At 36.2% G+C, this 51,627-nt stretch carries 57 protein-coding genes and 2 pseudogenes; 45 read left to right on the forward strand and 14 right to left on the reverse strand.

What is annotated here, in order from left to right:
* The first annotated feature begins 209 nt into the window (after window positions 1-209).
* The 7 genes from ACQKOG_RS10640 to ACQKOG_RS10670 all read left to right on the forward strand — a co-directional run bounded on the left by ACQKOG_RS10640 (window position 210) and on the right by ACQKOG_RS10670 (window position 7,399).
* Window positions 210-638: a MarR family winged helix-turn-helix transcriptional regulator gene (locus ACQKOG_RS10640; RefSeq protein ID WP_402869131.1), complete on the forward strand. Its 429-nt coding sequence runs from the start codon at window positions 210-212 to the stop codon at window positions 636-638.
* A gap of 11 nt (window positions 639-649) precedes the next feature.
* The gene (locus ACQKOG_RS10645) at window positions 650-1,843 is read left to right on the forward strand and encodes an MFS transporter (RefSeq protein ID WP_370082263.1); all 1,194 of its coding nucleotides are present in this window, start codon (window positions 650-652) and stop codon (window positions 1,841-1,843) included.
* Window positions 1,844-1,986: 143 nt separating this feature from the next.
* Entirely contained in the window at window positions 1,987-2,853 is an 867-nt protein-coding gene (efeO, locus tag ACQKOG_RS10650) for an iron uptake system protein EfeO (protein WP_370082265.1), read from the forward strand.
* 6 nt (window positions 2,854-2,859) lie between these two features.
* Complete coding sequence (efeB, locus tag ACQKOG_RS10655; protein WP_370082267.1) at window positions 2,860-4,119, forward strand: iron uptake transporter deferrochelatase/peroxidase subunit; 1,260 nt, start codon at window positions 2,860-2,862, stop codon at window positions 4,117-4,119.
* A complete protein-coding gene (locus ACQKOG_RS10660) occupies window positions 4,094-5,809 on the forward strand; it encodes an FTR1 family iron permease (protein ID WP_370082269.1) in 1,716 nt (571 codons plus the stop codon). Before efeB ends, ACQKOG_RS10660 begins: the two co-directional genes overlap by 26 nt.
* 607 nt (window positions 5,810-6,416) lie before the next feature.
* On the forward strand, window positions 6,417-6,635 hold the full coding sequence (locus ACQKOG_RS10665) for a hypothetical protein (protein ID WP_370082271.1): 219 nt from the start codon (window positions 6,417-6,419) through the stop codon (window positions 6,633-6,635).
* Window positions 6,636-6,949: 314 nt separating this feature from the next.
* The gene (locus ACQKOG_RS10670) at window positions 6,950-7,399 is read left to right on the forward strand and encodes a DUF1569 domain-containing protein (protein ID WP_370082272.1); all 450 of its coding nucleotides are present in this window, start codon (window positions 6,950-6,952) and stop codon (window positions 7,397-7,399) included.
* A gap of 183 nt (window positions 7,400-7,582) precedes the next feature.
* Here ACQKOG_RS10670 and ACQKOG_RS10675 read toward each other — a convergent pair whose 3' ends face one another.
* Complete coding sequence (locus ACQKOG_RS10675) at window positions 7,583-8,449, reverse strand: pentapeptide repeat-containing protein (RefSeq protein WP_402869134.1); 867 nt, start codon at window positions 8,447-8,449, stop codon at window positions 7,583-7,585.
* A gap of 221 nt (window positions 8,450-8,670) precedes the next feature.
* Between ACQKOG_RS10675 and ACQKOG_RS10680 the strand changes: the two genes are divergently transcribed.
* The 22 genes and pseudogenes from ACQKOG_RS10680 (at window position 8,671) to ACQKOG_RS10785 (ending at window position 28,506) form a co-directional block, all read left to right on the forward strand.
* On the forward strand, window positions 8,671-9,318 hold the full coding sequence (locus ACQKOG_RS10680) for a TetR/AcrR family transcriptional regulator (RefSeq protein WP_370082276.1): 648 nt from the start codon (window positions 8,671-8,673) through the stop codon (window positions 9,316-9,318).
* Window positions 9,319-9,445: 127 nt separating this feature from the next.
* Window positions 9,446-10,609: an MFS transporter gene (locus ACQKOG_RS10685; RefSeq protein WP_402869136.1), complete on the forward strand. Its 1,164-nt coding sequence runs from the start codon at window positions 9,446-9,448 to the stop codon at window positions 10,607-10,609.
* Window positions 10,594-12,912 carry an ABC transporter permease gene (locus tag ACQKOG_RS10690; protein ID WP_427446306.1) on the forward strand — a complete coding sequence of 773 codons (2,319 nt, stop codon included), beginning with the start codon at window positions 10,594-10,596 and terminating at the stop codon, window positions 12,910-12,912. The genes ACQKOG_RS10685 and ACQKOG_RS10690 overlap by 16 nt, the downstream gene beginning before the upstream one ends.
* 3 nt (window positions 12,913-12,915) lie before the next feature.
* Complete coding sequence (locus tag ACQKOG_RS10695; protein ID WP_370082282.1) at window positions 12,916-13,674, forward strand: ABC transporter ATP-binding protein; 759 nt, start codon at window positions 12,916-12,918, stop codon at window positions 13,672-13,674.
* Between the two features lie 812 nt (window positions 13,675-14,486).
* Window positions 14,487-15,266 carry a hypothetical protein gene (locus ACQKOG_RS10700; protein WP_370082284.1) on the forward strand — a complete coding sequence of 260 codons (780 nt, stop codon included), beginning with the start codon at window positions 14,487-14,489 and terminating at the stop codon, window positions 15,264-15,266.
* The gene (locus ACQKOG_RS10705; RefSeq protein WP_370082286.1) at window positions 15,263-15,619 is read left to right on the forward strand and encodes a GntR family transcriptional regulator; all 357 of its coding nucleotides are present in this window, start codon (window positions 15,263-15,265) and stop codon (window positions 15,617-15,619) included. Before ACQKOG_RS10700 ends, ACQKOG_RS10705 begins: the two co-directional genes overlap by 4 nt.
* Before the next feature lie 10 nt (window positions 15,620-15,629).
* Window positions 15,630-16,325: an ATP-binding cassette domain-containing protein gene (locus ACQKOG_RS10710; protein ID WP_370082288.1), complete on the forward strand. Its 696-nt coding sequence runs from the start codon at window positions 15,630-15,632 to the stop codon at window positions 16,323-16,325.
* A gap of 5 nt (window positions 16,326-16,330) precedes the next feature.
* Complete coding sequence (locus ACQKOG_RS10715; RefSeq protein WP_402869143.1) at window positions 16,331-17,254, forward strand: ABC transporter ATP-binding protein; 924 nt, start codon at window positions 16,331-16,333, stop codon at window positions 17,252-17,254.
* Entirely contained in the window at window positions 17,223-18,170 is a 948-nt protein-coding gene (locus ACQKOG_RS10720; RefSeq protein ID WP_370082292.1) for an ABC transporter permease, read from the forward strand. The genes ACQKOG_RS10715 and ACQKOG_RS10720 overlap by 32 nt, the downstream gene beginning before the upstream one ends.
* Before the next feature lie 337 nt (window positions 18,171-18,507).
* Window positions 18,508-18,882 (forward strand): annotated as a pseudogene (locus ACQKOG_RS10725) (PTS sugar transporter subunit IIA); the annotation flags it as partial.
* Between the two features lie 122 nt (window positions 18,883-19,004).
* A complete protein-coding gene (locus ACQKOG_RS10730; RefSeq protein WP_427446310.1) occupies window positions 19,005-19,694 on the forward strand; it encodes a glucosamine-6-phosphate deaminase in 690 nt (229 codons plus the stop codon).
* Window positions 19,695-19,875: 181 nt separating this feature from the next.
* A complete protein-coding gene (locus ACQKOG_RS10735; RefSeq protein WP_402869147.1) occupies window positions 19,876-20,745 on the forward strand; it encodes a LysR family transcriptional regulator in 870 nt (289 codons plus the stop codon).
* Between the two features lie 135 nt (window positions 20,746-20,880).
* On the forward strand, window positions 20,881-21,543 hold the full coding sequence (locus ACQKOG_RS10740; protein ID WP_370082298.1) for a response regulator transcription factor: 663 nt from the start codon (window positions 20,881-20,883) through the stop codon (window positions 21,541-21,543).
* Window positions 21,540-22,583, forward strand: coding sequence for a sensor histidine kinase (locus tag ACQKOG_RS10745; protein ID WP_370082300.1), 1,044 nt, complete (start codon window positions 21,540-21,542; stop codon window positions 22,581-22,583). Before ACQKOG_RS10740 ends, ACQKOG_RS10745 begins: the two co-directional genes overlap by 4 nt.
* Window positions 22,584-22,630: 47 nt before the next feature.
* Window positions 22,631-23,407: a multicopper oxidase domain-containing protein gene (locus tag ACQKOG_RS10750; protein ID WP_427446327.1), complete on the forward strand. Its 777-nt coding sequence runs from the start codon at window positions 22,631-22,633 to the stop codon at window positions 23,405-23,407.
* Window positions 23,408-23,430: 23 nt separating this feature from the next.
* On the forward strand, window positions 23,431-24,147 hold the full coding sequence (locus ACQKOG_RS10755; protein ID WP_427446329.1) for a multicopper oxidase family protein: 717 nt from the start codon (window positions 23,431-23,433) through the stop codon (window positions 24,145-24,147).
* A 207-nt stretch (window positions 24,148-24,354) separates the two neighbouring features.
* The gene (locus ACQKOG_RS10760) at window positions 24,355-25,092 is read left to right on the forward strand and encodes a sulfite exporter TauE/SafE family protein (protein WP_370082304.1); all 738 of its coding nucleotides are present in this window, start codon (window positions 24,355-24,357) and stop codon (window positions 25,090-25,092) included.
* Window positions 25,093-25,185: 93 nt separating this feature from the next.
* Window positions 25,186-26,091, forward strand: coding sequence for an aminoglycoside phosphotransferase family protein (locus ACQKOG_RS10765; protein WP_370082306.1), 906 nt, complete (start codon window positions 25,186-25,188; stop codon window positions 26,089-26,091).
* Between the two features lie 224 nt (window positions 26,092-26,315).
* Window positions 26,316-26,639 carry a YnfA family protein gene (locus ACQKOG_RS10770; RefSeq protein WP_427446332.1) on the forward strand — a complete coding sequence of 108 codons (324 nt, stop codon included), beginning with the start codon at window positions 26,316-26,318 and terminating at the stop codon, window positions 26,637-26,639.
* Between the two features lie 171 nt (window positions 26,640-26,810).
* Window positions 26,811-27,326, forward strand: a complete 516-nt coding sequence (locus ACQKOG_RS10775) for an RNA polymerase sigma factor (protein WP_370082310.1) — start codon at window positions 26,811-26,813, stop codon at window positions 27,324-27,326.
* On the forward strand, window positions 27,316-27,921 hold the full coding sequence (locus ACQKOG_RS10780) for a zf-HC2 domain-containing protein (RefSeq protein WP_370082312.1): 606 nt from the start codon (window positions 27,316-27,318) through the stop codon (window positions 27,919-27,921). The genes ACQKOG_RS10775 and ACQKOG_RS10780 overlap by 11 nt, the downstream gene beginning before the upstream one ends.
* Before the next feature lie 177 nt (window positions 27,922-28,098).
* Window positions 28,099-28,506, forward strand: coding sequence for a GNAT family N-acetyltransferase (locus ACQKOG_RS10785; protein WP_427446399.1), 408 nt, complete (start codon window positions 28,099-28,101; stop codon window positions 28,504-28,506).
* 91 nt (window positions 28,507-28,597) lie between these two features.
* On the opposite strand, the gene ACQKOG_RS10790 is transcribed toward ACQKOG_RS10785, so the two are convergent.
* Window positions 28,598-29,356, reverse strand: a complete 759-nt coding sequence (locus ACQKOG_RS10790; protein ID WP_427446335.1) for a class I SAM-dependent methyltransferase — start codon at window positions 29,354-29,356, stop codon at window positions 28,598-28,600.
* A gap of 339 nt (window positions 29,357-29,695) precedes the next feature.
* Here ACQKOG_RS10790 and ytaF point away from each other — a divergent pair, with 339 nt between their 5' ends.
* The 3 genes from ytaF (at window position 29,696) to ACQKOG_RS10805 (ending at window position 32,339) form a co-directional block, all read left to right on the forward strand.
* Window positions 29,696-30,328 carry a sporulation membrane protein YtaF gene (gene ytaF / locus ACQKOG_RS10795; RefSeq protein ID WP_427446337.1) on the forward strand — a complete coding sequence of 211 codons (633 nt, stop codon included), beginning with the start codon at window positions 29,696-29,698 and terminating at the stop codon, window positions 30,326-30,328.
* 316 nt (window positions 30,329-30,644) lie between these two features.
* Window positions 30,645-31,298 (forward strand): DUF1232 domain-containing protein, encoded by a 654-nt coding sequence (locus ACQKOG_RS10800; RefSeq protein ID WP_370082318.1) that lies wholly within the window; start codon window positions 30,645-30,647, stop codon window positions 31,296-31,298.
* 102 nt (window positions 31,299-31,400) lie between these two features.
* Window positions 31,401-32,339: an LCP family protein gene (locus ACQKOG_RS10805; protein ID WP_427446339.1), complete on the forward strand. Its 939-nt coding sequence runs from the start codon at window positions 31,401-31,403 to the stop codon at window positions 32,337-32,339.
* 152 nt (window positions 32,340-32,491) lie between these two features.
* On the opposite strand, the gene ACQKOG_RS10810 is transcribed toward ACQKOG_RS10805, so the two are convergent.
* From ACQKOG_RS10810 to ACQKOG_RS10820, 3 genes are all read right to left on the reverse strand, one after another.
* A complete protein-coding gene (locus tag ACQKOG_RS10810; protein ID WP_427446341.1) occupies window positions 32,492-33,256 on the reverse strand; it encodes a hypothetical protein in 765 nt (254 codons plus the stop codon).
* Window positions 33,257-33,408: 152 nt separating this feature from the next.
* Complete coding sequence (gene nhaC, locus ACQKOG_RS10815) at window positions 33,409-34,791, reverse strand: Na+/H+ antiporter NhaC (RefSeq protein WP_427446343.1); 1,383 nt, start codon at window positions 34,789-34,791, stop codon at window positions 33,409-33,411.
* 390 nt (window positions 34,792-35,181) lie between these two features.
* Entirely contained in the window at window positions 35,182-35,949 is a 768-nt protein-coding gene (locus tag ACQKOG_RS10820) for a sulfite exporter TauE/SafE family protein (RefSeq protein ID WP_370082326.1), read from the reverse strand.
* A gap of 390 nt (window positions 35,950-36,339) precedes the next feature.
* On the opposite strand from ACQKOG_RS10820, the gene ACQKOG_RS10825 reads away from it, so the two are divergent.
* Window positions 36,340-36,960 carry a DUF47 domain-containing protein gene (locus ACQKOG_RS10825; protein WP_370082328.1) on the forward strand — a complete coding sequence of 207 codons (621 nt, stop codon included), beginning with the start codon at window positions 36,340-36,342 and terminating at the stop codon, window positions 36,958-36,960.
* 15 nt (window positions 36,961-36,975) lie between these two features.
* Window positions 36,976-37,992, forward strand: a complete 1,017-nt coding sequence (locus tag ACQKOG_RS10830) for an inorganic phosphate transporter (protein WP_370082330.1) — start codon at window positions 36,976-36,978, stop codon at window positions 37,990-37,992.
* Window positions 37,993-38,850: 858 nt separating this feature from the next.
* On the opposite strand, the gene ACQKOG_RS10835 is transcribed toward ACQKOG_RS10830, so the two are convergent.
* Both ACQKOG_RS10835 and ACQKOG_RS10840 read right to left on the reverse strand, forming a co-directional pair.
* Entirely contained in the window at window positions 38,851-39,117 is a 267-nt protein-coding gene (locus ACQKOG_RS10835) for a hypothetical protein (RefSeq protein WP_427446345.1), read from the reverse strand.
* A gap of 107 nt (window positions 39,118-39,224) precedes the next feature.
* A complete protein-coding gene (locus ACQKOG_RS10840) occupies window positions 39,225-39,701 on the reverse strand; it encodes a GNAT family N-acetyltransferase (protein WP_370082334.1) in 477 nt (158 codons plus the stop codon).
* A gap of 144 nt (window positions 39,702-39,845) precedes the next feature.
* Between ACQKOG_RS10840 and ACQKOG_RS10845 the strand changes: the two genes are divergently transcribed.
* The 4 genes from ACQKOG_RS10845 to ACQKOG_RS10860 all read left to right on the forward strand — a co-directional run bounded on the left by ACQKOG_RS10845 (window position 39,846) and on the right by ACQKOG_RS10860 (window position 41,892).
* The gene (locus ACQKOG_RS10845) at window positions 39,846-40,280 is read left to right on the forward strand and encodes a MarR family winged helix-turn-helix transcriptional regulator (protein ID WP_370082336.1); all 435 of its coding nucleotides are present in this window, start codon (window positions 39,846-39,848) and stop codon (window positions 40,278-40,280) included.
* Window positions 40,281-40,552: 272 nt separating this feature from the next.
* The gene (locus tag ACQKOG_RS10850; RefSeq protein WP_370082338.1) at window positions 40,553-40,840 is read left to right on the forward strand and encodes a hypothetical protein; all 288 of its coding nucleotides are present in this window, start codon (window positions 40,553-40,555) and stop codon (window positions 40,838-40,840) included.
* Window positions 40,841-41,101: 261 nt separating this feature from the next.
* Entirely contained in the window at window positions 41,102-41,554 is a 453-nt protein-coding gene (locus ACQKOG_RS10855) for a GNAT family N-acetyltransferase (RefSeq protein ID WP_370082340.1), read from the forward strand.
* A 209-nt stretch (window positions 41,555-41,763) separates the two neighbouring features.
* Window positions 41,764-41,892, forward strand: coding sequence for an N-acetylmuramoyl-L-alanine amidase family protein (locus ACQKOG_RS10860; RefSeq protein WP_370082342.1), 129 nt, complete (start codon window positions 41,764-41,766; stop codon window positions 41,890-41,892).
* A 116-nt stretch (window positions 41,893-42,008) separates the two neighbouring features.
* Here ACQKOG_RS10860 and ACQKOG_RS10865 read toward each other — a convergent pair.
* From ACQKOG_RS10865 to ACQKOG_RS10875, 3 genes and pseudogenes are all read right to left on the reverse strand, one after another.
* Window positions 42,009-42,137, reverse strand: a pseudogene (locus ACQKOG_RS10865) (IS3 family transposase); the annotation flags it as partial.
* A gap of 223 nt (window positions 42,138-42,360) precedes the next feature.
* A complete protein-coding gene (locus ACQKOG_RS10870) occupies window positions 42,361-42,510 on the reverse strand; it encodes a YjcZ family sporulation protein (RefSeq protein WP_370082344.1) in 150 nt (49 codons plus the stop codon).
* Window positions 42,511-42,849: 339 nt separating this feature from the next.
* Window positions 42,850-43,158, reverse strand: a complete 309-nt coding sequence (locus ACQKOG_RS10875; RefSeq protein ID WP_427446349.1) for a hypothetical protein — start codon at window positions 43,156-43,158, stop codon at window positions 42,850-42,852.
* Window positions 43,159-43,468: 310 nt separating this feature from the next.
* Here ACQKOG_RS10875 and ACQKOG_RS10880 point away from each other — a divergent pair, with 310 nt between their 5' ends.
* Entirely contained in the window at window positions 43,469-43,645 is a 177-nt protein-coding gene (locus ACQKOG_RS10880) for a hypothetical protein (protein ID WP_370082348.1), read from the forward strand.
* 134 nt (window positions 43,646-43,779) lie between these two features.
* On the opposite strand, the gene ACQKOG_RS10885 is transcribed toward ACQKOG_RS10880, so the two are convergent.
* Both ACQKOG_RS10885 and ACQKOG_RS10890 read right to left on the reverse strand, forming a co-directional pair.
* A complete protein-coding gene (locus ACQKOG_RS10885; protein WP_370082350.1) occupies window positions 43,780-43,947 on the reverse strand; it encodes a hypothetical protein in 168 nt (55 codons plus the stop codon).
* 719 nt (window positions 43,948-44,666) lie between these two features.
* Entirely contained in the window at window positions 44,667-44,936 is a 270-nt protein-coding gene (locus tag ACQKOG_RS10890; protein WP_370082352.1) for a hypothetical protein, read from the reverse strand.
* 1,606 nt (window positions 44,937-46,542) lie between these two features.
* Here ACQKOG_RS10890 and ACQKOG_RS10895 point away from each other — a divergent pair.
* From ACQKOG_RS10895 to ACQKOG_RS10920, 6 genes are all read left to right on the forward strand, one after another.
* A complete protein-coding gene (locus ACQKOG_RS10895; protein ID WP_427446352.1) occupies window positions 46,543-47,241 on the forward strand; it encodes a response regulator transcription factor in 699 nt (232 codons plus the stop codon).
* The gene (locus ACQKOG_RS10900) at window positions 47,238-48,686 is read left to right on the forward strand and encodes a HAMP domain-containing sensor histidine kinase (protein WP_427446354.1); all 1,449 of its coding nucleotides are present in this window, start codon (window positions 47,238-47,240) and stop codon (window positions 48,684-48,686) included. Before ACQKOG_RS10895 ends, ACQKOG_RS10900 begins: the two co-directional genes overlap by 4 nt.
* The gene (locus ACQKOG_RS10905) at window positions 48,683-49,753 is read left to right on the forward strand and encodes a LolA family protein (protein ID WP_427446356.1); all 1,071 of its coding nucleotides are present in this window, start codon (window positions 48,683-48,685) and stop codon (window positions 49,751-49,753) included. The genes ACQKOG_RS10900 and ACQKOG_RS10905 overlap by 4 nt, the downstream gene beginning before the upstream one ends.
* Before the next feature lie 11 nt (window positions 49,754-49,764).
* Window positions 49,765-49,986, forward strand: coding sequence for a hypothetical protein (locus ACQKOG_RS10910; RefSeq protein WP_427446358.1), 222 nt, complete (start codon window positions 49,765-49,767; stop codon window positions 49,984-49,986).
* A 102-nt stretch (window positions 49,987-50,088) separates the two neighbouring features.
* On the forward strand, window positions 50,089-50,484 hold the full coding sequence (locus ACQKOG_RS10915; protein ID WP_427446360.1) for an MBL fold metallo-hydrolase: 396 nt from the start codon (window positions 50,089-50,091) through the stop codon (window positions 50,482-50,484).
* A gap of 38 nt (window positions 50,485-50,522) precedes the next feature.
* Window positions 50,523-51,011: a hypothetical protein gene (locus tag ACQKOG_RS10920; RefSeq protein WP_427446362.1), complete on the forward strand. Its 489-nt coding sequence runs from the start codon at window positions 50,523-50,525 to the stop codon at window positions 51,009-51,011.
* 28 nt (window positions 51,012-51,039) lie between these two features.
* On the opposite strand, the gene ACQKOG_RS10925 is transcribed toward ACQKOG_RS10920, so the two are convergent.
* Window positions 51,040-51,369, reverse strand: a complete 330-nt coding sequence (locus tag ACQKOG_RS10925; RefSeq protein ID WP_427446364.1) for a YrdB family protein — start codon at window positions 51,367-51,369, stop codon at window positions 51,040-51,042.
* Between the two features lie 44 nt (window positions 51,370-51,413).
* Window positions 51,414-51,627: hypothetical protein (locus tag ACQKOG_RS10930; RefSeq protein ID WP_370082369.1), on the reverse strand; the 214-nt coding region annotated here is incomplete at its 5' end.

Raw genomic sequence — 51,627 nt, forward strand, 5'->3', positions numbered from 1 at the left:
ACCGACGGAAAGAACCCTCAAGGTGACGGATAGAATCAGCAACGACGGAAAGGAAGGTCTCACCGACGGAAAGAACTCTGGTCCCGACGGAAAGAACTACCACACTGACGGAAAGAACATTCTCAAAATGACAGTATTCTCGCAAATTCCCTACTAGACAAATAGAATTTTTAAGTATATAGTTAGCTAGGCTAACTAATTTAAAAGGAGTGGTATTTTTGACAATCGAACAAGAATTTTTTAATCAATACCGCTTAATGTACAGACCGTTTATCAATCTAGTAAATGTGCAGTTAGAGAAATACCAGTTGTATAGTTCTCAATGGGCTCTCCTTCGGTTATTGATGGATAAAGGGCCACATACATTTGTTGACATTGCGAATTTTATGTTTATTGAAAAGCCGAGTGTGACAAGGCTTGTGCAAAAGCTTGTGGAGCTTGGCTATGTGGAAACGGTAGCGGGTAGGGATAAGCGCGAAAAGCTTGTGAAATTAACGGCTAATGGTGAAGAGGTTGTGCAGGAAATTAAGGCACAATTAAAACCATTTTTTGAACAGGCACTCGCAGGCGTATCAGAGAAGGATATTGAAATTGCGACAAAAGTTTTAGCGAACATTTGTGCAAATATCAATAGGTAGGAGAGAAAAAAGTGGAAGCATCTAGACAAAAACTTTGGACGAAGGACTTTTTAATCGTCTCACTTATAAACTTTACCATTACATTAATTTTTTATTTATTGATGGTAACAATTGCAGGTTATGCGGTTGAGCACTTTGGGGCTTCAACTAGTACGGCAGGGCTTGTATCGAGTATTTTTATTATTGGTACTTTATTTGGTCGTCTTGGGACAGGGCGTATCATTGGGGATTGGGGTAGCAAGAAAACATTATTTTGTGGATTATTATTGTTTATGCTATCAACGATGTCTTATTTCATCGCAACGAATTTGCCACTTTTAATGATCAATCGTTTAGTACAAGGGATTGCACTTGGGGTGGCTAGTACGGCGACAGGAACAATTATTGCGCAAATTTTACCGCCTGAGCGTCGAGGGGAAGGTATTGGTTATTACAGCTTAAGTGCTATTTTAGCAACGGCTATAGGACCTTTTGTAGGTATTCTTTTAACACAGCTGTTTGAAGATTATCGTATGATTTTTGCTGTTGATTCCGTATTAGCTATTGTTTGCTTTTTGATGTATTTTATCGTAACCGTTCCGGATGCACCGAAGAAGGCCAAAGAAATGGCTGAGAAAACAGGCTTTAAGCTAAGTAATTTTATCGAAATGCGCGCTGTGCCAATTGCTTTTGTGGCGCTCGTTATTGGCTTTGCCTATTCAGGGGTTATGTCATTTATGACGTTTTACGCGAAAGAGCTTAATTTGGTTACAGCAGGAAGTTATTTCTTTATTATTTATGCAATTGTTATTTTAGCGACACGTCCATTTACAGGGAAATTACTAGACACTAGAGGTGCGAACATTGTTATCTATCCATGTCTAGTCATTTTTGCGATCGGTATGTATGCCTTTAGTTCGGCGACAAGTAGTGTTGTCTTTTTACTAGCTGCTGCTTGCATAGGGATTGGTTATGGCAATTTCAACTCAGTAGCGCAAGCAATAGCTATTAAAGTTACACCAAATGAGCGTTTAGGACTTGCGACATCGACATATTTTATCTTATATGATTTAGGTTTGGGGGTTGGTCCTTATTTCTTAGGATTCTTCGTCCCTACGTCGGGGTACAGTGCCATTTTCTTCGCGATGGTATTCGTTATTTTAGTTTCAATTGTCCTTTATTATTTCTTATACGGAAAGTATGAAAAACAAGCAAAAATTTCATAGGTTAGAATCGTTATATTGAAGAAAAAACATCATTATCAACTAGATAATGATGTTTTTTTCTTTAAATGAAAATACTTCTTGCATTTGAAGATGATAATCATTATCATTCTCGATATAAACTATTTCGGAAGTAGGTACTTAGCATGAAAAAAACATCATTATTGTCAGTATTAGTTGCAGGGGGCATTCTTATGACTGGCTGCGGCAATACAGATGAAGCTAAAAAAGTAGATAAGCCTGCAACAGAGCAAACAGAGCAAGCTTCAAAGGTTGATTTATCTGCTGAACTAGCAGCCTATCAAAAATTTGCTTTAGAGCAAATGGATCAATTCTTAATAAAAACAGAAGACTTTGTGAACGCATTTAAATCTGGTGATATTGAAAAAGCTAAAGCAGCTTATGCACCAGCACGTATGTATTTTGAGCGTTCAGAGCCTATCGCTGAGAGCTTCGGTGATCTTGACCCACGAATTGACGGTCGTTTAGCTGATATCCAAGAAGAAGGTAAAGGCGAGGAAGAATGGACTGGCTATCATAAGCTTGAGCATGCGCTTTGGGTAGAAAATAAAACAGCAGGCTATGAGAAAATTGCAGATCAATTACTAGCAGACGCAAAAGAATTACACGCTTTAGTTCAAACTGTAGAAGTAACACCGGATTTAATGATTACGGGTGCTGTTGATTTATTAAATGAAGTATCGACATCTAAGATCACTGGTGAAGAAGAAATTTATTCTCACACAGACCTTTATGACTTTAAAGCAAACATCGAAGGCGCAGAAAAAATCTTTGAAATCCTACGTCCGAAATTAGAAGCGAAAGACAATGACTTAGTAGCTACATTAGATGAAAAATTCAAAGCAGTAGATGATTTATTGGCACAGCATGCAACAGCTGATGGTGGGTATGTTTCTTACGAAGAGTTAACGGAAGAAAACACAAAAGCACTTGCAGCAGCAGTTAATCAACTTGGAGAACCATTAAGTCAAATGGGTATTATTTTGGAGTGATAATGAATGACAGCGTCAAATGATGAAAAATGGATGAATAAAAAAATATCTAGACGTGACATGTTAAAGCTATCGGGTATCGGAGTAGCTGGTGTAGCTATCGGTGCTTCTGGCTTAGGTGGTGTTATGAAAGTAATGGGCTATGATGTCTTTGAGCCTGTTGCGGACAGCACGACAGCACGTAATAAAGTTGATTTCTATGGAAAACATCAATCTGGCATTATTACACCAGTCCAAACAAATATTTATTTTGCTTCTTTGGATGTTTTATTTACATCAAAGAAAGAACTACAAGAGTTGTTCAAACAATGGACACCTCTTGTTGTACGTTTAATGAATGGTGAATTAATGGTAGATTTAACGAAAAATGCTAGTATCCCAACAGGAGATACGGGTGAGGCGGCAGGATTGGATGCATCAAACTTATCGATCACAATAGGTATAGGACCATCTTTGTTTGATAAGCTTGGTATCCAGCATTTGAAACCTGCTGAATTGAAAGATTTACCGCATTTCCCGAAAGATCAATTGCAAAAAGAATTTACTGGTGGCGATCTTTGTATTCAAGCTTGTGCGGATGATCCACAGGTAGCATTCCACGCAGTGCGTAATTTAGTTCGAGCAGCTTCAGGCAAGGTTGAAATTAAATGGTCTCAAGCAGGCTTTAACTCATTCCCCGCTGGTGGGGGAACACCGAGAAATTTATTTGCATTTAAGGATGGCACTGGAAATCCATCGACTACCGACGACAAAGATTTAAATAAAGTTGTATGGGTCGATAAAGGATGGCTAAAAGGCGGCTCTTATTTAGTTGCACGTAAAGTTCAAATGCATCTTGAAACATGGGATCGCACATCTTTGAAGGAGCAGGAGGCAACATTTGGTCGTTATCGCGATAGTGGTGCACCTTTCGGTAAAAAGAAAGAGTTCGATGATTTTGATGTAGAGGCGAAAGATAGTAACGGTGAGTATATTATGCCAGATACTTCACATGTCCATTTGGCACGTAAATCAGGTGCACGTATTTTACGTCGTTCTTACTCTTATGCATCAGGTGTTATGACGAATACTGGTGCGCACGATGCCGGACTATTATTTATATCTTATCAAAAAGACCCAGCCCAATTTACAACAGTTCAAAATAGCTTAGGGCGAATGGATAAAATGAATGAGTACATTACCCATCGAGGCAGCGCAGTGTTTGCTTGTTTCCCTGGTGTATCAAAGGGGAGTTATATAGGTGAAGCACTTTTTAACACGTTGTAGTTTAGTACTTTGCTTGTTATTGGCACTTGCTGTACCGGTGCAGGCAGCGCAATCATATAGTCATTTGTACATTTCTATAAGTGATGCGCTAATGAATACGAAGCAAGACAAAGAAGCTGAGGCACAACATGCCCTTGAACAATTTGCTACAGACTGGGCGTCGGTCACTTCTGAGCAAAAGGATGCAAAAGAAAAAGTGGACGAAATTCTTACGCAAGCAGTTGAAGCTACGTCTAAGGATGAACGTTTAAAGGCACTATCTGACTTGTCAAATGCCTTACGTGCATTAGAAAAGCTTGAGAATCCTGTAGATGAAGCCGCGCAGCGAGCAGAATTTGGCACGAAATTTAAACCTATCATGAAAGCATTTGAAGATGCTTTATCTAGCGGTGATTTAACTACAATCGATGCGGCGTATAAGGATTTTAATGCGAAATGGAAGAAAATTGAACGCCCTGTACGTGAGCAAAGCATTGCGATGTACGGTCAAATTGAAACACAGATGGCCTTTATTCGGATCTCACTTGCTTCTGAAAAGCCAGATGTAACTTTAATGCAATCGCAATATGCAGATTTAAAACAAACAATCGAGGATTTTGTAGCAGGTAATGATACGGCGAAAGTTGTTGAAGGTGAGTATTCTTTAGCAACATTAGTCGCTTATATTGATGAGGCGAATGATTTTATCGATGCAGGTGACTACAAGGCTGCATCTGATAAAATTCGAGAGTTCATTAAAATATGGCCAAGTGTAGAGATTGATATTTCAACACGTAACGGTAGCCTTTATACAAAAATTGAAAGTGATATGCCGATTCTCGTTAGTGACTTATTAAAATCAAACGTCGATGTCAAAGCAATTAAAAGTAAGCTTGATACTTTCCGCACTGAAATTGAGCTGATTCAAGGTGACTCGGATTATACTCTGTGGGATGCAGCATTAATCTTACTGCGAGAGGGCTTAGAGGCACTGCTCATTATTATGGCATTAGTATCGTTCTTAGAGAAATCTGGACAAAAAACAATGCGCAAATGGATATTTGTTGGCGCATTTGTAGGGATCTTACTATCAGCGGTAGCAGCTGTTTTAATGTCGACACTTTTCCAATCTGCGACAATTGATACAAGTCGAGAGCTGATGGAAGGTTATATTGGGTTACTAGCAGCTGCAATGATGATTGGAGTTGGTATTTGGCTCCATAGTAAATCAAGTGTGACAAGCTGGAATCGCTATATTTCCAAACAAATGGGCAATGCCATCTCAACTGGCTCGGTGTTTGCGATGGCAGCAATTAGCTTCCTATCCGTTTTCCGTGAAGGTGCAGAAACACTTGTCTTTTATGCGGGGATTGCACCTAAAATGGAGACATCTCAATTTGTACTAGGTATCATAGTAGCACTTTTATTATTAGCTATTTTTGCATTTGTGTTATTGAAAGCAAGTGGAAAAATTCCAATTCATAAATTTTTCGCAGTGGCAACGGTGTTAATCTATGTATTGGCATTTAAAATTATTGGTGTCAGTCTGCACACTTTGCAGCTAAGAGATTCAGTTTCAACAACAATTGTGGATGGCTTGCCAGTTGTCAGCATCATTGGATTCTATCCAACAGTAGAAACAATGCTTGGACAAGCGATTTTACTTTTACTTGTTGTAGCTACGATTATTTATAAAAAGAAACAAAAATAAGTAGAAGGGCGGATGAATATATTTTCATCTGCCTTTTTGCTTGTCGATAAATATTTTATGTAATTAATTGTATTGTTTTTACCTTTTCTGAATAAAGTTGTGCTTATTGAAACGAAAGGTAGGGGCTTCTTCAATAAGTAGAAATAGAGTATTATTGTATGGAGAGGATGAATATGGTGAAAATCATAAAGAAAAATATACAATATCCGTTAATTTTTTTCATACTATGTATTATATTTCAATGGTTATTTCGTGGTGACATTCAATGGGGACAAATTATTGGAGTTTCAATTTTAATTTTCCTTTTTCATATATTTTACGATTGGGCAAATATCCCCTATAAATGGAAGAAGGAATAAGCTTTTTTGAGTTATTATTCGAATAGGCTTTATAAATTGTTACGGTAGCTAACTCAAAGTTGGACTCGTGCTACAATTGTTTTAACTTGTTTCAGCGGAAGTCCAAATATCCTCAGAAATAGAGGAACTTTGTCCAAGAACATCATGTCCTGTGGCAATTTATCTGTGCGAAAGCAAAGTGACAGCAACATCAACACATGACTCAGTGACCAACATCAAGTTGGCCAAAAGAATATGGGGGGATGGAGATGGATAGTGACAACAAATACGGTAATGAAAGTAACGAAAGCTACAGTTATCAAACCTACAATATTTTTGCGTATATTATCGGTATTCTATTTTCACCATTATTAGGGGTGATTATGGGAATTGTAGGTGTAATACAGCGTAAGAAAAATGCATGGAGTATTATTATCATTTCAATTCTTGGTTGGGTTCTGAATGTATTCGTAATTAATAATCTATAGATGTAGCTTTACTGGAATAGGGATTGTATAATCATTAAGTACAATTTTCATAATGAATGCTCCAACAATCTAGGGGACTTGTGCGTATTACAACTCATACACGTAAGTCCTTTTGTTATGTTGTTCACTCACTTACTGGAACTCTACATTTTCATATGGAGCGCTGCATGTCAAAGCTGTGGTTATGATTGAATCAAATCTCACAAGTGCTACAGCTGCTTTGAATATTTCTGTAGTCTTAATCAAACTTTATTATAAATAGCGGTGTCAGCCGTTTAAAATACCGTACATCTTTAAAGGGGATATCCAAACTAATGAAAAATATTTTTGACCATATGCATACAGCAGAAGTTTTAAAGCGTATCGACAAATTGAGTCCAAATTCACAACCGCAATGGGGAAAAATGGATGTTGCCCAAATGCTAGCGCATTGTTCATCTTTCCAGGACATCGCAATGGGAAATTCTTTTCCACCAAGGAGTTGGTTAGGAATAATAGTAGGGAGGTTTGCAAAACAAATCGTTTACAATGACAAGACATTGCCTCATAATATGTCTACTATTCCAACTATTTTGATTGCAGATGATAGAGAATTTGAGACAGAAAAAGAAAAGCTTAAACAAAAAATTATCACATTCCAAAATAACGGACCAGAGAAGTGCACAACACATCCGCATCCTTTTTTTGGGAAACTCACTTCTGAGCAATGGGGTAAATGCGTATACAAGCACCTTGACCATCATTTTAAACAGTTTGGAGTTTAACTTTTTTCATCAACAAGTGTTTTCTGTAGCGACAAGTACGGTTCAATTGAATATAGAAAAAGCATGTTTTGATCATTCTTTTTTCAAAACACGCTTTTTCTATTTGCTCTTTTTCATGATTTATAGAAACTGCAGCTAAACAAAATAGTGTTTTTCTCAGTCTGAGGGGGAGCTGCTTAGAAGTTAGTTACCCCAATGAGACGGACGCTTCAGGTGAGAGGGTAATTTTGTTTGGTGATTGCCTTGTGCTGAATTTATTTGCATTTGGGTTAAAAACATACTGCTAGAAAGGTCTGCGCCACGTAAATTTGCGTCACGTAAATCCGCACCTATAAAATCAATACCTCTTAAATCTGCATTTTGTAGGTTGGCAGCAATTAAATAAGCTCCTCTAAGATCGGTTGCTCTTAAATCCTTGCCTTTTAAATTCTTCCCAATCCAATCAACCCCACGATAGTTATACTTTCGAGCGTTTTTTCCATTAATATTCTCGATAAGGTTTTGGCGAATTTGCTCACTTGTTTCTAACAGTAAAACATTCACTGGCAGTCGGAAATTAGGAATATCTATTGCTAGTAATGCATCTGCTTCTAGCTCAGTTGCACGCTGTAGTTGTTCTAATTGCATATGTAGTTTATTAAATAGGAATGAATCGACCGTATACGATAATGCCTCTGCTACGTAGGCGATCATTTCATAAAGTTGTTCCATAATCGGAAAGACTCGATACATTTTCTCAGAAATTTCAGGGTGTTGTCGCCAGTCTTGTCCATGGAAGGTTGTTTGTGACACCTTTTGTCCTGCTCCTAAACAATCAAAAACTGTACACCCTTTAAACCCTTGATCTCTAAGTTTACTATGAATTTGACAGCTAAAATCCGATTGTAGATTAGGGCAAGGTGTCCCAGCTGCTTTATTAATGGCAAAGTCGCTAGAAGCAGCAATGTTTAAAGCCGTGCAACATAGACCAAAACAGCTTTGGCAATCTGCCTGTAAACTTTCACGTATTTTTTTCCCTATTGTATAATCGATTTTTTTTACTTCAGACATTATTGTTTACCTCACTCAGCACATAAACTTTTTACATTTTATTCTATCACTTATTATGCGTTAAAAGGATAATTTTGTATGGATAAATTTATTATTTACCTCTAGATATTTAGGAAATAAATTGATAGTTTTTTACAAAATCGGAATAGCCCATTGACAATTTATTGTAAAATGCTATAATTTTTATCGACAGACAGTCGGTCTATTAAGGGGGAGTAAACATGAGAAAAGAAGCGATAGAGCGCAGAAACGAAATACTTGATGCGGCTGATGAGCTTTTCGGCCAGAAGGGTTTTGATGGCACAAGTACTAACGATATTCTTGAAAAGGTCGGAATTGCACGGGGAACGCTGTATTATCACTTCAAGTCGAAGGAAGATATTATGGACGCGCTTATTGATCGATATAATACTCAAATTTTAGGTGCAGCCAATGGAATTGCTGCAGATAAGAGCATAGCCGTTCACGAGCGTATTGTTCGTGTTGTGATGGCACTAAACATAAGCGGCGGAAATGGCAAGGAAATTATTGACCATATACATAAGCCTCAGAACGCGCTTATGCATCAGAAAATACAAAAGGTTATCATTAATGGTCTTCCACCGATATTGACGGAAATAATTCGTGAGGGTATTGAGCAAGGACTATTTAGTACACCGTATCCGTATGAATGTATGGAAATGATTGTGGCCTATACGAATACCGTTTTTGATGATGATATGGTAGATCTGACAGATGAAGAACGTGCTGCACGTATACCAGCTTTTATATTCAACGTAGAAAGACTGCTCGGTGTCGAAAGCGGAAGTCTTATGTACATGATGAAGATGTTTGGCAGTGGGGGTGAAGAAAATAGAAACAACAGTTAATTCAGAGGGGTTATTCGGGAGATTTCTTCTGCTATGGTCAGGACAACTAATTTCAGCAATAGGAAGCGGGCTTACAGCGTTTGGGCTTGGTATTTATGTTTTCTGACAGACGGGAAAGGCATCGGCAATGGCACTTGTAACCTTACTTGCGTTTATGCCTTCGCTTCTATTAAGCCCTGTAGCAGGAGTGCTTGCGGATCGTTATGACCGAAGACTTTTAATGGTGTTAGGCGACAGTCTTTCAGCGATAGGACTTGTTTATATTCTTATCTGTATGCTTAGCGGGGAAGCACTGTTATGGCAGATTTGTGTGGGAGTTACAATAAGCTCGGTGTTTTCATCGCTGCTTGATCCCGCATACAAGGCTACGGTTACGGATTTACTGACCGAGGAACAATACACAAAGGCAAGTGGTTTAGTCCAGGTGGCGGGTTCTGCAAAATATTTGATTTCACCTATTATTGCGGGATTTTTGCTTGTCGTTTCGGATATAAAGCTTTTGCTTGTCATCGACATCTGTACATTTTTTGTAACCGTTTCTTCAGCCCTTGCAGTACGGAGAGGTCTTGTTTCAAAGAAGTATGAACAGACACAATCATTTTTCCATGAGTTCAAAGATGGTTGGCGTGCAGTTTCTGAAAATCGAGGTGTGCTCGTTCTTGTAATGATGACATCGGTGCTGACATTTTATCTTGGAATTATTGAAACACTTTCCATTCCGATGTTGCTTACTTTTACGAGCAGCTCCGTAATAGGAACGGTGGAAACTTTTGTTGCTATGGGGATGCTCGTATCCAGTGTGATCATTGGATTTCTTCCAATCAAAAAAGGTTATGTGAAAATTCTTTCGTTTTCGCTATTTTTTGAAGGAGTATTTATGGCGGCATTCGGACTTCGCGAAAATATAATACTTATTTGCATTTCAGGCTTTTTCTTTTTTGCCATGATGCCATTTGCAAACTCAACATTGGATTTTCTTGTTCGTACTAACATTGATAATGCCGTTCAGGGTAGAGCGTGGTCACTTATCGGGGTAATTTCACAGCTTGGATTTGTTGTCGCCTATGCTCTCTCAGGTATACTTGCAGATTATGTGTTCACCCCTTTGCTAGTTGACGGCGGATTGCTTGCCGACAGTGTAGGGAAAATTACTGGTACAGGTCAAGGCAGAGGAATGGGCTTACTCATCATAATTGCTGGCATTTTATTATGTGTTACTTCATTCATTCTGTTCAACTTGAAGTCAGTTAAAAAGCTTGAAAACAGAGGTGACGTATGTATTACAGAATAATCCGGAATGACATTTCTAAAAGCAAACTGATAACGCTGACAACAACAATATTTGTCGCCGCAGCGGCTATGCTCGTTTCTCTCTCGGCGATACTTATCATCAATCTTTCAGGTGCGATTGATTCACTTATGAATCAGGCGAAAACTCCGCATTTTATGCAAATGCACTCGGGGGATATTAATACTGTACGGCTTGCGAATTTCGCGGAGCAAAATAGCGATGTCGATGAATTTCAAGTACTTGAGTTTCTCAATATGGATAACGGGCAAATTATTTTAGGGGATAGTTCGCTTGCGAATAATGTTCAAGACAATGGTTTCAGCATACAGAGTGAAAAATTCGATTATCTTCTTGATCTTGAAGGAAACATTATCAACGTATCCGATGGCGAGCTTTATGTTCCAATTAACTATATGAAGGACAACACAACTAGAGTCGGTGATAAAGCCGTAATAGGTGGAAAGGAATTTACTGTAGCGGGCTTCCTTCGTGATTCACAGATGAATTCTATGCTGTCTTCTTCAAAAAGATTTCTAGTCAGTCCGAATGATTACGCGGCAATAAAAGACCATGGAAGTATGGAATATTTGATTGAGTTTAGATTAAAGGATTTATCTGAGCTCGGTGAATTTGAAACTGCTTATGCCTCCGCAGGACTTGAAGCGAACGGGCCAACGATTACATATCCACTTTTCAAAACACTTAACGCATTTTCTGACGGGATCATGATAGCAGTTATTCTTCTTATAAGCGTTCTCGTCGTTGCCATCGCATTTATGTGTATACGCTTTACACTTCTTGCGAAAATTGAGGACGATTACCGTGAAATTGGTGTTATGAAGGCAATAGGGCTACGTCTATCTGACATTAAGAAAATTTATCTTGCGAAGTACACAGCGATTGCAGCAGGGGGGAGTATTCTCGGTTTTGCACTTTCGTTCTTATTCAAAGGCATCCTTCTTGAAAATATCCGGCTTTATATGGGGGAAAGTGAAAACTCTTCCTTTGCTGCGGCTTTAGGAATAATCGGAATTCTGCTTGTATTCCTCGCAATCATTGCCTATGTAAGCGGGGTGCTGAGACGCTTTCGGAAAATATCTGCTGCAGAAGCAATCCGTTTTGGTACTTCACAGGAAAAAAACGCAGGCGCAAAGCTTTTTAGTTTGAATGAAAACAAACTGCTTAACACGAATATTTTTCTTGGTATCAAAGATGTTCTTGCAAGGAAAAGACTTTACGCCACAATGCTTGCAGTACTTGTAATTTCAGCATTTATCATTATTGTTCCACAAAACCTTTACAACACGATTTCCTCAACAAGTTTCATTAAATATATGGGTATTGGAAACTACGATATTCGTATCGATATTCAGCAGACTGATCATATATCCCAAAAATCTGCAGATGTTTTAAAATCGATGAACAGTGATAGTTCCATTTCAAAATATACCATCCTTACAACTAAGACATTCAAAACCAAAAAGGAAGACGGTTCGGAAGAAAATATAAAAATCGAACTCGGCGACCATTCAATATTCCCAATTCAATATACCGAGGGCAGAGCACCCGCAGCAGAAAACGAAATTGCACTTTCGGCTTTGAACGCTGATGAAATGAGCAAAAAGGTCGGCGATGTCATTACGATCGTGATGAAGGGGAAGGAGACAAAGCTCACGGTCAGTGGCATTTATTCCGACATTACGAACGGCGGAAAAACAGCAAAGGCTGTTTTTACCGACAATTCGGAAGGTATAATGTGGAGCGTGATTTGCGCGAAGCTTTCAGATATATATCTTGTTAATGAAAAAGTCTCAGAGTATGCGGACAGATTTACTTTCGCTAAGATTTCCAATATCGATGAATTTGTAACTCAAACATTCGGCTCGACTATAAAATCAGTCGGCAAAGCATCCATTGCTGCCATTGCCATAGCACTCGTAATAACGGTACTAGTAACACTGTTATTTATGAAAATGCTTGTCGTAAAGGACAGATATTCGATTGCTGTCATGAAAGCATTAGGCTTTACAAATAAGGATATTACGATACAGTTTGCTTCGCGAGCGGTATTCGTATCAATGATCGGCATTGTCCTTGGCACTCTACTAGCAAATACTCTCGGAGAAGTACTTGCAGGCGCAATTATCTCCTCGTTTGGGGCATCGTCGTTTAGTTTTTCAATCAATCCACTCTCGGCGTACGTGATTTGTCCGTTAATGATGGTATGCTCGGTACTGATCACAACAATAATTGGTACATCGGGCGCGGGGAAAATAAAAATATCCGAAAATATAAAGGAGTAGTTTATGAAGAAGATTATAAGCGGTGAACATATTGTAAAATCTTTCGGTGAGGGCGATGAAAAGTGCAATGTTCTCGACGGAGCGTCCGTTGACATAAACGAGGGTGAGTTTGTTGCGATAATGGGACCCTCTGGCTCGGGAAAATCAACGCTAATGTTTGCACTGAGTGGCATGGACAGCGTTGATGGCGGAAGGGTTATTTTTGATGGCAATGATTTATCGTCAGTCGGAGAGGTTGAACTTTCAGATATACGTAGAACTAAAATGGGCTTTGTATTTCAGCAGCCAACGATGCTTAAAAATCTAAATATTCTCGATAATATAATTCTTCCATCAATGCGCGAAAACAGAAAAAACGTTGCAAAAATATCAGAGAAGGCAAGGGCACTTATGAAGAGGGTAGGCATTAAGGAGCTTGAAATGCGTGACATTACACAAGTTTCGGGAGGGCAGCTACAGCGAGCAGGGATCTGCCGAGCGCTTTTGAACAGCCCGAAAATCATCTTCGGCGATGAGCCTACAGGTGCACTTAACTCAAAATCAGCACAGGAGATCATGGACATCTTTTCCGAAATTAACGCGGGCGGTACAGCGATTATGCTTGTCACTCACGATGCAAAAGTAGCGGCGCGGACGGAGCGTGTGATGTTTATGCGTGATGGAAAAATCGTAAGTGAGCTGAAACTTCCAAAATTTGATGGAACGAATATTGATGGCAGAGTAGGGAAAGTAACGGAGAAAATGTGGGAAATCGGAATATGAGTTGCTGTATCAATTAACACCGAATCTCACAATGAAGAATGCAGGATTTCTATAGTAGTTACGTACCGAGTTGGCAATAAATCATTGGTTTTAGAGCATCAAAAAATTTATTAGCTTGTGTCGACAACTCCCAAGAATACATGCTCACTAATGAAATAATCGAACTTGACTTAGATGAAAAGAAGTTAAAGTAGTTGGGAAAATGGGTTAGATTTGGCTTTTATCACTGTGTTAGAAGCTTTTCTGTTAAACCAATGACAACAGTCTAAATATATATATTTTGGGAGAGCGAGTAGCGTTAACACTCCGCATTTGCGCTGATAAACTTTAACTTTTCCATTCAAGAATGAATAGTAAAAGGATTCATGCACAGTTTTATGTGTGAATCTTTTTTTGCTCTTTGCAAGGTGGATGTCGATAAAATTCAGAAGTTGGGTGATAAAAATTAAAAGTTGGGCGATAATTCCTGAAAGTGTTCCGATAAAACTAAAAAAGTTGGATGCCATTTTGTAAAACGTATGTCAGATGAATTGGTTGATTGGAGTGGAGACAGAATGCCCCTAGGAAGCTCTGCTCTGCGCGAAAGCAACAAATGTTTTATCTGTGCGAAAGCCTAGCGACAGTAACAAAGCGCCCAGTCAGTACGGAAATCACCCCCCTCGCTTTGCTGAAAAGGCAAGAGGCATACGTTATTCTGCTTAAATTCATGAAGGAAGAGCCATTTAATTAGCGGTTCTTCCTTTTTTTTGCTTTTGATACTTGCAAAGTTAAAAGTCATAGTGTAATATTTGGCTAGTACACTATGACACGAGGTGTTTATTTTGAAAAATTTTGCAGGGCTATTGAAAAAGGAATGGGTGCTCTATAGGGCATGGTTATTCGGTGGGATTTTTATTGGGATCATGCTGTCAATGGTAGTTCCATATTTAATTAGGCGTTTTAGTAATGAATTTACGATGGAAAACCAGCTGCCATTTTTCTTCTCGATATTAGTACTTATGTTAGGTGGTTTTTTTTCGGTATTACAATATCTAGTTAGTATCCGTAATGACTTAAGGACCAAAGAGATCTGGCTGCATTCAACTAGTTCCATTGCACAGCTTGTAGGTGTGAAAATTGTATTCTCCTTAATAGGATACGCTATCTTCAATTTTATCTTTGTGAGTATAGCTATTTACAATGTTAAAGATGGGATTATAGGCAACTTCGCCCAAATACTTTTATTGCTTATATTTACCGTGGCAATTATTGTTATTTTCCAATTGATGATGTTTGTGATAGTGCTACTATTTTTTGCATTTAATTTCCAAATGAAACACTTTATTGGTAACTTTTCCGTAGTTATCACTATGTTTACCTTTTTCTTCAGTTTGAATTTATGGTTCGAATTTACAAAAAGTAAGTTATATGATAATATTTTCCATCGTATGGGTATTTCATTAACGGGTCTGGAACAATTTTTCCCGAAGTCACCAACAATGAATTTAAGTTTGAGCACAATGTATATCGTAGATGAAGTAGCAACTTTTATTTTGGTAGCAATCCTATTTTTCATAGCGACAAAGTGGCTTGAAAAGGTGGTTTTACGATGACAATCGACTTTTCACGTGATAAGCCCATTTATAGTCAGCTAGTAGATCGGATATGTGGGGACATTTTGAAAGGGAATCTAGTGCTTGGGGATCGACTTCCTTCGGTACGAGAATATGCAGTGGAAACAGGTGTTAATGTAAATACTGTGCAACGGGTGTATAAGGAGTTAGAAGCGATGAATATAACGGAAACTAAACGAGGTCAAGGTACATTTATTACAACTAATGAAGAGCGAATTGCGCTTTTACGCGAAGAAATGAAAACTCAATTAGCAGATCATTTTTTAACTTCCATTGAAGCACTTGGATTTTCAAAGGAAGAGATGCTTGTTGTTTTACAAAATAAATCGTGAGGTGAAATAAATGCTACAGTTATCGAATGTTTCTTTTCGTTATATGAAAAAGCCTATTTTACAAGATGTGTCTTTTTCCTTTCCTGTGGGACAAATCATAGGGCTTGTTGGAGAAAATGGTAGTGGTAAGTCGACGCTATTAAAAGTGTTGGCAGGTTTATTACGTCCATCAAGTGGTGAAGTATTGCTAAACGGAACGCCTGTTACACGTAGAAGTGCTGACAAAATTGCATATTTACCAGATATTGATTTGTTTTTTGATTTTTACACAGGTGAGCAGCTTTTTCAGCACTATGCTTCTCAATTCAAAGATTTTTCGTATGATAAGGCATGTATTGTTGCGGAGTTTTTACAGGTTGATAAAAGTGTGAAACTACGGCAATTATCAAAGGGGAACCGTGGTCGAATGAAAATGGCCGCAACTCTTGGGCGAGAAGTACCCTATTATTTAATGGATGAACCATTTTCTGGTCTTGATCCTATTGTTCGTGAACAGCTCATTAAAGGGTTAATTCAATTTACAGATATTGAACACCAAACAATATTATTATCAACGCATGAATTATATGAGGTAGAGCCTATTTTAGATCAAATCATTTTATTGCAAAATGGTTCGATTATTGCACATGAGGAAGTAGAAACGATTCGAGATGTCTCGAATAAGGATGCTGTGCAATGGATGAAGGCGTATTATAAGAAAGGGTGAAATTAATGACAACACAACCAATTGTTCAATTGCAAAATATATCAAAAACCATTCGTGGTAAGCAATTGATTCAGCAATTGAATATCGATTTATATCCAGGTCAAATTACTGGATTTTTAGGACCGAATGGAGCAGGGAAAACGACGACAATTCGTATGATGACAGGGCTTATGCATCCAACTGAGGGGAATGTCATTATTGATGGTCTTTCTCTAAAGGACAATTATGAAGAAGCGATTAGTAAGGTCGGCGTAATTGTAGAAAATCCGGAAATGTATAAATTTATGACGGGCTATAAAAACTTGCTGCACTTTGCACGTATGCATAAAAACGTTACAAAAGAGCGTATTGAAGAGGTCATTAAACAAGTTGGTCTTGAAAAGCGCATTCATGAAAAGGTGTCAACGTATTCGTTAGGAATGCGTCAGCGTTTAGGACTTGCACAGGCACTACTTCATCGACCGAAGTTTTTAATTTTAGATGAACCAACAAATGGTCTGGATCCAGCAGGTATCCGCGAATTTCGTATGTATTTGCGTAAAATTGCGGCGGAGGATGGAGTATCTGTTTTTGTTTCCAGTCATTTATTATCCGAAATTGAGTTAATGTGTGATCGAGTAGCTGTCATACAAAATGGCAAACTTATCGATATTCGTGATATCAACGTTGAAACTTCTTCGTTTTATTATATTGAAGCTACACCAAATGATCAGGCTGCAGCACTTCTACAAAAACTTGATTACAACTTTGTTGCAGAAAATAATGGTTATGTAGTGGAAATAAAGAAAGAGGATATACCGAAACTCATTTCACAATTTGTTAATGAAGGAATTCAATTATTTGCCGTCCAACCACATCAAAAAACGTTAGAGGATCAATTCCTAGAAATGACAGGAGGTGGCCAAATTGCTGAAGCTAATTCAAAATGAATGGATGAAATTATGGCATAAAAAAGGTACTTGGGTAATGGTCGCGCTATTAATCCTCTTTATTATTGGTCCTGGTATTATGATGAAATACTATGAAACAAAAACGACAGAGGATATAACGTGGCAGGAAAGTGAACAGAAGGCTATTAATAATAATAAAGAGATGATGAAAGAAGACGGTTTATCGGTAGAGGATAAAAAACGCTTCGAGGAGCAAATTGCTATTTCTGAGTATCGAATAGCAAACGATGTGCCGTCTCAAGAAAATCTAAGTGTAGCAAGCTTTATGTCATTTACAGGTAGCATGCTGACTTTAGTGACATTATTTACAGTTATTACTGCAGCAAGTATTGTATCTAGTGAATTCTCTACTGGTACGATTAAAATGCTATTAACACGTCCGGTTTCGCGAGCAAAAATATTAACTTCAAAATTACTTACAACTTTCATATTCGGACTCTTATTGTTTGTTGTCAATGTAGTAGTAAGTGCTCTTGTTGGACTGATACTATTTGGCGGTTCAACTGGTGTTGAGCTAGAAATCGTCAACGGTCAAGTTGTTGAAAAAGCAGTATGGAATGATTTAGCTTATCACTATTTACTTTCTGGCGGAGACTTTGTCATGTCAATATTGTTCGCTTTCTTAGTGGGCTCAGTTTTCCGTTCAAGCTCTTTAGCGATTGGCTTAACGATGTTCTTATCTTTTACAGGTGGAATGATTGTGATGTTCCTAAGCAGATTTGAAATCGTTAAATATATTTGGCTAACACATTCAGACTTAACACAGTATGAAAAAGGCAATTTTATAGTAGATGATATGACAATGCCATTCTCACTCACAATTCTTGCGATTTACGCTGTAATTTTCCTTGTGATCAGCTATATGTCCTTTACGAAACGCGATGTAACTGCATAAAAAGGCGTTAGCTGTTTCATGAACTGCACCTCAATTGTTAGAGATATAACTAACAATTGGAGGTGCTTTTTTTGTCTGGATGAGACAATTTTAGTTGTTATATGTATTGGATGACCATATATAACTTTATCCAAATAAAACAGATACATAAAGATAAGAGGTTGAATACGAGGGGTAAATAACAAAAATTCTGAAAATTGGTTGTTTTTTTCTAGATAAAGAATATAATAGATAGTACAATGATTGGTATAGACAACTATACCTAGGGAGAGGCGAAAAATGTTAGCTTTCTTCAAAAAATCGGTAGGTTGTCAATGTTTCCAATCCTGACGAAGCCTTTTCATCAGGTATAATGGGGCCGGGTTTTGGCATTCATCCGACAGATGGTACGGTATATGCACCGTTTGATGGAAGAGTAGTCATGATTTTTCCAACGAAGCATGCTACTGGCTTAAAATCCGATACAGGTGAAGAAATTTAATTCATGTTGGTTTAGATACTGCCAAGCTAAACGGTAATGATAGTTTCAGAGGGGCAATTAATTCAAAGTGGCGATCCTTTATTAAAAGTAGACTTTAAGAACATTAAAGAAAATGTACCTTCTATCGTCACACCAATTGTATTCACAAGTTTAATTGGACGAGAAGTTACACTTGAAAAATCCGGTTTCCAACGAGCTGGTTCTAATAATATTATTTCTATTAAGAAGTAATAAACAAGATGAAAGTGCGGGAAAGCTTGAGTATCATGTTTTTCCACAGGAATCTAGCAACTCTGGTAAGATGAGCTACAAGTATAGGTGTTTTAACGAAATTGAGTAAAGGGGATAGTGAGTTGAAATTAGAACGTTATTCTTCTAGAAATGATTTATACGCTCGTGCAGTAGACATTATAACGAATGTAAAAAATGACGGTGCTATAACGTTCGGTCTAGCTACAGGTGGTACAATGGAACCGCTTTATTCTAAAATCTGTGAGACTGAGGTTGATTTTTCCGATTGTATTAGCTTTAATTTAGACGAATATGTTGGATTAAGTGCTAAACATGAACAAAGCTATGCATATTATATGGATACACATTTATTTCGTCATAAACCATTTAAAGAATCCTATTTACCGAATGGTTTAGCTGATAATCCTACAGAGGAAGCTGCACGCTATGAATTGCTATTACAACAGAATCCATTAGATTTCCAATTGCTTGGTATCGGACAAAATGGCCATATTGGTTTCAATGAACCTGGAACGCCATTTGATTCATTGACACATCTTATAACGCTTGAACAATCAACCCGCCAAGCAAATGCACGCTTCTTTGATTCAATCGATGGAGTTCCAACACAAGCTATAACGATGGGGATTCAATCCATTATGCACGCAAAATGCATTTTGTTAATCGCAGTTGGAGAAGCAAAACGGGATGTATTACAACGTGTACTTGCTTCTGAATATACTGAAGAGGTGCCAGCAAGTGTTTTAACAAAGCATCCAAATGTTGTGATTTTAACAGATTTACAAGAGTAGGGAACAGGTCCTCATACGTCCGACTAGTCAGCTACTAGTAGACGAGGTAATAAGCAGTTGAAGATACAAGAGATTGTAGCTTCAACTGCTTTTTTTTATTTCTGTAAGTGTTTTGTAGAAAAGGTTTCAAGACGTAAATAGAATTCGATATAATGAATAAAAAAACTAGAGAGGCATGTTTATGGAAACAGAATGGTTACGAACTTTTATAGTTGCTGCGAAAACAGAGAATTTTCGTGAGACGGCAGAACAACGTTTTATAACACAATCAACTGTATCGAAGCATATTCAACATCTAGAAAAAGAACTACAAACAACACTTTTTGAACGACAAGGGAAGAATGTGAAATTAAATCATATCGGTGTTCACTTCCTTCAACACGCTGAGAAAATGATGGCAACGATTGATGAAGGATTACAAAATACTAGATCCTTTTTGAATGGTTATACGTCCCAGTTAACGATTGGTGTTTCACCACAAATTGCTAATTCTACATTGCCTGCAATCATTCATACATTTCAACAGCAAAACCCTGCTATTCAATTAACGATCGAACTGTTAAAGTCCAATGAAATCGGAGAAGCGGTATATGCAGGCAAAGTAGATATCGGTTTATCAAAATTAACATCGACACGTGACATCCACACAGTCCTTCTCGCCCAAGAACCACTTCATTTGATTGCTCCGATATCAAAAAAGGCGACAGATGCACAGACTCTATTACAGCAAGAAACTATATTAACACATGAATATGCACCTTATTGGCAGGACATACAACAAGTACTACAACAATTCCAAAGCTATAAAAGTATGAATATTAATCAAACAGAGGTTATTAAAAACTTTGTTAAGCAAGGATTAGGGATTGCCTTTTTACCAAAGAGTGTAATTGAGGCTGAATCTCATCAGCAATTGCTTCATAGCTATTCGTTAAAGGAATGCGCCCATATTGTTTCGAATACCTATTTTTTAACGAAATATGTAACTGCGGATATTGAGGCGTTTTTAGCAGTCTGTCATCTGATTTACAAAGACGTTATTAGTGATTAATATGAGAGCTAGAGAGTAGATGTTCTTTCATTAAAGGGCAATTAGATTGAGTAATAGTATGAATGAAGCGCTTTTACTGTTTTTATTGTTTATAATATTTTTGAATCTCTTATACAAAGTTGGTGTAATTGAAAAATGAAAGTGTTACTTGTAGATGATGAAGAAAAGATTACTGAGGTATTGTCATCTTATTTTGAAAAAAACGGAGATCATACATATATTGCGCATACAGGAGAATCCGCAATTCAAATGATCGATCAAATACCTCTTGATATGATTATTTTAGATTTAATGTTGCCGGATATGGACGGAGAGGATATTTGCCAATATGTAAAATCAAATTACGATATTCCGGTGATTATGCTTACAGCAAAAATCTCTATTGATGATAAGGTAATTGGATTTGAAATGGGTGCAGATGACTATGTAGTTAAACCATTTCATCCTAAAGAAATATTAATAAGAGCTGAAAGGTTGTTACCTAGTTCACATAAAAAACAAATTATTATTTTAGGACAGTTGGAATTCCATAAAGATGAGAGAAAAGTATTTGTAAATCATCAAAGTATTCAGCTCACGCCACATGAATTTAGCATTTTACTATTACTGGCTGAAAATCCTAAAAAGGTTTTTAGCAGGGATGATATCATTCTAAAAATATATAGTTTTGATTTGAACATAAATCCACGTATTGTGGATCAGCATATTAAAAATATTCGTAAAAAAATGAAGGAAGAGTACATCCAGACTGTTTTTGGTTTGGGATACAGAATAAATGAAAAGGTTATAAATCAATGAAATTTCATATAAAAATTGCCTTAATTATAGCTATCTTTTCTACAAGCATACTTTTATTCATCACAGGGATATTACTTTATAAAGGTCATGAACATTTGATGATGCTTCATATTACAGATTCTAAAGAATTAATTCACCACTTTGACATGGCATTAAGGGAAACAGCAATGTGGTCATTAGGCCTTTTGCTTATTTTTATAGTAATTTCTAGTTTGTTAATTGCAAAAACATTAACGAAGCCTATCCAAGAACTGAATCACTTTGCGTTAAGACTAGTGCGTGGAGACCGTCACTTAAAGATAAGCTATACGATTAATGATCAAATTGGTCAATTAGGTAAATCACTGATGAAACTAGATGAAACGTTAAACGCTTATGAACTCCGTCGTAAAGAAATGACACAGGATCTTGCGCATGAAATTCGTAATCCATTAGCCTCGATTAAAAGCTACTTGAGTGCATTTGAAGATGGGATTTGGACAGCTACTCCAGATCGTTTGAAAGCATGTGTTGAGGAAATTGATAGGCTAACTCTTCTTGTTGGAGAATTGGATACATTAAATGATATTAATAATCCTACATTTAAGGTCATGATGAAAGAGCAACCGATTGCTAATGTAATCGAAAAGTCTGTTATTATGTTGGCAAGTGGATTACTTGAAAAAGAAATACAAGTAGAATTGGATTTAGACAAAACAATCAATGCAAAGGTAGATGCCTTGAGATTGAATCAAATTCTACACAATATTATAAAAAATGCAATGTACCATGTTCAAAAAGATGGCATGATATTAATCAAATTATTTAAAGAAAGTGACGATTATATAATACTTGTACATGATAATGGAATTGGTATGGATGAAGAAATAAGTAAAAAAATCTTTGAACGAAATTACCGAGTGGAAAACCGATATACTGGCAACGGTATTGGTATGACAATTACCAAAAAGCTAGTGGAAGCACATAACGGTACAATTTCCGTCAAAAGTGAGAAAAATATAGGAACAACATTTTGTATACAAATGCCGTTTTCTACATAATTCCTACACAACTGTTCTATATACTTTAGGTGAAAGGAATGGTTGACATGAGGAAAATAGCATTAGCAGCAGGTATTATTGCAAGTTTGGGCATACTTGGGGCTTGTAGCCAAGGGAAAAGTAACGATATGAAGGACATGGATCATTCCCCTATGAAGATGGAGGGTATGGAACACTCTTCAAAAGATATGAAAGACATGGATCATGACAAGATGAAGGACCATGAGAGTCATAGCAATGTCGTAAGTTTAAACAATTCGACAGGAGTAAATGAAGTAAAAGTCCCTGCTGAACTTAAAAGTAATAAAAAGGATGAAGTTGTATACACAGTTAGGGCACAAAAAGGAAAAACAGAAATATTCGATGGTGTTCAAACAAATACTTATGGGTATAACGGATCGTTTCTCGGACCGATGATTCGTCTTGAAAAAGGTGAAACTGTAAAGATTAGAACTATCAATGAACTTGATGAGAATACAACTTTTCATTGGCATGGACTAAAAGTGTCAGGGGAAAAAGATGGAGGGCCACAAAGCATTCTGAAACCTGGAGAAGAAAAAACTCTTGAATTTAAAGTGAATCAGGAAGCAGCAACGCTATGGTTCCATCCCCATCCACATGGAAAAACGGCTGAACAGGTATATAACGGGCTTGCAGGCTTAGTTTATATTGAAGATGATCATTCAAAAAGTCTTGGATTGCCAAATGATTATGGAAAGAACGATTTCCCTTTGATTTTCCAAGATAGAATATTTGATGATAAGAAGCAATTGAATTATAGCGCCACAATGAACACAGACGGAACGATTGGAGATACATATTAATTAATGGAACGCTCAATCCTAAATTGACTGTAAACAAAGAGAAAGTGCGCCTTCGTTTATTAAATGGATCTAATGCGAGAAATTATACCTTTAAATTGAATACAGAGGATTCATTTTTTCAAATCGCAACAGATGGTGGTCTCTTGAATGAACCGGTTTCTTTAAAAGAGATTACACTAACGCCATCCGAAAGGGCAGAAATCGTAGTTGACTTTTCAAAAATGAAGGACGTTAAAGACCTAGCTTTAATAAATGAGGATGGTTCTGTCCTTTTACCATTTGTAGTTACTGATCAAAGTGGAAAGACGAGTATGCTCCCTAAAAAATTAAATGATTTATCATTAGAAGGTAAAGAAGTAGATCTACCTGTTACAAAAAAAGTGGAACTCTTTGGAATGATGGACATGGTCACGATAAACGGAAAGAAATTTGATCCGGAAAGAATTGATTTTACCCAAAAACAAGGTGTTACTGAGGTATGGGAAATTTATAATAAGCCGGATATGATGGGCGGCATGATTCATCCATTCCATATTCATGGAGCACAATTTAAAGTAATCTCACGTGATGAGAAAAAGCCACCTGAAAATGAACAAGGATGGAAGGACACAATCTCCGTAAAACCAGATGAGACAGTAAAAATAGCTGTACAATTTAAACATAAGGGCATCTACATGTTCCATTGTCATATTTTAGAGCATGAGGATAATGGAATGATGGGTCAAATTCAGGTGGATTAATGCTTATTTGTGTTTTGATTAAAATCCTGTGTTAATTTTTTGATACAGGATTTTTCTTTTATGTTCTTGTAGTGAAAAGATATTTTTTTACGAGCGGATATTGAGGCAATTTAAACAGTTTGTCATCTGATATACAAAGAAACAGTAAATAACTTGAGGTACTAAATCTGTAATCGTACTTTAATAAAAAATAGAAGGTGTTTTTAGATGTATAGTTTAATGTCCAAAATAAGCCAATTCATTAGTGACCCTATTACAGTATTTTTGAACTCCTATGAACATTCTCCTTTCATTGTTGCGATTCTTCTTGGTTTAATAGGCGCTTTAGCACCTTGTCAATTAACGGGGAATATAAGTGCAATCACTTTTTATGGAAATCGGACATTTCAAACGAAAAATAATTGGCAAGAAATTGTATTTTTTATTCTAGGGAAAGTTGTTGTATTTAGTTTAATAGGTTTCTTCGCCTGGCTTTTCGGTCAGTCCTTTGAAACTGAGATGACTCAGTATTTTCCTGTTTTTCGCAAAGCAATTGGTCCAATCATGTTCATAACAGGGCTCGTGCTAATTGGAATTTTAAAATTGAAATTTCTAAATCAAATTCCTAAGTACATTCCGGCAGTTATAAAAGAGGGGAAATTGGGCTCCTTTCTGATGGGGGCTAGTTTTTCAATAGCCTTTTGCCCTACGATGTTTGTGCTATTTTTCGTGTGGTTAATGCCAACAGTCGTAAGCTCTTCGTATGGGGTAGTTTTACCGGCCATTTTTGGAATAGCAACTTCTGTACCACTACTAGTGATGCTGGGGCTTATTCATTTTTTTGACGCAAAAAGATTCATTATGCGTACAAGCATGAAAATGGGACGAGTGATTCAAATTGTAGCGGGTGTTATTCTGATTATTATAGGGGTAGCAGATACGATTACATACTGGGGATTGTATTAAAGAGGAAGAAGCGCCTTTGCCCCTATACGCTACAGAGCATTTAAACATCGAAATTGGAGTTGCATTCCATATTTTATCTAAAGGAGGGAATACATGATTGAACAATTATTGAAAGAGATACCTTTGCTAAAAGATTATCGAGAGTGGAAGAGAATTAATAAGGGGTTTTCTTCAGATGAAAAGTATTTCATTTCTCTTAAAAATAGTAATGAAAAATATATGATAAGATTTTTTCCAATTAATCAATTTGAAGATAGAGAAAAGGAGTTTGCAATATTAAAAACAATTGGGACTTATACAAATAAAGCAATTAAAGCGATTGAGATTGGGGAAATTCAAGGTCGAGGTTATATAGTAACTACTTATATTGATGGGAATGATGTTGAAGCTGAATTGTTAGTATTAACAGAAAAAGAGCAATATCAATTAGGTTTTGAAGCAGGGCAAGAGCTTTTGAATCTACATAAGATACAAGCACCTAAACATATAGAATCATGGTATGAACGAAAAAGTCTAAAGCATAAAAAATATGTAGAGGCATATCTAGCATGCCCAATAAAAATTGATCAAGATGAAAAAATCCTACAATTTATAGATAATCATATGTTGTTGATGGAAAATCGCCCTAATATCTTTCAACATGATGACTATCATCCAAGTAATTTAATTGCACAGGAAGGGAAATTAAACGGAATTATTGATTTTGGGAGATATGATTGGGGTGATCCGATTCATGAATTTTTGAAAATCGGTATTTTCACACGAAATATTAGCGTTCCTTTTTCCATTGGTCAAATAAAAGGTTATTTTAATGGTGAAGAGCCAAATGATGAATTTTGGACTTTGTATAGTCTATATTTAGCCATGTGTGTATTTTCAACAGTTGTATGGACATTAAAAACAATTCCAGAAGATATGGATAATATGCGAAATAAAATTAGTATCTTCCTAGATGATCATCAGTATTTTAGTAATGTAAAACCAAGTTGGTATACATAAAACACAGACAGTTATTACGATTCTCCTTCTAACAGGAGAAAGGGGAGTTTAGTAAATATAGCGATATATACAACTTACAATATCTCGCATATCTCCTGTTAAAAAACAACCTTCTGCTTATGGTTGCCCAGGAGGTAAGCTGAATTTTTTGATTTTATTAATGGTAACGTGCTTTTATGTATAATAGAGTAGATACTGAAACATATACAGAAAGAGTGAAAAAAATGATTAGTGCAACATTATTATTTATCCTCGCAGGAATGGGCGAGATAGGGGGCGGCTATTTAATTTGGCTTTGGTTAAGAGAAGGTAAACCATTTTATTGGGGAATTATAGGCGGGATTGTGTTAGCTTTATATGGAGTTGTCGCTACTTTTCAGTCCTTCCCAACCTTTGGAAGGGTCTACGCTGCCTATGGAGGTGTCTTTATCGTCCTATCTATTTTATGGGGATGGGGAATCGACGGGAAAAAACCAGACAACTTGGATTTCGTTGGAGCTGGTATTTGTTTAATTGGTGTTTTGGTGATTTTAATACCTCGTTCATGATAGATAGTATGTTTTTATAACCTTCACAATTTGAGTAAAATCATGATTGTGAAGGGTTTTTTATTTTAAATTAAAAATTTAATTTAAAAAAATAAAAATTTTTGTAACGAATCTTCTTTAAAATCTATATATAAGTATCCACCGTTAAAAGTAGAGAGAGGAGGGAGGAAAGTGGAGGATTTAAGTGAAATATACAAATCTTATGCAGATGAAGTAAAGCGGTTTCTTATTTGTTTAACAACTAACGTGGATTTAGCTGAGGAACTAACGCAAGAAACTTTTTATCAAGCTGTAAAGTCAATTGACCGATACAATGGTGAATGTAAGATGTCTGTTTGGTTATGCCAAATTGCAAAGCATACATACTATAACCATTTAAAAAAGGAAAAACGTTATAGCCATAGTAGTGTAGAACAAATGTTGGAAGTGGGGTTGGATGTTCCATCTAATTCGGAATTACCAGACGTAGAGCTTGCCAATCGTACTACATTTATTTCCTTACATAGAGAAATTCATCAATTAAAAGAACCGTATCGTGAAATATTTTTACTTAGAACTTCCGTCAATCTTAGTTTTAAGGAAATTGGAGAGATATTCGATAAAAGTGAGAACTGGGCAAGGGTAACGTATTATCGAGCTAAATTAAAATTAGTAGAAAGGGTCCGAGGTGATCATGATGAATTGTAATATTATAAAGGATTTATTACCCTCATATATTGATGGAATTTGTAGTGAAGATACTACTAAAGTTGTCGAGGAACATTTACATCATTGTGAAGAGTGTCGATTGTATCTAGAAGTGATGGAGCAGCCAACAAATGATATTCTGCCAGAAGAAGTTATAATCGCAAAAGCACCATTTAAAAGAATAAATAAAAAGCGTCGTATTCAAGTTTTAATTTCCATTTTGATTACTTTTATTATTACAATTATAGGCTCTTTTGTTGTTCAAGAAGTGGGAGCTGTGCATAATTTCTTTTTTCCAAAGAATATGACAACTGTATATGTAACAGATGATAAGGAAGAGTGGAATGCAGTATATTTCGACAATAAAGAGTATTTTAAGTTTGATAGTATATTTTGGAACAAGGAAATCGTTAATGATGCAAATAATGACGGTGAAGTACTTCTAAGAATTAAAGATGCAAATGGTCAAGTTATAGTAGACGAATTTCACATTTCGCCCGGGAAAAGCAAGAAATTGGAGGGATTAAAGAAGAACGTAAACTATTACCTCGAGATTAAAGCTAAAAAAGGCGAATTTTTCATTAATGTAGTTTGAAATATTATTAGTTACAAAGTTATTTAACGTAAAAGTCATTGAAGAAGGATTTATAGAATTTGAATCGAATATTTTATAGTAATCCCAGAAATGTTTGGAGGTCGCAATTTTGCTACTTTATTTTTGAGATATATCATCCACCTAAAAATTTAAAGAAAATTTAGGAGCTGATATATGATGATATACAAAAATTCTCTTGATGGAATTTCTTCTGAAATGTTGAATGGCTTTTTTGTAGATTGGCCGAATCCACCTAATCCACAAACTCACTTAAAGCTGTTAACAAACAGTAGTAAGGTGGTCATTGCTTTAGATGATTATACGAATCAAGTAGTTGGATTTATAACAGCGATTAGTGATGGAGTTCTATCTGCTTACATTCCGTTCCTTGAAGTTTTGCCAGAGTATAAAAATAAAGGTATTGGCAAGGAATTAGTCAAACAAATGTTAAATGAACTTGATGATATCTATATGGTTGATTTGTGTTGTGATGATGACTTAGTTCCTTATTATGAGAAGTTTAGAATGATAAAATCAAACGGGATGCTCGTTAGAAATTACGAAATGCAGTCTGGAATTAAATAAACATAAAGAAAAACGCTTGGATATTTCCAAGCGTTTTTACGTGCTTCGTTACTCATCGAAGCTTTCTGTGATTTCATTTGTGAAATGGCTGTTATTTTTTTATTGCAACAAAGCGTAATCTGCAATAATCAGCAACCCATTGATGATCCTGATAAAATTTTGGCTTTAATAATTCTTCACATTTCTCATAAATCTGTTCTTTTTCAGTTTCTGATAAATGTTTTAGCATATTATTACTGAACATCACTAGCCAATTACGTAACCCATCCTCGCCTTGAAGGGGTGTTGGGCGCTCATATAGCGTAATCATTTCAACTGTAAATCCAGCGCCTTCCAACTTCGCCTGATATTCTTCTAAAGTTGGAAAATACCATGGGAAATAATCCTCGATATAAGAAAATTTTAATTCCTCCATACTTTTTTGCAGTGCCCAAACAATAGAAGCAATATTACCGTGTCCACCCATTTCAGCGACGAAACGCCCACCTTGTTTTAGTGCATTGTAAATATTTTGAATGACTTCATTCGGCTGTTTCATCCAATGTAATGCAGCATTTGAAAAGACTGCATCGAATTGATTTGTCATCTGAAGTGCGGTAGCATCCATTGTGTGAAAAGTAATGTTTGGGTATTTTTGCTGTGCAGCGATAATCATGTCATGGGAAGCATCAATCCCTTGAACATTGGCACCAAGAGCTGCAATTTCATGGGCTAAATCACCTGTGCCACAGCCCATATCTAAAATTTCCTCATTTTTTTGTGGTGTAAGCAGATCTATTAAGCTCCCTCCAAATTTTGCAACAAAGTCATGCTTTTGATCATATAAATCGGCATTCCATATTGTTGTCATTTCCCTCATTTCCTTTCTTTGAGCTTACCAAAGAGTTTAATTGAACAGAAATGCGTAAAATGATCAGTTTTGATTCCATATTGGAATATAGAAGGGATAAGCGCTGTAATAATGCGATACCGCCTTCGAAAATACCCATTGACTCAATCGGTTCATTGAAAGCCCCTGCTGGAATGTAATCAACCTCACGTTATGCTGATAGCCAATATTTTTTTATTAATTCGCATACTTTATTGTGTTACTAAGATAATGTTGTTTTTTTGTCAACGTTTTTCGGATAAATAGGCACCATTTGTCAATACGAGTAATATGATATAAAAAAATAAGGGATGTGGTACGGTGAATTGGTTAATCATTTTGGCTTTTACTTTTTCTTCCAGCATTGACAATTTGGGTGTCGGTCTTTCTTACGGAATTCGTAAGATAAATGTTAGATTTGATAAAAATATTTTAATCACGGTTATTTGTTTTCTTATGAGTATGGGAGGCATTTCATTTGGTGTATGGATGTCAAAAATTCTTCCAGGTATGCTTCCTGTGATCATTGGAGCGTTATTATTATTTATCATCGGAATTCGGATAATTCTGTTGGCTAAACCGCGGAAACAAGAGACTTCAATAGTGGATAGTAACAATGAAATGCAGTCCAATAATGTTCAAGGTATTTTAAGAAATCCCGAGGAAGCTCATTTCAATAAGTCTGGGGAAATTGGATGGGGAGAAGCTGTACTTCTCGGTATTGCCTTATCGGCAAATGCACTTACGAATGGGGTAGGTGCAGGTTTACTCGGTCTTTCGCCGCTTGTCATCTCGATACTTGCTGCAATTGGGAGTTTTATTACTGTTTGGTTAGGTGTCAGTTTAGGAAGTAAAGTAGCAGATGTTCGGATCGGCACATTTACTGTAGGTCAATTTGGAACAATTATTAGTGGAGTAATGTTGTTAATAATTGCTTTTGCAGCATTCTTTTAACTTCTTTAGTGGACGCAATTATGTGTCGGGACTTAAATGGTTTATGTGTTGACAAAATGTCAACGTAATTATACACTTCTTGAGAATGATAATTTAACATATTTCAGAGGGTGTTCAAACATTTGTACTTGTCGCTACGCTTTTGGTACAAAAGACATCCGCTGAAATAGAGGAACTCAGTTCTAAAAACGCCACGTCCTGTGGCATTTATTTACAAAGCCTCCGGTGGATGTCACGGAATTATGCCGAGGTATAATTGATTTATTAGACGACTGCTTTAAGTCACGTTAGTCACCGTAAGAAGGGAGAATCGAAAATGGCTGAACAGAGTAACAGTAATACTCTAGGTTTATTACTGAGACAGTTATTGAAAGAACGTTCATTATCTATGCGGAAGTTTAGTGAACTCACTGGAATCGATACAGCTACGATCTCACGGATAATAAATGATAAGAGAAAAGCGACACCACAACATTTAGAAAAATTTGCTGACTGCCTTGAAGTTCCTTTAATCAATCTTTTTGAAGCAGCAGGATACCCGATTGAACAGAAACAAGAAGAGTCAGATTCAGATGATATTCATACGTCTGTTGATGCAATACAAGCTCTTCTTAAGTCTTCAAATGTTTACGATAATGAATTTTCGGTGTCCAATGTTGAACAGAAACTTGAAAGCTATGGATTATATGCGCAAACAGAAGAAGGTAAAAATACGATTCTTAAGGATTTTGACGAAAAAATTAAGAGTGTAGGAAGCATTGGCCCTTTTATAAACCAATTAAAAGAGTTATATGGAAAATTCACATCGGGGAAAGGAACACTTTTTGAACTAACTTTAATTGGAAGTACATTATTATATTTTATTATTCCAGTAGATGTAATACCGGATTATTTATTTCCTATTGGTTATTTAGATGATGCAATAGCTGTACAGCTTACTACAAAGGCGTTACTAAATAGAATAACTTAGATTTTAACTTCTTTTAGCGTGCGCAAACATCCGCTGAAAGAAGTAAAAGCCTCCGGACGCAATGATACCGTGGCATAATTGAAATGATAGGTGGATTGATTTATGAGAAGAAGCAAAAAGAGCCGTAAATGGCTAAGGAATTTGTTCTTAGCATTCGCATTAGTAATCGTAGCAGGGATTATTTATGGGGTTTACCAATACAATAGTGGATTGGCTATGGCAGACGACAGTCATATAAACGATAACGAAAAGGCGTTTGATCCATTTGAAGGTGCGGATGTGCAATTTGGTCAGATTAATGTGCTATTAATAGGCAGTGACGCTAGAGATGAGGATGGTAGATCGGATAGTTTAATGATTGCACACTATGATCAAACGACAAATGATGTCAAACTTGTTTCGATTATGAGGGATACGTATGTCGACATCCCAGATTACGGAATGAATAAAATAAATGCTGCTTTTGCTTTAGGAGGTCCTGAACTTGTAAGGAAAACAATTAAGCAAAATTTTGATATTGATGTAAATTACTACGCTCTCGTGGATTTTAAAGGATTCCCTAAACTTATAGATCTTTTAGCACCTGATGGGATAGAGGTTGATATTCCTTATGAAATGTCTCATGGAATTGGTATGACATTACATCCTGGGGAACAAGTTTTACATGGTAACGAGTTATTAGGTTATGTACGATTCCGCCATGATCGTTTAAGTGATTTTGGGCGAGTGGAACGCCAGCAAGAGGTTTTAGGTAAGGTGAAAGAACAAATCGGTGTTTCAAGCTTAATGAATTTGCCAAAAATACTTGGCGTTGCAGATTCCTACATTGATACAAATGTAGATAATAAAACGATCCTTACAATTGCAAAAGGGATTGTAAATGGAAAATCTAAAGATATTGACACTTTACGAATTCCTGTTGCAGATGCTTATGAAGACAAACGTGTCGATGTAGGTGACGTTTTGGATATTGACTTTGATAAGAACAAACAAGCATTAGAAGACTTTTTATCATCAAAGGACAATGGGAAAAATGACTAAGAGACTTGATGAGACAAAAGGTAACAATATAATTAAATAGTCAGCAGGGCAAAAATTAGAGTATGTTTTGAAAAATTATTTCAAAACATACTCTTTTGTTATTTTATGTTTTAATTGAGGTTCTTATATCTTGTAGTTAAAGTAAAGAAAGGTTATTTAGCAATATGAATAACAGTTAATTTCATTTTTTGATTATCTGGATTTAATTCATATTGTTCCCCAGACTTTGTAGTAATTGTTGCTGCTTCGCCTGTATACTTTTCATCCATATAAGCGAAGACAAAATTCTCAGTTTCAATAGAAATCATTTCACCAGCTTTACCTTCGACAAAATGTTGTAAACTGTATCCAGCTGTACTATATGTAAAAACAGCAATGGTTGGTGAATCATCGACTTCTAAAGCAAAAACAGTTAATCCATCTCCGTTAAACCAAAAATCTTTTTTTGTAATGAGAGGTATATTTTTATCGAGTGTATATTCTTCAAAAAGGTTAAATTCAATCACCTTCCATAGATTCTCTTGTGTAGGGTATTCCTCTTTTGTCCATGTAGAGACTTGCGTAACTTTTCCGTGTTTATCAACTCTAAGATTGACGCCAATTTGAGGTGTTTCCATTGCATGCACACTAAACTGACCAACTGTATAGCCAGGCTCAAAATGCTCAGGCGTTACCGAAAATTGTTGATTAGGATGTGTTTGGTTCAAATAAGCTTCTAATTGAATATACCTTTCTGCATGAGTTTTGATTTTTAAAGTAGGATAGTAAACAATATAGCTTATATAACTGATAATCAGTAGAATAATAATAGCTAATACGCATTTTTTTCGTTTTCTAAAAATGAAAGCGATTAGTAAAATAATGATTAATAGAGCAAGAGCAATCACGCTAAAATAAATTGATTCAGCTGGTGTCAATTCTATACCCCCTCGAATAAAACCAGTTATTATTTTTAGCATAGCAGAAGAAAGTAAGATAAAACACATAAAGTCGTTAAATATCCATTTAAAGTCAAAATTATAGAGGGAGATAGAAAAAAGGTAGCTGACGAATTCATCAGCTACCAATCTTATTTTTCAAGCTTTGTTAATGTTTTACCGCTCCAACCAAAGATAATCGTCAAAATTGGTCCGAGTAGACAGAAGAAGGTAAATGGCAGATAAGTTGTTGTTGGAATATCTAGTACACTAGCTATGAAAATACCACAAACACTCCACGGAACAAGAGGATTGACTACAGTACCTGCGTCCTCCATAACACGGGATAAATTTTTAGGGGCAAGTCCAACCTTCTCAAATTGTGCTTTAAAAGCTTCCCCAGTAAGTAGGATAGATAAATACTGCTCACCAATTAATGTGTTAACACCAATCCCCGTAATAGCAGCTCCTGTAATGACAGAGCCAGCACTTTTAAAGAGGCTCTCTACCTTCGCTAAAATACTTTGAATAATGCCGAGCGTAAATAATAGACCACCCATTGTTAATGCTAATAAGACTAAGGCAATTGTAGATAGCATACTGTTCATACCACCACGACTCAGTAATGCATCCACGTCTTTATTCTCCGTAGTAGATACATAGCCTTCAAAAAGCATTTTAAAGACATTTGAGAGTGCAATCGGTTCTTGTATGTAGGCAAGTCCAACACCAAGAATTGAGACGACTGCGAGTGTGATAAGTGCAGGCGCTTTATAAAAAGTCATAATAACAAGAACAACAATTGGCAATAATGTATACCAATGAATAAGACCAGTTGACAGTAATCCATCTTTAAATTGCTCAACTGTTTCAAATGAAGTATTTGCTTCTGTTGGCGATAATATTGCATAAAGAACGAATGAGATTGCGAATGCTGGAATCGTTGTCCAACCCATATTTTTAATATGCTCGAAAAGATCGACGACAACCGTACCAGATGCAAGATTGGTTGTATCCGATAACGGAGACATTTTATCGCCAAAGAAAGCTCCTGAAACAATCGCACCAGCTGTTATCGCTAAAGAGATGTCCATTGCACCGGCAATTCCCATAAAGGCAACGCCTACAGTTGCTACAGTAGTTAAAGAACTACCAACAGAAACACCAACGATACTACAAATCAAAAATACGATTGCAAAGAAAAAGCTTGGTGTAACTGTTAAAAAGCCGTAGTAGATAAGTGTTGGAATCGTGCCACCCATAATCCAACTCGAAATTAAAATGCCAATAAAGAAGAAAATAAAAACTGCCCCAAGTCCAGCACTTGCACCAGCAATCATACCAGTTTCAAGCTCACGAAAAGGAACTTTTTTTAGTAATCCATAGGCAATTAAAAGTGAAATGACAAGAAAAATAGGTATATGGGGTGTTGCTTTTAAATACCCAATACTGACTGCCATCGTGGCAATTATTAATATAATTATAAAGCTTGCCTCAATAAATCGAGGGTTACTCTTAGCTTCTATTCGAAACATGCTAATCCTCCTACTAGTTACTTCTTCGCTTCAACGCGGTGAAGCCTAAAAGAATTATAGCACGCTAATAAATTTTGTCAATTGGCTGATAAATTTCGCCGATGAAATCGATAGTATTTCTCCTTGGTGATTTTTTAAAACTGGACCTTAATGGCTCATCACCAAAAGTTGTGGATGACATTCATTAAAACGTATGCCTTGTATATTAGTTGATTGGAGTGGAGACTGGGCGACTCCTTGGGGATTAGCGTCACAGATGAGACCCTGCAGCCAAGCGAAGCGGCTCATCGGACGCCCCCAGGAAGCTTTGCTCTGTGCGAAAGCGAAGCGTCAGCAACAAAGCGCCCAGTTGGAACGGAAATCAACCACACGTTATGGTAATGATCCACCTTAATGAATACTGAAATAATCCCATGCATTTTTGACAATTAATGTACAAGTCATGATGATAAAAATAATACGCATCATTTTTGTCCCACGTTTTAGCGCAAATTTTGAACCCATTATCGCACCGAAAATCATGACGAAGCCCATAGGTAAACCGTATAAAAAATTAACCTTGCCTAATAGTAAAAACATAGCAAGCGCGGCTAAGTTCGACGTGAAATTAAAGGCTTTTGCATTACCCGCGGCCTGCAAGAAATCATTTCCCATCATTAGTAAAAGGAAAATAAAAAAAGAACCAGTGCCAGGTCCGAAGAAACCATCGTAAAAGCCAACAGCAGCAAAAGCGCCAACAAAGGCAATTTTTTTAACAGTACTTAATGTCTGCTCTTCAGGTTTCTGACCCCAATCTTTTTTGAAAACCGTATAAGCTGTAACTAGTACGAGCATAACAAGCATTAGAGGCTTTAAAATAGCTGGCGATACGAGATGCACAGTATATGCACCAATGAATGAACCAATAAAAATAAAAGGCATTATTTTCTTATTCTTTTTCACATCAACCTTGCCAGCTCGTAAAAAAGTTAACATGCTAGTCCCATTGCTAATTGTATTGGCGAGTTTGTTTGTGGCAATTGCTGTACTTGGGGGTAAACCAACAGCTAAAAGCGCAGGTAACGAAATTAATCCTCCGCCACCGACAATCGCATTTAAAAAGGATGCGATAAAGCCAAGTACTAAAAGGATTACAAGTGATAGTAAATCGATGTCCATATATGTGATACCCACATCCTTATTTGTAAGATAAACTTTTCTTATAACAGTACTGCGAATTGTAATAAATGACAATGGAGGAATGTAAATATCGTTTACAATTCCTTAACATTGAAAACGATGAAAAAATTGAAGAAAAAATTGTTTTTTCAAGTATTTTTATAAAAATGAAAGAAAAAACGGTAATATTTAAAGAAAAATCGATAAATTTTTGTTATCGAGTTTCCAATGTTTTCAACTTGGAAAAGTACCTAAAAATAATTGTGGCGAATTTTATATTACATTTTTGTAAATTCAACTATTTTATCTTTAAAAATCTGTAGAACTATGTGAAAGTTTTGTTATGATGATTGCAGAAATCGTCAATATTCATTCAACAGGAGGAACATGATGTTCAACTCAAACAAGCAAGATCCATTTTTTAAGGCATTGTTAAACATTTCTAAAAACGTGAAAGAAGGTATTTATTACGCTCATAACGCACGTATTGAAAATATAGATTCACTAAAAGAAATCGCAGACACAATGAAGCGATATGAAACAAGTGGAGATAAATTGATTCACGAGCTTATCGTTATGCTAAATAAATCATTTATGACACCTATCGAGCGTGAAGATATTTTATCACTTGCCAATAAATTAGATGATGTTATTGATGGAATGGAAGGCTGTATTGCTCATTTTGACATGTACAATTTAACAGAAGTTACAGACCCGATGCGCCAATTCTTAACATATATTGCGAAAAGTACAGACGAAATGGTCCAAGCAATGGAGCTATTAAATAGTAAAAAGCTTGTTGAAATGCGTAAACATGCTATTCAAATTAAGGACTATGAGCGTGAATGTGATGAAATTTTCCGCTCGTCTATGAAGCAATTATTTATTCAAGAAAAAGATCCGATGCGCATCATCGTCTTCAAGAGTATTTACGAACAATTTGAAGATATTGCAGACTACTGTCAAACTGTAGCAAATACAATTGAAACAATAATTATGCGTAACGCGTAAGATGGAGTGTAAGAAATGGATACGATATTACTGATAACAATATTAGTCGTTTTATTTGCACTTGTTTTCGATTTTATTAACGGCTTCCATGATACGGCCAATGCAATCGCAACTTCGGTATCAACAAGGGCATTAAAGCCACGTACCGCAATATATATGGCTGCAATTATGAACTTCATTGGAGCTATTACATTCGTTGGGGTAGCAAAAGCATTAACAAAGGATATTGTTGACCCATTCAGCTTAAATGCTTTTAATGGAGATACTACAGGTTCTGTCGTTATTTTAGCGGCATTATTATCAGCGATCACATGGAATTTAGTAACGTGGTACTTTGGAATTCCGTCTAGTTCATCGCATACATTGATTGGTTCTGTGGCTGGTGCTGCCATTGCGGCAGCTGGCTTTAATGTTTTGAACTATAGTGGCTTTATTAAAATTCTTCAGGCGCTTATTTTCTCACCATTACTTGCGTTTGCAGCCGGTTTCTTAATGATGTCTTTATTTAAAGTGTTATTTAAGGATATGAATTTATATCGAACGAATAAAGGCTTCCGGACAATGCAAATTGGTACAGCCGCTTTACAATCATTTACACACGGTACAAACGATGCACAAAAGGCGATGGGGATTATTACGCTCGCTTTAATTGCGGGAGGCTTGCATCACACAGACGATATTCCTTTCTGGGTACGTTTTGCAGCAGCATGTGCGATGGGTCTTGGTACTTCGGTAGGTGGTTATAAAATCATCAAAACAGTTGGCGGCAAGATTATGAAAATCCGTCCAGTAAACGGGGTAGCAGCAGACCTTGCTTCTGCATCCATCATCTTCGGTGCGACATTAATCCATTTACCAGTATCTACAACACATGTTATTTCTTCATCTATCATGGGAGTAGGAACAGCACACCGTGTAAGAGGTGTTAAATGGGGCATGGCACGAAAAATCGTGACAACATGGGTAATCACCATGCCAATTTCCGCAGTCATGGCGGCAGCTATTTATTTCATATTAAGTTTATTTTTCTAACATAGTGGGAGGAATGCACAAATTGCGTGCATTCCTTTTTTTGTTTGATTAATAAGTAGGCTCGACGGATAGATATGGCAAGGTGAGGATAGGCCGAACAGGGCGAAGCGACGGAAAATCTGAGTAAACCGATGGATAGAAAAGGCGAAGCAGGAAAGACCGAGCAGACACTTCGCATAAAAAAACGTATGGACGTATCGCACACAAAACAACCTCAGAACGCTGTACTATCAACATTTTGAGGTTTATGTGTGCTCAAATTAGCATTTAGGAACGTTTATTTGATTTTGTTTTGTATATAGTAAAAACTTTATTCAACTAAAACGCTTATGTATTTAAATAGGCTTTGGTAGATTATAAATAATCTACTCAATTATTATTAGCATTCGCTTCCTTTACAATTTGCTTTAAGTATCCTTTTGGAATAGATCTAGTCATTAAGATATTATTCGTAACTGATTGTCCATCAATCATTGTAATTTCAAGTAAAAGTTTATCCTTCGAACTAAGTTTGTATGGTTCGTGGATAAGAATATCTACTGAACTTCCTTGTGTAAGTGTGAGTGGAAAATCAACTTCCTAATTATTCTGCTCGAATGATATCGTAGCTACACTATCATAATGACCGATTGAATCAATCGTTTCATCTTTAGAGGATGTATACGTATAGCGAGGCAAATCATCATTCTTTATTACGTCTATTGCCTCACCTTCCATTAGTAGAACAAGTGTTGTTTCAATTGGATAATAGTTTTCAAATGAAATTTCAACAGGTAATGTACGCCCTTCTAATGAAAGAAAGTAGGAGAGCAGTTCGTCTGTTAGTTCAACTACATCTTCTCGTAGCTCATAGCCATTTTATACTGCTAATACTTCTGTAAAATTAGTTTCCCGATCCCAATTACCACTGTTTAGTGGAGGGTAAAATCCTTTTGTATTATGTGCAATTTCCATTAAATACGTATCGTTATTTTGTTCAACTATGTATGAAACGGCTAATGTTTTACTTACTTCGTCAAGTTGAACGGACATCACAATAGGTTCTTCAACGTGTGCTTTAGGACAAAACCAATATACACCAATTGCGCCTATCACTACTAAAATAATTATGGATTTCTTCATCAATTATAGTACCCCCAATAATATAACACACCATAATTAACCTATTTTACCACAATTGTGATGCAGGGAGTTTTCAAAGAGTTGTTTTTGGCACGCTACCAGACTTCTGGTTAATTCAAACCTTTTAAATACCACGCATTCATAGTAGAATGATCAGAACCTGATAGTGGCTCATGTAAAAGTGTAAATCCAAACTTTTCATATAATATACATGCAGTTTTTAATTCATGCATTGTTTCTAAGTAGCACTTTGCATAATGTTTAGATGCAAATGATAAAGCTGTTTCCATTAGCATCTTTCCAAATCCTAAACCTTGTGTTTTTGTACTTAAGTATAGCTTTTGCAATTCACAAACTTTATCATGTTCGTTAAACGGTGCTATACCAATTCCACCAACAACCTCTCCTTCCATTTCGACCACCCAATAGTTCGCATGTTTTAAATTATTATAATACTGGTGAAGGTCGTTAAGTTGAGGGTCAAAATAAGCTGTCCCTGGAATTGCTAATTCTAGTGATTTTAGTGAATCTTGTATTATTTCCTTTACTATTGCATTGTCTTCTTTTCTAATTTCTCGAATTATCATATATAATCTCCTTCAATTCGGTTAATAATAAAGATTGCGAAAGATTTTTGAAAATGGCATCCCTATAATGTGGACAAAGACCACGTTGTAAGGATATAGTTATATTAATGTTAAATGTGGACAAAGTCAACTAAAGGAGAATTTATGGATAAAGAGATTATTTATGATATCAGACAATTCAATCGATTTTATACAAAGGTACTTGGTTTATTTAATAACCAAATTCTTGATACAGATTATTCATTGACTGAAGCACGAATACTATTTGAAATAAGCGAGAGAACTGAGTGTATTGCCAATATTCTCGTGCAAGAACTTAATATTGATAGAAGCTATATGAGCAGAATTTTACGTAAATTAGAGAAGGAAGAATTAATAGAGAAAAAAAGCTCAACAATCGACAGTAGAAAAAGCCTTCTCTTTTTGACAAAAAAAGGAGAGGAACTGCTGGGTCAAATTAATATTCAGTCAGATGACCAAATAATTCAATTGTTTAATGGACTAACTGATAGTGAAATTAATGATATTCGTAATTCGATGATGGTAATAAGAGAGAAATTACATAAAAATAGATTTTAAAAGTTTTTAAATTTTTAATTGATTTTGGGAGAGATGTTTAACTAACGTGCAGCTTGGTTGAATAAGGGTTGTAACATTCTTCCATGTAATTCGTCATAATGACTAGTAGGTAAGAAGGAGTGATGTTCTTTTTATTAAGTTATAGAACTAACGGAGCAGGTTTATGAAAGGTAGCAACTTTAATTATTTTTATTAGAAACACTGTAATCTATATTGAAATGAAAAGTTATTTACGGCGCAAGATTGTGATAAACAAATGATGGAGGAGAAAAATGGGTGTTAAAAGAAAATTCGGAGCACTAATTATAACGAGTGTTATTGTAATGTCTGTGGTATTTTGGTACGCGCAACAAAAGCCATATAATACAGAGCAAGTTATAGACTCATTGTGGGATAAATATGAAGTACAAAGCACTCAAATTGGTGTTACTGATCCGGTTATATCGATAGATGTATATGATAAAAATGATATACCTGAAGTTGAAAAGTATTTAAAAGCCAAATTGTCTAAAGATGATTTAGAACACTATGAAATCGAGGTATTTTCTCGGTGGTCGTGAATTTTTTGGTGAGACCACAATAAATCATTTTCCAAAATTGGGCGCGATTTTGGAAATAGCGTGGCTGTTCATATTCAACTCCCATGAAAGAACTTAATCATCTTTCATTTTCTGTGGTGAAGTGCTGATTTTTGTGCTTCATGGATGGCTAACGGGGGCGATTGTTCAATTAGAGCAATCGCTTTTTCACTAACGGACAGATTAGTTAAAGAAACAATGATATATTATCAAAGAAGTCAGAGGTTAAAAAAGGAGATTAAAATGGATATTAGGAAACTTAATAAAGATGAAAAACTTCCAATGGAATTGTTGCTATTGGCTGACCCTTCACGAGAGATTATTGAGGAATATGTCAATAGAGGCGAATGTTTTGTAGCTGAAATCGAACAGCAAATTATTGGAGTTTATGTATTACTTCCAACAAGACCAGAAACAGTGGAGCTGGTGAATGTTGCAGTCGTAGAGGAGCAACACGGTAGAGGTATAGGGAAACAGTTGGTAATGGATGCAATTAAGGTAGTTAAGACAAAAGGATACAAAACAATAGAAATTGGAACTGGAAATTCAAGCATAGGGCAATTGGCTCTTTATCAAAAATGCGGTTTTAGAATAATTGGTGTTGATATGGACTTTTTTGTTAAGCATTACCCAGAAGAAATTTTTGAGAACGGTATTCAGTGCAGGGATATGGTTCGTTTATCTCGAGATTTATAGGTTGAAAAAGGGGGAATATTGTTCAACTTGACTTTACACATGATAATTATGGTGAGATTTTCGTAAGTATCCATGTGTTAATTATGCAGATAATACTTCTGCGCAAGGTACCGAAACATTTTTCGCTAAAACACTAGGTGATATGCATCAAGAAGGCATTGATCTTGCGACGTTTGTAAACAATCAAATTGTTAAAAACGTAAATATGAATGATTCTAGTTGAGCTAGGCTTCCTATCAAATAGTAAAGATCGAGCTAAACTGACAGATAATCAATATATTGAGCTATTTGCTGAATCTATCTACAAAGGAATTTTGGAATATTACTCAAAACAATAGTAAAAAGGGCTACACGGTTCATTAAAGTGTACCCTTTGTAAAGGACATTTTGAAAAAAGCTTGGCAACCTTTTGGAGCTGCTGTCTGTATTTTGCAGGCGGCAGCTTTTTCAAGTTCTATTGCCCTCGATAATGGTTGTAATACATCATATAACTTTTCACTTCTTTTACTTCTTCTAATGTTTCGCACGCTTTCATATTGGTTTCATCTTTAAAATGACCGAAGAGGGATTCTTGAGGGGCGTTTTTCATAGTTCTTAAATAATCTAATTAAGCTAACGGTGCAGGTTAGTTGAAGAAGAAGGAGTAGAAGGTTACTTTAAACAAAGATACCAAAGTGAAACTATAAATTTCAAAACTATATTGAATGAATATCTGAAAGAAAATGTTCAGTAAGGTGGGGGCATTCTGATGTGAGAAATTAATAAAGGGTCACCAGGCTGGGAGGGCGACCCTTACATCGGAAATGTTAATACCCTGTATTTAAGAAAGTAGCGCCGACAATAATTAGAAGTATAAATAGAACAACAATTAAGGCAAATGCAGAACCATTACCATAACCGCCGCCGGAATAGCCGCAGTTACCAATGCCACCAACATTTCCGCCATAGTATCCCATAAAAAACACCTCCTTTCTACAATATATAATATGTTGGTTGCGGAGAAGGAGTATGGTTGTTAAACCATTGAGCTATAGGCTTTAAAAAATATATTTTCGTGAGATAAAACCATTAAAAAAAGGCCACTTGGGATGGAGTGACCCTTAGTAAAAAGAATAGGAGGTGTAAGGCTAAATTAGCTTTACCTTAATATTATTATGATGTGATAGCTATATTTGTATAGTGAATTGCCTGTGAAATTAGGTGTGATTGGAAGAATTGTCGATGATATAAAAAAGACACCGAAATGTCTTATGTATTTTCAAATTAAGCTTATGGACAACTTTGAATTTGTAGAGTTAATCATAATAGTTAAATTCAAAACCGTCTTCTGGTTCGCCAACTTCATATCCCAATAATTTTGTAGCTCTATTCTTAAATAATGTAATCCATTCATTCCATTCTTCTGATGGTAATTTAGCATAGAATTGTAATCCACTTGATTCAATACTTACTTCTATCAATTTACAATGTGAACCATACCACTGTGGACAGCCGTTTACAAAGTTGTTCCAGTTAGGCATTTCTCTATATAAACGCTCCAACTTATCCCAAACTTCTTGTGGGGCAGAATAATGAATATTCAAATTAATATTGTATATTTCCATATGTCCTCCTTTTAATATTTAGATTTATAAGTTGTTAATTCTTGATTTTATTCGCTAATTCAACCAAAAGTCGAACTTCTGAATCTTTGATAAGCTCATACACTGAATTTGAATATCCCATATCTACTAATATCCTTGCAGTAAGATGAGCAATACTATTTTTATCTGTGTATTTAGAAAATAATATCTAACGCTTTTTTAACACTTTCAAAAAAATCATCGAAGCTTATGCCTCTCAAAATTTACCTTCAATTAAATTTAGATTATCACAAGAGGATAAAGAGAAGATGTTTAAAATGAGAAGGACTGTATGCTATTAAGAGTGCAAGGTTATTATTTTTTATTAGATTTACCAATAAATGTAGTAATTGAGAAAGCTATTCCTTCATACTTAAAAGCTTATACCATTTACATAGATAGCTATCCAGAATTAGAGAGTGATTCAAAATTTAACAATTTATTTAATTGGTATATAGGAATGGCTTAACATAATAGGAAGAAGCGGTTTAGATCAAAAAATAATCTTGCCGCTTCTTTTTATATGACTGAAGTGGTTATTCCTTAAAAAATGTACAAAGTTACACTTAAATGTTAAGAGTGATGCTGTCTCCGTTTATGAGATTATACACGGAATTGAGCTGCCAATTCCCTTAACTCCTCTGCCAAGTTTGCAAGTGCATAAGCAGATGATGAAATTTCCTCCATTGATGCCGTTTGTTCTTCGGTCGTAGCAGAAATACTTTCTGTGCCTGCTGCGTTAGATTTAGTTATGGAGTGGATCGAATTCACACTACCGACAATTTCTTCGGTGCCTGCTGAAAGGTTGTTATTGTTAAGGGTAAATGGTATGCGGGAGAGGATAATTAAAGTAGATTGACACGTTGGATAATGAAGTAAATTGCAAATAAGTGAGGAATAAGAAGAGCGAATGGAATGAATATAGTTCCATTCGCTTTTTTGGTTTGTGTGATATGAAATAACCGTGTCTAACTTTTAGGGGTCACTTCAACAGTTACTTGTTTTTCTTTATCCTAAAAGGATGACACTTTATTCTTAAATCTAAAGGAAAAGGAATCAAGGCAAGTGAAAAAAATCTCGTCCATTTATTTACTATCTTTCTTCCCTAAATTTCAAGAACAAAATGTTTTTCTTTTTAAAAGTATGAATAATTCAGGATGAAAATGAAGACAAATAAAATAACACGATTGAATTGTTAAAAGTAGTTGTAATTGCTTCAAAAGAAAGTGCAGTACTACATGCAGGTAGAATGGTAGTAAATGTTAAATATTCTGGAAGAGTTTGTACGAAGAATGATTGGCTGGATATAACAAATAATAAATCTCTTACTTAAAATGATGTTTTTATAATACCAGATACTAACTAAACAACTCTAGGTTCACTCCCCGAGAAACAAAAAAAGCGCACAACTCGTTAATGAGCCAATGCGCCTTTTTGTATTTATGTATTTCAATAAATACTAAATGCCCCACCTAGTAGCACATTTTGAACTATCTTTCACGTGCTACATAACACTTACCATCCATCATTTTATCGCATTTTACCTTTGTTTCGTATATTCTATCATCCCATCCTCTTTCTTGTACTATTACATACTTGTCATTTGCCCCGCTATTTACAAATACAAAATGTTCAGCGTTCGGATATAAGTCCTTAACATAAACATACTCAGTCCATGCATTCGCTGATACTGCAGGAATTAGTATAGCCCCTGATAAAGCCAGTGATCCTACCATTTTTGAAATTTTTGATTTAAACATAATTAACTCTCCCTTTACATTTGTTTTTTCTATTAATAAGTTGCATTTAATAGAATAATACAACCATAACACAACGAAAATGAAAATGTTGTCGAAAATTGTAGTTGTTTGAAAAAATTACAAATATTACCCATTTCGCCACGCTTTTTTACTTAGTACCACCAACCATGATCACCAAGCCACTTCTAGAATGTCCTAAAAAGAAATGAACAAAATCCGTTATTTTTGATTAATAATTTTTTAAGAGTTAGAAATACATATAGATCTATGATCTTTATGAAGGTTAATAGATGGTAGTCTATCGGTAGAGATTTATGCGCAAAATAACTATACAACACGTGATATAGACACTGTATCTTCTTCAAGTATTAGACTCTGCGAAGACTTAAAAGGTATGGGGTTTGATAAATTTTCACGTGTTTTTATATTGGAGGAGTTGGAGCTAGTCATAATGCTATGCGTAGTTCATCCATGGATTCTACGCAAATGAGTTAGTGGTCTTCAGTATTGTAGTCTTTCCCGGTACGGGTGTTCTAAATCCTGTGGGACACGCAACGCTCACGCCGGGGAGTCGTTCGAGCACGTCGACGTCACAAAAAGCCTATAAAATCAAAATTATGAACAATGCATTCTTCAACTCCTGTAACGTTCACATTATTGCTCAAGTTGAGACACTGTGACACGGGGGTATTCTGGAAGAAAGTTCTCATAATCTGGCCTATGGATCGACCGAAAGGGGTGAAGTAGAAATGACAAAAGTGAAGGTGTCGATCGTTCACGATAAAAGTGGTCGTATCGTTTCGATAGCGTAGCCATTAGAGGATGCGAAAGTGAGAGTTCAAAGCGGAGACGAACAATCAGTTTTCGAAACGGAAGTTGAAAAAACAGTATTCTCGAGTTAGTCAGTGGCAGCCAAATAGTAGATGTAGAAAAAATATATTGTCTAATAAAGGAAATCTAACTGTTATATTAATATCAATAAGTGAATTGCTTATTCCGGAAAAAGGAGCGTTTGCAGAATAAGGCTTATTAAAATGATCAAGCTTTTTTACAAAAAATTTCATACTAATCTAAAAGAGTAACTCCATTTTGAACAATCTTTTTCGAAATGGAGTTTTTGAAGTTGCTGTAGATAAGAATTGAGGGGCATTTTGGGTAGAACGACGGATAGAAAAGGAGAAGCGACGGAATGGCCGGGCAGAACGACGGATGAAAAAGAAGGCGACGGAAATTCCGGGTAGAACGGCGGGTAGAAAAGGAGAAGCGACGGAAGGCCCGAGCAGAACGACGGATGGGGAAAGAAGGCGACAGAAAGTCCGGGTAGAACGACGGAAAGAAGAGGCAAAGCGACGGAAGGTCCGAGCCGACCGACGGATGGGAAAGAAGGCGACGGAAAGCCTGGGCAGACCGACAGAAGGAAAAGGAGAAGCGACGAATAGTCAGCCCAGACCGACGGATACAAAAGAAGGTGACGGAAAGCTCATCCTGACCGAAGGATAAAAAACGAGAAGTGACGGATAACCAAATCTATGGTAATTATAAAGAAAGTATAAAGTTCAGAAAAATTGTCTTTTTACATAGTAAGGTTAGTACAGGAGGAAAACAGATGAAAGAAAAGCTATTACTGATTGAGGATGATACGGCGATTGGACGTATTGTGAAGGATACGCTTGAGCAAGAAGGTTACCAAATTACTTGGGCAACAACAGGACTTGAAGGGCTAGCTGATTTTCAAGCCGATACGTTCGATTTAGTGTTAGTCGACTGGATGTTGCCTGAGATGGATGGTCTTACGGTTTGCCAAAATATCCGTTGGGAAAGTGATGTACCTATTATAATGATGAGCGCGCGTAAGGAGGAGGAAGATAAGGTTGAGGGCTTGCAGGGTGCTGACGATTATATAGCGAAACCGTTTAGCTTAGAGGAGTTAAAGGCACGTGTAGCCTCACACTTACGTCGCTGGAAACGTTATACGAAAAAAGAGATAGCAGATGATGTTACGTCCTTTGCACACGGCTTAAAAATTGATTGGCAAAAGGAAACAGCGCGCCTTGATGATCAAGAGCTTGCCTTAACACAGAAGGAATTTGCTCTGTTAAAACTACTTGCGAAAAATCCAAGCCAAACCTTTTCAAAAGAAGAGCTCTATCAGCATATTTGGCAACAGGCGAGCGTAGATGAAACACATACAGTCACAGTACATATAAAGGCGCTACGAGAAAAGCTAAAAGACCCAGTAAAATCACCGTATTATATACAAACAGTATGGGGCAAGGGGTACCGCTTTATCGGTGAACTTTTATGAAGATTAAAACATGGTTACTCATCACTTTCTTCATCGTGATGGTTTTACCGATAACAGGTGCTTATAGCCTTTATGTGTGGATCAATGCCTATTACCAAGATAAAAACGTTGGTGAATATTTTGAAAAATTAACAGAGCTCAATCAGGTAAAATCTGTTCTCGAAAATCCTATGTATTATAAAAAAAATGCGGATATAAAGGATATTGAAGCACTAACGAATGAGCATCTTGCAATTACTCTTTACTCGAAATCAGACTTGATTTTGTATTCCTCAAATCCATTGAAACAGGTGTTTGATTCTAAAGATAGAATTTTTAAAGGTTTATATGAGCTAAAGCAAAATTACAATGCTTTTACTTATAAAGAACCTGTTTATCAAGATGGAGAATTGCTTGGGGTTTATGAGATTCAATTAGTTAGGACGGATTGGGTAAAAGGTGTAGAAAGTCGTTCTTGGCTTGTAATAGCTAGCTCTATAGTATTATTTCTCCTTATTTATTTTGCAGTTATGATGCTGCTTAACCGTAAATTAAATCGACCGTTACATGAACTGATGCGGCAAATGCGTACTTTTGCAAAGGGAGAGCATGTAGAAACAAATTTAGTGGTAAGAAAAGATGAAATTGGGGAACTTGCTCAAACCTTTCTTGCCATGCAGGACGAAATTGAAACAGCGCGTGCTCACTTGAAAACCGAGCAACAGCAAAAGGAGTTAATGATTGCAAGTATTTCCCATGATTTAAAAACACCTCTTACAGCTATTCAAGCATATGCTGAATCTTTACAAAGCAAGGCGTTATCAGAAGAACAGCAAGACGAGTACCGACAGATAATTTTAACAAAGTCTGAAACGATGAAGCATATGTTAGAGGATTTACTAATGTACACTTTACTGCAATCGACAAGCTATCATTTAGAACTTGTTGCAGTTGATGGGGCCGAGTTTTTTGAAATGGCACTGTCTGATTATGAGCAGCTATGCAAAGATCATGGTTTTATGCTTGAAGTTACTTGTGACATAGAGGGGATGTATGCAGTGCATCCGAAGCAGCTTCAACGGGTGATCGACAATTTAATGAGTAATGCTTGGCGTTATGGAGCAGTAGGTACAACGATAGGTTTAGCAGCCGTGAATGCTGGACAATGTCCTATAGGGTACTTTGATCTTGTATTGCCAGCACTGAATAAGCAGAATGGTATGTATATCATTGTGCAAAATAGTGGGCAAGGTGTCAAAAAAGAGGATATCGAGAAGTTATTCGAGCCCATGTACCAAGCAGATACAGCACGAACAAAGGCTGGGGAGCGCGGCACTGGACTAGGATTAAATATAGCAAAACAAATAATAGAAAAACACGGTGGGACAGTAGAGCTTATATCAAAAGAAAACTATGGAACAGCTGTACTTTGCTGGTTACCATCATTTAAAGGAGAGAATTCATGATGAATTGGAAAAAATCATTACGTGCAGCAGGTTTAGTTGCTGCCCTAACATTTAGCTTAGTAGGTTGTAATACAGAGGGATCATATTCACCACAGGAAATTATTGATCATGCATTACAGGAAACGAAAGAACCACTTACGTATTACGGTGAATACACAATGGATATTGGCGATGCTGGTGAAAAAGTTCAAGTCAAAGAGTGGATTAAAGATGGTAAACGACGTATTGAGTCGACAACTGAAAATGGTGAGCATAGCATTGCAGTCAACGACGGCTCACAGATTATTATGTATGATGTTGTTAAAAACACTGTTCATAAAATAGATATTAGCAACGGTGGGTTAGATGAAATCCCATCACAAAGAGACCAGTTAGAATTACTATTTAACGCAGTAAAGGATACACATGATGTGAAAATTGCAGGAGAGGAGAAGATTGCTGGAAGAGATACGTATAAAGTTGTAGCGAAAGCTAAAAAAGATGATACTTTAATAGGTGATATAGAAGTATGGGTTGATAAAAAAACATGGGTAACGTTAAAAACAATAACGAATAGTGCTGGAAGTAAAATGACATCAGAGTATACGAAAATGGATGAAAATGCAAAAATTGATGATGCACAATTTACACTTGATATTCCAAAGGATGCAAAAGTAGAAGAAATAAATGTACCTGAACCTGAATCGGTGACACTGGATACAGTGAAAGAACAGCTTGGCGAATTTTTATTGGTGCCAGAAGTAAATGGACTAACTTTGGAGGATATTTCATTAGATAAAGGGATAGAAGAACATTCAGTATATACCTTTAGTTATGCGAAGAATGGTCAGCAAAATATTTCAGTAACAGTTAATAAAGCAAATAGTAATGGTAAGAAGGAAGAGCCTATTAAAGGTCAAAAAGAAATGGACATCCGAGGTCAAAAAGGTACTTTAATGGATGAGAAAAACTTCCGTTATATTAGCTGGCAGGAAAACGGCTATCAATATAGCATTTTTCTTGCAAAACCTAAGCTTACTATCGAAGACCTTGTAGCCTATGCAAAACAAATGACCATCGTTAAGTGAGGTGAATCGTAATGAAAAGAAATGAATTTATAAAATGTCTCGCATTGTTTTTATTTAGCACAATTTTTTTATACGGTGTAGGTGAAACATATGGCGTTCTATGGCTACAATTTCATTTCTTAGGACAATACAATGGTGAAGGATTTTATTTTAGCTTTAGTTCTTTAACCCCTATACTTGGTGGCTTATTAATTGTTGCGTTATATGAAACGAAGATTAAGCGACTTATTTAATATGATGAGAAAATCCACTTTAAAAGAGTGGATTTTTTTTGTATTGATTTATCTTCCAGTATGAATGCTATAATATGTAAAAACTTTTAGGGGGAGCTATGAATGGAGCGGGAGATTGTAGAAACAAAATATTTTACTTTGCATACTTTATGTGACGGTGTGTTTGCTGCTATTGCTAAACCAGGTCAAGGTGCTTGGAGTAATGCAGGAATAATTGATTTAGGTGACGGACTTCTAGTTTTTGATTCGCTAAGTACTCCTTCAGCGGGGGAAGAGTTAAGGCGCCAAGCCGAAAGTTTAACGGGTAAGAAAGTAAAGTATTTGATTAATAGTCACTATCACGGAGATCACGTTTTTGGGAATCAAGTATTTTCAGATACAACGATTATTTCTACATATGTAACTGAGAAATTGTGCAAAGAAAAAAATAAGATTGAAGATTATGAGAAGGAAAAGCAGGACATGAATCAATACCTCCTTAAAAGGACACCATTATAAAAGCGAGTTTAATAAACCAATATCAAGAAATGTCGAAGGTGTTGGTTGATTTATCTCAATTACAAATTGTGTTACCATCCTTGTTGTTTGAAGAGAAATTAACCATCACCGGTTCCGAAAGAACTGTGGAATTATACTTTTTAGGCGGAGGACATTCACCGAGTGACACATTTATGTACCTGCCTAACGAAAAAATAGCTTTTATGGGTGATTTAGCGACTGAAGATTTACATGTTCCAATCTATAATCCTGAAGAATTTTTGATTATATTAAAGCGAGCTAAACAAATCGATATAAATATAATCGTACCTGGCCATGGTAATGTTGCTGATATGACTTTATGCGATACATTAATTGACTATTTATCATTCATGATTCAACGCGCAAAAGAGGCTCTTCAACGAAATTTGCCACTGGAAGATTTTATTTCTGAATTTAATTTACCTAAAAAGTATAGGAAATGGAAGGGAGTAAACGGTATTAAAGGTAACCTTACAACGATATACAAGTATCTTCAAAAGAGTTAAAAAATCCACTTTTAAAAACGTGGATTTTTTAGCGTTGATGAAATACGGACAATAAAATCTCATTAATGATAATTAGTATGGCAAATATAATCGCTAATTGTGTTCGTCCTGTAGCATACAGAGCTATGACGGCTAAAGAGAATATCACAAATTCAAACAAAAAATGCGAAATCCCATTCAATGGAAATGTTGCTTTGGGTGAACCGAACAAACTCCAACTAACTACGAACAAAGCCGGTGCTCCAATGCCAAGTAAAAGCTTGAAGAACATGCCTTTCCCAGTTTGTATACCCCAATATCCAAAAGCCATTAACACGCAAATTTCTAATAGAAAGCGAAGTACTAAATTCAATACCATAGTATCCCTCCGAAAAATTGGTTTTGAAAGGGTGTACATAATCGCTAATAAAGTGAACCGAACTGCTGATAAAAACACTCATCGCTGATAAAAGCGGAAAAATCGCTGATAGAACCACGAACATCGCTGATAAAAGCGGAAGAATCGCTGATAGAACCACGAACATCGCTGATAAAAGCGGAAAAATCGCTGATAGAACCACGAACATCGCTGATAAAAGCGGAAGAATCGCTGATAGAACCACGAACATCGCTGATA

It is taken from the genome of Lysinibacillus sp. NPDC093216 (assembly GCF_050280325.1).
Lineage (GTDB): Bacteria > Bacillota > Bacilli > Bacillales_A > Planococcaceae > Lysinibacillus.

Coding starts and splice junctions, on each gene's coding strand:
- ACQKOG_RS10890 (WP_370082352.1), bottom strand. CDS start 44,936: ATGTTTAAATCAAAAATTTCAAAAATGGTAGGATCACTGGCTTTATCA.
- efeO (WP_370082265.1), top strand. CDS start 1,987: ATGAAAAAAACATCATTATTGTCAGTATTAGTTGCAGGGGGCATTCTT.
- ACQKOG_RS10850 (WP_370082338.1), top strand. CDS start 40,553: ATGGGTGTTAAAAGAAAATTCGGAGCACTAATTATAACGAGTGTTATT.
- ACQKOG_RS10870 (WP_370082344.1), bottom strand. CDS start 42,510: ATGGGATACTATGGCGGAAATGTTGGTGGCATTGGTAACTGCGGCTAT.
- ACQKOG_RS10805 (WP_427446339.1), top strand. CDS start 31,401: ATGAGAAGAAGCAAAAAGAGCCGTAAATGGCTAAGGAATTTGTTCTTA.
- ACQKOG_RS10680 (WP_370082276.1), top strand. CDS start 8,671: ATGAGAAAAGAAGCGATAGAGCGCAGAAACGAAATACTTGATGCGGCT.
- ACQKOG_RS10820 (WP_370082326.1), bottom strand. CDS start 35,949: ATGGACATCGATTTACTATCACTTGTAATCCTTTTAGTACTTGGCTTT.
- ACQKOG_RS10895 (WP_427446352.1), top strand. CDS start 46,543: ATGAAAGAAAAGCTATTACTGATTGAGGATGATACGGCGATTGGACGT.
- ACQKOG_RS10760 (WP_370082304.1), top strand. CDS start 24,355: ATGTATAGTTTAATGTCCAAAATAAGCCAATTCATTAGTGACCCTATT.
- ACQKOG_RS10765 (WP_370082306.1), top strand. CDS start 25,186: ATGATTGAACAATTATTGAAAGAGATACCTTTGCTAAAAGATTATCGA.
- ACQKOG_RS10685 (WP_402869136.1), top strand. CDS start 9,446: ATGGCACTTGTAACCTTACTTGCGTTTATGCCTTCGCTTCTATTAAGC.
- ACQKOG_RS10715 (WP_402869143.1), top strand. CDS start 16,331: ATGACAACACAACCAATTGTTCAATTGCAAAATATATCAAAAACCATT.
- ACQKOG_RS10780 (WP_370082312.1), top strand. CDS start 27,316: ATGAATTGTAATATTATAAAGGATTTATTACCCTCATATATTGATGGA.
- ACQKOG_RS10840 (WP_370082334.1), bottom strand. CDS start 39,701: ATGATAATTCGAGAAATTAGAAAAGAAGACAATGCAATAGTAAAGGAA.
- ACQKOG_RS10785 (WP_427446399.1), top strand. CDS start 28,099: ATGATATACAAAAATTCTCTTGATGGAATTTCTTCTGAAATGTTGAAT.
- ACQKOG_RS10925 (WP_427446364.1), bottom strand. CDS start 51,369: ATGGTATTGAATTTAGTACTTCGCTTTCTATTAGAAATTTGCGTGTTA.
- ACQKOG_RS10710 (WP_370082288.1), top strand. CDS start 15,630: ATGCTACAGTTATCGAATGTTTCTTTTCGTTATATGAAAAAGCCTATT.
- ACQKOG_RS10915 (WP_427446360.1), top strand. CDS start 50,089: ATGGAGCGGGAGATTGTAGAAACAAAATATTTTACTTTGCATACTTTA.
- ACQKOG_RS10790 (WP_427446335.1), bottom strand. CDS start 29,356: ATGACAACAATATGGAATGCCGATTTATATGATCAAAAGCATGACTTT.
- ACQKOG_RS10800 (WP_370082318.1), top strand. CDS start 30,645: ATGGCTGAACAGAGTAACAGTAATACTCTAGGTTTATTACTGAGACAG.
- nhaC (WP_427446343.1), bottom strand. CDS start 34,791: ATGTTTCGAATAGAAGCTAAGAGTAACCCTCGATTTATTGAGGCAAGC.
- ACQKOG_RS10665 (WP_370082271.1), top strand. CDS start 6,417: ATGGATAGTGACAACAAATACGGTAATGAAAGTAACGAAAGCTACAGT.
- ACQKOG_RS10690 (WP_427446306.1), top strand. CDS start 10,594: ATGTATTACAGAATAATCCGGAATGACATTTCTAAAAGCAAACTGATA.
- ACQKOG_RS10735 (WP_402869147.1), top strand. CDS start 19,876: ATGGAAACAGAATGGTTACGAACTTTTATAGTTGCTGCGAAAACAGAG.
- ACQKOG_RS10825 (WP_370082328.1), top strand. CDS start 36,340: ATGTTCAACTCAAACAAGCAAGATCCATTTTTTAAGGCATTGTTAAAC.
- ACQKOG_RS10750 (WP_427446327.1), top strand. CDS start 22,631: ATGAGGAAAATAGCATTAGCAGCAGGTATTATTGCAAGTTTGGGCATA.
- ACQKOG_RS10675 (WP_402869134.1), bottom strand. CDS start 8,449: ATGTCTGAAGTAAAAAAAATCGATTATACAATAGGGAAAAAAATACGT.
- ACQKOG_RS10855 (WP_370082340.1), top strand. CDS start 41,102: ATGGATATTAGGAAACTTAATAAAGATGAAAAACTTCCAATGGAATTG.
- ACQKOG_RS10830 (WP_370082330.1), top strand. CDS start 36,976: ATGGATACGATATTACTGATAACAATATTAGTCGTTTTATTTGCACTT.
- ACQKOG_RS10900 (WP_427446354.1), top strand. CDS start 47,238: ATGAAGATTAAAACATGGTTACTCATCACTTTCTTCATCGTGATGGTT.
- ACQKOG_RS10910 (WP_427446358.1), top strand. CDS start 49,765: ATGAAAAGAAATGAATTTATAAAATGTCTCGCATTGTTTTTATTTAGC.
- ACQKOG_RS10880 (WP_370082348.1), top strand. CDS start 43,469: ATGCTATTAAGAGTGCAAGGTTATTATTTTTTATTAGATTTACCAATA.
- ACQKOG_RS10695 (WP_370082282.1), top strand. CDS start 12,916: ATGAAGAAGATTATAAGCGGTGAACATATTGTAAAATCTTTCGGTGAG.
- efeB (WP_370082267.1), top strand. CDS start 2,860: ATGACAGCGTCAAATGATGAAAAATGGATGAATAAAAAAATATCTAGA.
- ACQKOG_RS10860 (WP_370082342.1), top strand. CDS start 41,764: ATGATTCTAGTTGAGCTAGGCTTCCTATCAAATAGTAAAGATCGAGCT.
- ACQKOG_RS10875 (WP_427446349.1), bottom strand. CDS start 43,158: ATGGAAATATACAATATTAATTTGAATATTCATTATTCTGCCCCACAA.
- ACQKOG_RS10740 (WP_370082298.1), top strand. CDS start 20,881: ATGAAAGTGTTACTTGTAGATGATGAAGAAAAGATTACTGAGGTATTG.
- ACQKOG_RS10845 (WP_370082336.1), top strand. CDS start 39,846: ATGGATAAAGAGATTATTTATGATATCAGACAATTCAATCGATTTTAT.
- ACQKOG_RS10745 (WP_370082300.1), top strand. CDS start 21,540: ATGAAATTTCATATAAAAATTGCCTTAATTATAGCTATCTTTTCTACA.
- ACQKOG_RS10705 (WP_370082286.1), top strand. CDS start 15,263: ATGACAATCGACTTTTCACGTGATAAGCCCATTTATAGTCAGCTAGTA.
- ACQKOG_RS10905 (WP_427446356.1), top strand. CDS start 48,683: ATGATGAATTGGAAAAAATCATTACGTGCAGCAGGTTTAGTTGCTGCC.
- ACQKOG_RS10670 (WP_370082272.1), top strand. CDS start 6,950: ATGAAAAATATTTTTGACCATATGCATACAGCAGAAGTTTTAAAGCGT.
- ACQKOG_RS10770 (WP_427446332.1), top strand. CDS start 26,316: ATGATTAGTGCAACATTATTATTTATCCTCGCAGGAATGGGCGAGATA.